Raw genomic sequence first — 54781 nt, 5'->3', positions numbered from 1 at the left:
AACTCACCGAGCCGTTTCTGACCTTCGTCCACCGCCTTGTAGTAATTGAAATCGCCGAACAGCGACACGTCGTCGCTCAGCGCATAATTGGCATTGCTGCCGAAGTAGTACTGATCCCATGCGTCCTTCAGGCGGCTGCTGTAGAGGCTAAAGCCCAGATGACTGTTGAGTTGGTAGTCACCGCCGAAGTAGGCGATCCAAGGCGAGTCGACCCTGCCCGCATAGAAGGTGGAAAAACCTTTGTTCATGCCGCTTTCACTGGGTTGGCTCATGCCGCTCAGGCGCCCGCCTTGCAGGCTCAAGCCTTCCAGGCTGGTGTTTTGCAGGGTGACGCCGTGAAAACTCTCGGGTAACAGGCGAGAGTCGCCGTAGGCCACCACGGGTGTGAGCGGGAACACGTCGCCGGCCTTGATTACCGTGTCCAGCACGCGTAGTTTCGCCGCGCCGCCGACTTTGCTGTAGCTGTTTTCCGGCTGGTTGTCGCTGTTTACCGGCAGCACGCCGAACGAGCCTTTGCCGCCGCTGCGGCCGCTGCCCGAATCAAGGGTAAGGCCGTACATGGCGAACGCGTCCAGGCCAAAACCCACGGTGCCCTGGGTAAAACCGGATTCGAATTTGCCGATAAAGCCCTGGGCCCAGGCTTCGGAATAACCATTGCCGGTGGGGCTGGACTGGCCTTTGCGGTCATCGCGGTTGAAGTAGAAATTGCGCGCCAGCACGTTGATGCGGCTGCCCTCGATAAAACCCTCGGGCTTGTCCTCCACCGCCATGGCGGCCATGGGCAGTGCAGCCATCAGTGAAAAGGGAAGGGTGTAATGACGAATGCTCATGATGCGCTCCTCGGTGATGGCAGTTATCGGCTCTTATAGAGGCGGGCGTTCTTATTGATATGGCCCTGGCTGATAGTTGCAAACGGTGGGTAACAGCTGCATGGCGCGAAGATTACAATTCTGGAAACTAACGGCCATCTAACAAATAAGTAATGTTCTGGTGAACCTGGCGTCAGGGTTCGCTGGTTACTCTCGACACTGAACTTTCCAGTCGAGGAACCTGTGATGAACTTTTATAAATTAGGCTTGGGTGTGTTAACCGTAGTCTTATCATTTGGCGCACTGGCCGAAGGGGGAGGGGATCGTACTTTTGCCCTGATGATGGAGCGCAATGAGAAAGCCATGGCCGCCTACGCGATCAAAAAAGGCAAGCCGGTGCCTGAGGTCCAGGCTTACCGCTATGGCATGGACCTGGACATTGCCAAGGTCGTCAACGTGACGCCGCCGATCCGCTCGTGCAACGCCGTGCCGTCGCGCATGACCTACGAAGACTCCAGCGGCAAGCTCAATACCCTGGAATATCAGGTCATGGGCGTATGCCGTAACAATGGTGGTTGAAAATATAGTTGGGCCCAGGGCTCAAGCGCTCTTCAGAAAACCCCGGCAGCGCCGATGCAAGTGAGTACACCCACCTCATTTGCCTAACGGTGCCCCATGTTCAATACCCGCCTGAAGCAAGAGCTGACCGCTCTGCGCGAAGAATTGTCGAGCTTGCTCCAGGTGAAAGAGAGCCTGGAAAGCGAAATGCTCTGCCTGACACTGGACCCAGAAGGCCGTGTGGAGTGGGCCAATGCCAACTTCCTGCAGGAACTGGTCTACTCGCTCGGCGAGATTGTCGGGCGCGCGATCGAAGACCTGGTGCCGGCTCATGTGCGTCAGGACGAGTTCCAGCTGCGTTTCAAGCACGCGCTGGCCCGCGGCGAACACTTTGCCGGCGCCGTGCGCCTGATGCGTGGCAATGGCAAGGAAGCCTGGTTGCGCTCAATCGTGCAGCCGGTGCGCAGCTCTGAAGGGCGCATCAAGCAGTTTTCGATGTTCTCCAGCGACCTTACCCGCACCATCGAGAGTTCGCGTGAACATCAAAACCTGATCACCGCGCTGATGCGTTCCACCGCGTTGATCGAGTTCGACCTGGACGGGCATGTACTCACCGCCAATGACCGTTTCCTCGGCGCCATGGGTTACAGCCTGGCGCAGATCGTAGGTAAGCATCACCGTATGTTCTGTGAACCGCAGGAATACAACAGTACCGAATACCAACAGTTCTGGAAGCGCCTGAACGCCGGCGAGTTCGTCGCCGCGCGCTTCAAGCGTGTGGACAGCCATGGCCGCCTGGTATGGTTGGAGGCCACCTACAACCCGGTGCTGGACGCCAATGAGCGGCTGTACAAAGTGGTCAAGTTCGCCACGGTCATTACCGACCAGGTCAATCGCGAGCAGGCAGTGGCCGAGGCCGCCAATATCGCCTACAGCACCTCGTTGCAAACCGACGACAGCGCCCAGCGCGGCACCACCGTGGTCACCCAGGCCGTGGACGTGATGCGCGACCTGGCCCAGCACATGCAACAGGCCGGTGAAGGTATCGAGGCATTGAATGCCCAGTCCCAAGTGATTGGTAGCATCGTCAAGACCATCAGCGGCATTGCCGAGCAAACCAACCTGCTGGCCCTCAACGCCGCCATCGAAGCGGCGCGTGCCGGTGAACAGGGGCGTGGCTTTGCGGTGGTGGCCGATGAAGTACGGCAACTGGCGTCACGCACCAGCAAGGCGACCGAGGAAATTGTCGGTGTGGTGCGCCAGAACCAGGACATGGCCCGCGACGCAGTGGCCTTGATGGCCGGCGGTCGTGCGCAAGCCGAGCAGGGCCTGGCCCTGGCGGCGGAGGCGGGTACCGTGATCGTCGAGATTCAAGACGGTGCGCAAAAAGTGGTGAGTGCGGTCGGGCAGTTTGCCAATCAGCTGTCGAGCTGACCTGTGGGGCTTGTGCTTGAGGTATCTTAGGTCTTTTCTCGCTTGCAGAGCTGATCGACCATGAGCCCTACGTTCCTTCGCCCCGTCCCCCTGTCCAAGGCTTACCGTTTGCTTAACCACGGTCCGACCGTGTTGGTGAGCGCAGCCCACAACGGCCAGCGCAATATCATGGCCGCTGCCTGGGCCATGCCGCTGGATTTCGAACCACCGAAAGTCGCGGTGGTGCTCGACAAGGCCACCTGGACCCGCCAGCTACTGGAAGGCGCTGGCACCTTTGTGTTGCAGGTGCCTTGTGTTGCGCAGGCTGATCTGGTGCAGACGGTGGGCAATACCCGCGGCGTTGAAACCGACAAATTCGCAGCCTACGGCTTGCACAGCTTCAGCGGTGAGCACACCGAGGCGCCGATGTTGGAAGGCTGTGTGGCCTGGTTGGAGTGCCGCCTGCTGCCTGAGCCGCATAATCAGCAGGCCTATGACCTGTTCCTGGGCGAAGTGGTCGCGGCCTATGCTGATGAGCGGGTATTCAGTGAGGGCCACTGGCATTTTGAAGGGCATGATGAACTGCGCACGTTGCACCATGTGGCGGGTGGGAATTTTCTGGCCATTGGCCAACCGATTGTCGGGCGCCAGCTCTGACTGAGGCGGTAGGCCACGAAGATCAAATGTGGGAGCTGGCTTGCCTGCGAAGACGGCCTGACAGTCGACGCAGTTATACCGAGTACATATCCATTCCTGCGGTAACGGCCACTTAGGGTTCCGCTTTTACAGCGGGTCACTTTTGGAAGGACCCAAAAGTAACCAAAAGGTCCTCGCCCCACCACTCGGCACCTCGCTTAGGCTCGGTGTGCCCGTAATCCGCCAGGGATTTGGGGGGTAAACCGGCATCCCTGCCGGTTTACCCCCCAAATCCCTGTCGAATTCCGGCCAGCGTGGTTTGACGGGGCGCCTAAGATCAAGAGCGGCTCGCTTCGCATCGTGGTTACAGGCAAGCCAGCCACATGGGTTTTGTAGTGTTTTCAGGTACGCGGCATGCACTCGATGGTGCGGTTTACCACGGTCTTGGCCATCTCCAGCAAATGCCATGCGGCATGGATTCGGGCGCGGTCGTGGGGTTGCAGGTGATCGCAACAGTCCCACACCGTGGCCGATGCGCTGTTGATCAGATGGGAAATGTAGAGTTGGGCGTCTTCGAAGCTGAGTTCTTCATTGACGACGAGGCAATCCATGGGTGGATCGGGAAGTGCTTTGGTCATGGTGTAACTCCTATTGAGCAAGGGAGCGACCACTCACGCTGCTAAACGTAAGGTGGCAGCTGTACGCGGGTTAGCAGACCGGTCAATAGGAAAACCGGCGCACCCGAAAGTGCCCCGCGCACAGCCACCATAAACGTATAGGTGAACCTGTGCCTATTGAGTTCGGGCTGCTAAACCCGATCACTGAAAAAGCAGTGACGGACCGAAGACTAGCCATCGATTCCAACAGGCACAAGGCGGCAGGGATTGTCTCGGAAACGTCCTGCAATTTAAAGGGATACGGCTTGCTGGCCCTTTACAAACCATGACCAAATGCCAGCAGCTTGGGAGCTTTTGTAGGAGCGAGCTTGCTCGCGAAAAACTCACCGGCGCCGCGTTCATTCAGGAAACCCGCGTTATCGTTGACGCATTTCGCGAGCAAGCTCGCTCCTACAGTCTCCACGCATTTCAGCGTCCGAGCATCTTCACCCAACGCGACGGCGGCATGCCGTAGGTGCTGCGAAATTGGCGGGTCATGTGGCTTTGGTCGGTGAAGCCTGCGGTCATTGCCGCATCCACCAACGATTGGCCTTGGGCCAATAAATGGCGCACCAGGTCCAGCCGGCGCATGGTCAGGTAGCGGTAGGGGCTGGTGCCGAACAACACGCGAAAATCCCGCGATAACGCCCAGCGGTCGCGGCCGGCGTGGTCGGCAATTTCATCCAGGGTGATGCTGCGGCCCAGGGCGCTGTGGATGAATTCACGGGCGCGTTCGGCCGCAATGTAGTCGAATGATTTACGGCGGATGATGGCCCCGGACGCGTCGCTCAGCGCGTGGGCCAGGTCGAACAGGGCGTCTTGCTCTTGCATCGGGTCTATCGGGCAATCCAGGCTTTGCAGCAACACTTCGCTGGCGCGGTGCAGCCGTGGGTCGGTGGACAAGCCGCCGGGGATAAACGGCAACGGCTGCCCACCGAGGATCTGCTGGATCAGCGCCGGCTCCACATAAATCATCCGGTACTTGAAACCTTCGTCGCTGCCGGCGCGGCCGTCATGGGTTTCATCCGGGTGGATCACCATGGTGGTGCCAGGCAGGCTGTGGGTGGTGCCGCCGCGGTAATGAAAACTCTGCACGCCGAACAACGTGCGCCCGATGGCGTAGGTGTCATGGCGGTGGGGGTCGAAGGCGAAGCCGGCAAAGTACGCCTCGATACGGTCCAGGCCGCTGGCGTGGGGCGCGCGGTGCAGCCAGTCGAGGGAGTGCGTGGGATTGCCCATGGTGACTTGTCACAAAAGGAGGTGGAAACACGTTAACTGAGTCTGCACCGGTTGTCTGCCGGGGTCTTGTACGATTGTGCAGGTGCCAATGCACATCGGGTAGCGAATCGCTGACCGCCCGTGGTAAGAAGCCTTACTTTCAACAGTGAGGCCGGTTATGAGCAAGGTGCGGGTAGGTATTATTTTTGGTGGCCGTTCGGCTGAGCATGAGGTCTCGCTGCAATCGGCGCGCAACATTGTCGATGCCCTTGATCGCTCACGTTTCGAGCCGGTTTTGATCGGTATCGACAAGGCCGGCCACTGGCACCTCAATGACACCTCGAACTTCCTGCTCAACCAGGAAAACCCGGCGCTCATCGCGCTCAACCAGTCCAACCGTGAATTGGCCGTGGTGCCCGGCAAGGCCAGCCAGCAAGTGGTGGAAACCTCCGGTCAGGGCGTGCTGGCACACATCGACGTAATTTTCCCGATTGTCCACGGCACCCTCGGTGAAGACGGTTGCCTGCAAGGCTTGCTGCGCATGGCGGACTTGCCCTTCGTCGGCTCCGACGTGCTCGGCTCGGCGGTGTGCATGGACAAAGACATCAGCAAGCGCCTGCTGCGTGACGCGGGTATTGCGGTCACGCCGTTCATCACCCTCACGCGAAGTAACGCCGTGCGAACCTCGTTCGAAACGGCCGCTGGCAAGCTCGGTGTGCCGATGTTCGTCAAGCCCGCCAACCAGGGTTCGTCGGTGGGGGTGAGCAAAGTCAGTGACGAAACCGAATACCGCGCTGCCGTTGAACTGGCGTTGGGGTTTGATGAGAAAGTGCTGGTGGAGTCCGCCGTCCAGGGCCGCGAAATCGAATGCGCCGTGTTGGGTAATGACCAGCCCATCGCCAGCGGCTGTGGCGAGATCGTGGTGAGCAGCGGTTTCTATTCCTACGACAGCAAATACATCGACGGCCAGGCCGCCCAGGTGGTGGTGCCAGCGGCGATCAGTCATGAAGCCAGCGAACGGATTCGCAGCCTGGCCATCGAGGCGTTTGAAGTGTTGGGCTGCGCCGGGTTGGCGCGGGTGGATGTGTTCCTGACGCAGGACGGTGAAGTGCTGATCAACGAGATCAACTCACTGCCCGGTTTTACCCGCATCAGTATGTACCCCAAGCTGTGGCAGGCGGCAGGCATGAGCTACAGCGAGCTGGTCAGCCGGTTGATCGAGCTGGCGTTGGAGCGGCATGCGTGGCGCAAGGGGTTGAAGATCAGCCGCCAGTGATTGGCCCGAACCAGTAACGCCATCAGGCGTTACTGAGCACTTCGCGAAAAACGTCCGGCCTTATGGCCGCAATATGCAGTAGCGAGCGTGCTGCTCCGGAAGGTGCGCGACGCCCTTGCTCCCATTCTTGAAGGGTTCTTACTGACACGCCCAGAAGCTCGGCAAATTTGGGTTGTGAGAGCCCTGTTTTGCTTCTTGCTTCGGCAGCTTGAGTGACCTCAACGTGCTGCACGGCACCGTAACGTCCCGCTTTGACATCCTGAATGGCTGTCAGTAGTTCTTCGCCTATATTGCGTTTGGCGTCACGTTCCTTCAGTTCTTTATCAGTGAGTGGCATGGTTCATTTCCTTTGCGATTTTGTACAGGATATGTGCCGGAATATTCTCCGTGGCGCTCTTGCCATAAATCAGCAGGGCGACTATCGCGCCGCATTCCAGTTGTGTGGTGTAGATAACCCGCACTGATCCACTTTTACCCCGGCCCTCCATGCTCCAGCGTATCTTTCGGCAGCCACCTGAGCGCGGAATAACATTCCCAGCGTCAGGATGGCTGGCAAGAAACGCCATGAAAATACCTTTTTCCTCTTCAGTCCAATAGTCAGGCCATAGTCTGTTGAATAAAGGCGACTCTATGATGGTTAACACGCGAAATTCTACGTCCTTGACGTAGCCTCTGGCAAGAAAGGGCGGGCCAGAAAATCGCAGGTGAGAAGGCGCTCCTCAAGAGGGTTTTTATCGCAAAAAATGACATGGCACTTTGATTTTTGGCGATAGGCAGGGGACCTGAGAAGTTAGTTTGTAGGCCTTTTTTTATTGGCCTGTACGAGCAATCCACGAATAGATCAATGTCTTCGGCTCCTGCAAGTGATGCGTCCTCCTGCGATAGCTGGCAAACGTCGGCGACGTGCAATAAGTGCACACGTCACTCACCTCGATCTGCTCGCGCTTGACCCCCGCCGCTTGCAGCAACTGCAGCCCATACCCGCTCAAGTCAAACCAGGCACTTCCCGCTTGCCTGGCGTGGGGCGGTGTAATGTGCGGAGCTTGCAGCGGTATCGGTTGCTCAATGCTCCAGGGCGCCTGGCTGTCCTCCCATAGGTGGCCTTGATCCGCTTGGAACTGGGCAATGAACGTTTCACTCACCTCATAGCAGCAAGGCTTGATCGACGGCCCAATTGCCACCCGCAACTGGTCCGCGCTAATGCCTTCATCGATAAAACGCTGCACGGCATTGCCGATAATCCCGCGTTGCAGGCCCTTCCAGCCGCCATGAATGGCGGCCACTAAATCACCGCCTGCGATCAGGATGGGCAAACAGTCGGCCGTGATGACCGCAATTGGCTGCCGGCTCCGGGTGAACACCCCGTCCGCCTCAACCGTATTAGTCACTTGGCCCGACTGCCATTCAATCACCGACGCGCTGTGCACCTGCTTGCAGATGAACACATCATCAGGTCGCAGCAGGTCATCAATCGAACAAAAACCGTGATCGACGCCGGGTAGGGCGCCGAGGTTGTGGGCTGTGTGCACCGTGCATTCTCCGTTGATCAAAACCCCTTAGTCACCCAACGCCTCACCTTCACGCCGAGGGTCAGCACCGCCACTGAGCGTCACCTTGCCCTGGGCATCCCGTGTGCGCAGGATGGCTTGCACGCCGCTGGTCATCTCGATCTCGCTCAGGGCGTGGCCCTTGTCCTTGAGCGTCTGTTTCAGCGCCGGGCTGAACAGCCCTGCTTCCAGCTCGGTAGCACCATTGCGACTGCCGAAGTTGGGCAGGCTGATGGCTGCCTGCGGGTCGAGCTTCCAGTCGAGCATGGCGACCAGGGATTTACTCACGTACTCGATGATTTGCGAGCCGCCGGGGGAGCCGACGGTGGCCAGCAGCTCGCCCGTGTTGCGGTCGAACACCAAGGTCGGCGCCATGGCCGAGCGCGGGCGCTTGCCGGGTTGCACGCGGTTGGCCACAGGCTGGCCGTTTTCTTCGGGGATGAATGAGAAGTCGGTCATCTGGTTGTTGAGCAAAAAGCCCTGGACCATCACATGGGAGCCGAATGCCGCTTCCACCGTGGTGGTCATCGACACGGCGCCGCCCTGGTCGTCCACCGCCACCACTTGGGAGGTAGAGATGCGCAGCGGCGAGCGGTCTGGTGCATACGCCATCTGAATACCGGCAGGTTGCCCCGGCTTGGCGATGCCCATGCTGCGCTCGCCGATCAGCGTGGCGCGTTGTGCCAGGTAACCTGGTGCGACAAGACCGGCAACCGGGACGGGGGTGAAGTCTGCATCGGCCACGTACAGCGCGCGGTCGGCAAAGGCCAGGCGCCCGGCTTCGGCGAGCAGGTGCACGGCCTCGGGTGTCGGTTCAAACCCGGCCGGCGAAGCACTCTTGACCGGTGTCATCGGGGCGATGGCCAGGCGCGGGTCGCGGGTTTCCAGGGCCTGCAGTGTGCCGAGGATCTGCGCCACGGCTATCCCGCCCGAGGACGGCGGTGGCATGCCGCAGACCTTCCATTGTTTGTAGTCGGTGCACAGCGGTGCGCGTTGCTTGGCGGCGTAGCCCTTGAGGTCGGCCTGGGACAAGCTGCCGGCATTGCGGTGGCCCTGCACCTTGCGTGCGATCTCATCGGCAATCGGGCCTTGGTACAGTGCGTCCGGCCCTTCCTTGGCGATGCGCTTGAACACCGCGGCCAGTGCCGGGTTTTTCAACAGTGTACCGGTGGCTTTTGGCGAGCCATCGGCATTCAGGAAGTACGCCGCCATGTCGGGCGATTGCGCGATAAAGCGGTCAGCGGCGATCAAGCTGTGCAAGCGCGGGGAAATGGCGAAGCCTTGCTCCGACAGGCGAATCGCCGGTTCAAACAACTTGGCCCATGGCAACTGGCCGTTCTTTTTGTGCGCCATTTCCAGGGCGCGCAATACCCCTGGCGTGCCCACCGAGCGCCCGCCAATCTGCGCATCCGTGAACGCCATCGGCGTACCGTCGGCCTTCAGGAACAGACGCTGTGTCGCGCCGGCCGGGGCAGTTTCGCGGCCGTCGTAAGCCTGCACGTTGCGCCCATCCCACAGCATGATGAATGCACCGCCGCCGATGCCGGAAGACTGTGGTTCCACCAGGGTCAATACCGCTTGCATGGCAATCGCCGCATCAATAGCCGAACCGCCTTGGCGCAGCATTTCACGCCCGGCTTCGGCGGCCAGAGGGTTGGCGGCGGCGGCCATATGGCGCTCGGCGTGGCGGGTGCTCAGGTCGGTGCGGTAGCCCGAGCCCAGCTCCGGGGCCGGTGGCTGTTCATTGACCGGCGTGTGGCAGGCGGCAAGGGCCAGGGTGGCGGCGATGACTGTCAGGCTGCGGCGGGAAATCAAAAACACGCGCTGAACTCCGTTCATGGTGAGAAGGGGCTGTTGTCCTTGGGCTACTGCGTTTTACAGGTAAATCGTGCCTTGCATGTACAGCACGGCCTTGCCGGAAATAATCACCCGGTCACCCTGGTGCTCACAGCGCAACTGGCCCTTACGCTGGCCGCCTTGCTCGGCGCTCAATTGCGATTTGCCCAGGCGTTCGGCCCAGAACGGTGCCAGCGAGGTGTGCGCCGAACCGGTAACCGGGTCTTCATTGACGCCGACATTCGGGCCGAACCAGCGCGAGACAAAATCAAACCGCGTGCTTTTGGCGGTTACCGCAATCCCGCGTTTAGGCAGGCCCTTGAGCCGTGCGAAATCCGGTGTGAGGGCCGCTACCTGCGCTTCATCCTCCACCAGCACGATGTAGTCGTCGGTGCCAAACACCTCGGCGGTTTCAAGCCCCAGGGCGCTCAACATGCCGTGGGGCGGCTCGCAGCGTTCGGGGTTCTTGGCCGGAAAATCCATCGCCAGCTCATCGCCATTGCGCGTTACCCGCAACTCGCCGCTACGGGTGGCAAAGCGCAACACCTGCGGGGCGTCCGCCATCTGATGGATCAACACCCACGCGGCCGCCAACGTGGCATGGCCGCACAGGTCCACCTCCACTTGCGGGGTGAGCCAGCGCAACTCATAGAAGTCGCCACGGGGTACGAAGAACGCGGTTTCCGAAAGATTGTTCTCGGCCGCAATCTGCTGCAGTTGCTCGTCGGGCAGCCACTCAGTGAGTGGGCACACCGCTGCCGGGTTGCCGCCGAAGGGATGGTGGCTGAAAGCGTCGACTTGGTAGATGTCCAGTTGCATCGGGGCACTCCGTGTTGAGGGGAGGCTGGACACTAACAGTGGGGGTGGGGGGCGTCAAAATACAGTTGGGGAGTTTTTTTGCGCGCATAAAAAAACGGCCTACCTTTCGGTAAGCCGTTTTTAGTACTTGGTGGCTACACAGGGACTTGAACCCCGGACCCCAGCATTATGAATGCTATGCTCTAACCAACTGAGCTATGTAGCCAAGTGGCGCGCATTATTCGCTTGGAACGGCAAAGCGTCAAGCGTTTTGTTGAAATTTTTTCTACGCTTTCAACTGTTTAAGCCAAAGCGCTGATTTTGGCGACGGGCGGTGGCGAATGCACCGTGGAGGAGGGGGAGCAGAAGAAGCTCGGTGTCTTTGAAGGTTTACTCGCGGGCCAAGTCCGACAGTGTTGGGCAGATATCCCTGTCGCCCAACGCTTGACCGGCTAATTCAACTTACGGGTGCAGTGGGGTGTGGGTGACGCGCTTGAGCTGTTCGCGTGCCCGTGAAAGGCGCGAGCGCACGGTGCCGATAGGAATGTCCAGTACGTCGGCGGTGTCCTGGTAGCTGCCATCGGTTTCCAGCGAGGCATACAACGTCCTACGCATTTCTGTGGGCAAGTGATCGATCGCGCTCAGGGTATTTTCCAGTCTCCGGTTGACCTCGAATTCCCAGTCCAGGCTGTGGCTTTCTTCATGGCCATGCCACAGCGACTCGTCGAATTCGCAATGGGCGGGCTTGGCATACAGGCGCCGGAAGTGATTGCGGATCAGGTTCTGGGCGATACCGCACATCCAGGTACTCAGCGTCGCGGTACCACTGAAACGCTCGCGATTGCGCCAGGCCTCCAAGTAAGTCAGTTGCAATAGATCATCCGCGTCTTCTGGGTTGAGTACCCGTTTGTGAATAAAGCGCCGGAGTTTTTTCTGTTGGTCGTCTGTCAGATGGAGCATGAATTGAGGCGAACTGCCACCAAGGTGAACTAAGGCTTCAATAGGGATATTCATGATTTTTTCCTTAAGGTAGACGCAGTCGAAAACGTATCGACAGGAACCCGATAGCACTGCCTGTGCCAAACAGAAAAAACCATTTAAGTGGCTGATTTATATATGTAATTTTTTTGAAATAATGCGTTTTTACGCAAGCTTTTGCACGTGGGAAACAGGCGCCTGTGCAAGTCCTTTCAAACTCGCCTGAGTCTCACATTTCAATGGAACCGTATGGGTGGGCCTCACCACACAGGGAAAACACTCTTCCTGAATTGGCCTGTCCATGAAAGTCGAATCTCGCAACGATGTGCAAGCGGTCCAGCGCCCGGATCAACCTGTTATCCACACTACCTCCGTGCCTGCACCTGCGAAGGGTGTCGACGAACTGGCCCATCTGTTCAATCAGGAAGTGGAGCTCAACAAGCTTCCGCTGGCCCATCGGCAGATGGGCGTGCGCGTGCCTGCGGCTGAAAAGCTGGTGGAGCTTTATGACCAATTGGGCCATCCGGCTCAAGCGAGCATGGCTTCGGTTTCGCGCCGAATCAGGATGCAGTTGCTGCAAAGCGCCAGTGTGGAAAAGCTGCTCGACATTGCGGGCGGCGACCCGGCGCGTGCGTTCGTGGTGCTCAAGCACCTGGCGAACGAGGCCGATACTGAAATCCGTAAATCCGAGGCTGCCTTGGCGCGTTCAGCGATTGCCAAGCTGGAGGCTCGTTTCAAGGGGCAAATCCAGGCCGGCCTAAATATCGCCGTGGCATTGCAAGCGGCCTGCGCGGACCCCGAGGAACGCCAGGCGCTACGTTCGCTCTACTACGCCAGCGTGGTCACGCGCCAATCCCTGGCAACAATGATGCAGGCCTTGCTGGGTGTATACGGCGGTGATGGGTTTCAAGAAGGGCTTAACGTGATGCGTAAAGCCCTGGCAGACGATATTGCCGCCTTGGTGTCCTCGATGCCTACACCATTGCTGCGCTCCTTGCTGGTGGGGCTGCGAAGCTGCGGGCAGTTGAGCGCAGTGCTGGCCAGTTGCGTGACGTGCAAGCAGCGCCTGGAGATGGAGGATGAGGCCGTTACGCTGCTGCAGCGCCTGCTCGGATATGCCAGCAGCGGCATAGGCGCCGATGAAATTCTGCGGTTGGGCAATGAGATGGGGAGTGGTTCGCCTACCAGGCAATTGACAGCTCTCAACGCGCTTTACCCTCTGATCCGGCAGTTACCCTTGGCCTTGTGGCCTGACACCAGAGTTCGTGAGGAAAGCTTGTTCAAGTTTGTAGCGGTGATGGACGAACTGAACCGGATCGATGGCGCAACCCAGCGCTCTCCTGCGCTGGCCGGGGCTATGACGTGACCTTGCTGTCGACCATCAATGGCTTATTGCTCAAAGTGGCACAGCGAGCTGAAGTGCTGGGCGCCGTGGTGGTCATGGCCATTATCTTTATCTTTATCGTGCCACTGCCGACCTGGCTGGTAGATATTCTGATCGCGCTCAATATCTGCATATCTTGCCTGTTGATTGTACTAGCGCTTTATCTACCAGGCCCTTTGGCGTTCTCGTCGTTCCCGTCGATCCTATTGTTGACCACCATGTTTCGATTGGCCCTGTCGATCGCGACCACACGCCTGATCCTGTTGGAACAGGACGCTGGTGACATCGTTGAGGCGTTCGGTAATTTTGTGGTGGGGGGAAACCTGGCGGTGGGGATGGTGATCTTCCTGATCCTGACGCTGGTCAACTTTCTGGTGATCACCAAGGGCTCGGAGCGGGTTGCCGAAGTCGCGGCGCGATTTAGCCTGGATGCAATGCCGGGTAAACAAATGTCTATCGACAGCGACTTGCGTGCCGGGCTGATTGACGGCGTGCAAGCGCGCGATAAACGCGATCAGCTGTCGCGTGAAAGCCAGCTGTTCGGGGCCATGGATGGCGCCATGAAGTTCGTCAAAGGCGACGCCATCGCTGGTTTGATCATCGTCGTGGTCAACCTGTTGGGCGGCTTTTCCACGGGGATGTTCCAGCACGGCCTGAGCGCTGCCGATTCCATTTCGCTGTATTCGGTACTGACCATCGGCGATGGCCTGATAGCGCAGATTCCAGCGCTGCTGATCTCTCTGACTGCGGGCATGATCATCACCCGCGTAGCGCCGGATGGACGCAAAGGCGTCAGTAACATGGGCGTCGAAATTGCCCGGCAAATGACCAGCGAACCCAAGAGCTGGGTGATTGCCTCGGTGGGCATGCTTGCGTTTGCCTTGGTGCCTGGCATGCCTACCCTGGTGTTTATTCTTATCGCGATGATCACCGGGAGTGTGGGGTACTACCTGGTACGTCAGCGTCAGCGACAGGCAGAACCCGCTAACGAGGCCGCTGAAGTCGTCCGCCCTGAAGAGAACGGTAAAGAGGACTTGCGCGGTTTTGACCCTTCGCGTCCTTACCTGCTGCAGTTTCCCCCCGTTCTGCGCGGAACGCCTGAGGTGACGGATCTGATCCATGGGATTCGCCAGTCGCGAAACTCACTGGTCGCCAATATTGGCCTGACGCTGCCGCCGTTCGAAGTCGAACTTGATGACTCCCTGGCCGTCGATGAAATGCGTTTTTGCGTGCATGAGGTGCCCATGGTCAGGGCGTCAGTGGTCAATCATGTGGCCGTTGAGCGCAAGGTGCTGTCGGTTGAGCCAGAGCACGCCATACCGGGGCTGGCGGAGCGGGATGAACAGGATTGGCTCTGGTTACCCCCTGATGATCCGCTGCTCGATGACCCGCAGTTGGAGCGCTTCACGGCCACGCAACTAATCCTCGAGCGCATGAGGCAGGCAATGATGCTCAGCGGGCCACAGTTCCTGGGGATTCAGGAGAGCAAGTCGATCTTGAGTTGGCTTGAGCATAACCAGCCGGAACTGGTGCAGGAACTGCAGCGCATCATGCCGTTGTCGCGGTTTTCCGCGGTCTTGCAACGCCTGGCCAGTGAAGGCGTACCGCTACGGGCGGTACGACTGATTGTCGAGTCGCTGATCGAGTACGGGCAGCACGAGCGTGAGCCGGAAGCCCTGGCCGACTATGCGCGCATTGCCCTCAAGGCACAGATCTACCACCAGTACAGCGAGACCGATGGCCTGCATGCCTGGTTGTTGTCTCCGCAGAGCGAAAACATCCTGCGCGAGGCGCTGCGCCAGACCCAGACCGGCGTGTTCTTTGCGCTGGACGAGAACCACAGCGCGGCCTTTATCAGCCTGCTCAACCAAGCCTTTGTTCTAAGGGCCAAAAGCAAAAGTGTGATGTTGGTGGCGCAAGACTTGCGCAGCCCTCTGCGTACCTTGCTGCTGGAAGAGTTCAACCATGTGCCGGTGCTGTCTTTCGCTGAGTTGGGAAGCACCTCCAAGGTCAAGGTATTGGGGCGCATTGACCTGGGCCAGGAAACGTTGATGCGCGGGGCCGTGGCATGAGCCCCTTGTCGTGGGCAGTACAAAGGAGGGCTCGATGATGTATGAGTTACGGGTGCTTGATGGGCTGCGCCAGGGCGCTGCATTACCGTTGTTCGGCGAACAATGGAGCATTGGAGCCCAGGCAGACGCTGACTTGATGCTGAGCGATCCGGGGGGTGCCGAACATCATGCGCTGCTACGGTTTTCTGAGGCTAACTGGTCGGTACAGGCCCAGGCGGAGCTGTTGTATGGTGCCGATGGCCAGGCCATGGCGCAGCTCCCGAACCTGGCAATGAACGTGCCCTTTCTGGTGGGCAGTGTCAGGTTGTGTGTCACCTTGGCGGACCATCCGTGGCCTGAGCCACCGGCGCCGATATCTACTGCGTTGCCGTCGCCGGATGAGCCAGCGCCGGCCCTGAAGTTATCGTCCATTCCACACTCGCAGCAAAAGCGCTTGATCAGCCTGGTGCTGGTGATGGCGGTCATCATCGCGGTGGTGGGCATGGTCTCCACGGGGGAGCATGAAGCCCAGGCTTCGCTGATGCCTGCGGTGGCCGACAAACACGAATTGGCCTCACCGGTCGACGTGCGCCAACAGCTGCTGAAGATGCTTGGCGAGCGTGAGTTGAGCCCGCGCATTGGCTTGCAAGTCATTAACGGCCAAGTCGTCCTGAGCGGGGATGTTTCCCAGGAGGATGTGGAGCTGGTGTCGCGGATGCTCAGCCGTTTTGGTGAGCAATTCGACAGTGCGGTGCCGGTGATCAGCCGTGTGCGTGTGCGTGATGAGGCCTTGCCGTTCAGGATTGTGCAGATAGTGGGCGGGCCGAACGGCCACGTGGTTCTTGAAGAGGGCAGCCGGCTTTTTCTGGGGGATCAGGTAGACGGGCTACGCCTGGTGTTGATCGACAACAGCAAGGTGGTTTTTGACGGCGCACAGCGTTATGAGGTGCATTGGTGAGCACGCCATTGCAAGCACGTCTGGACGCCTGGCAACAACGCCAGGCCCAGGCAGTCAGCAGCTTTGCGCCGGTGGCGATGCGCGGTCGAATCCAGCGAGTCAATGGCATGCTGCTGCAGTGCCGACTGCCTCAGGCGCGCATCGGCGACTTGTGCCAGGTAGAAAAAGGCCCGGGTGATTTCATGCTCGCCGAAATCATCGGCTTTGATCAGCAAGATGCGGTGCTCAGTGCCCTGGGCAACCTCGAAGGCGTGCGAGTGGGCGCCGGTGTTGAGCGCCTGGGCGTTTCGCACCGAGTGCAGGTCAGCGAGGCGCTGTTGGGCCAGGTACTGGACGGTTTCGGGCGGCCGATCACGGGCCAGGGTGCCAGCGCGTTTGTGGAGTCTGAACTGCCGGACACCAGTGCGGTGCTGTGTGAAGCGCCTTTGCCCACCGACCGGCCGCGTATCAACCGTGCACTGGCCACCGGTGTACGGTCCATTGATGGCTTGATGACGCTCGGTGAAGGCCAGCGCGTTGGTCTGTTCGCCGGGGCCGGCTGCGGCAAGACGACCTTATTGGCCGAAATTGCTCGTAACGTCGAATGCGACGTCATCGTGTTCGGCCTGATCGGCGAGCGGGGACGCGAACTGCGTGAGTTTCTCGACCATGAGCTGGATGAGCAACTGCGCTCTAAAGCGGTACTGGTGTGCGCTACGTCTGATCGCTCCAGCATGGAGCGCGCCCGCGCCGCGTTCACCGCAACGGCATTGGCCGAAGGTTTTCGGCGCAAGGGCCAACGCGTGCTGCTGCTGATTGACTCCCTGACCCGTTTCGCCAGGGCCCAGCGCGAAATCGGCCTGGCGGCTGGCGAACCCCTGGGGCGCGGCGGCCTGCCCCCTTCGGTGTACAGCTTGCTGCCGCGCCTGGTGGAGCGCGCCGGGTTGACCCGTGACGGTGTGATCACCGCGATCTACACGGTGCTGATCGAGCAAGACTCCATGAACGACCCGGTGGCCGATGAAGTGCGTTCGCTGCTCGACGGCCATATCGTGCTGTCGCGCAAATTGGCTGAGCGCGGGCACTATCCGGCGGTGGATGTGCTGGCAAGCCTTTCTCGAATATTGAGCAACGTTGCAGAACCTGAGGATATCCGCGCAGGCACGGCGTTGCGACGTTTGCTGTCGGCGTACCAACAGATCGAGCTGATGCTCAAGTTGGGGGAGTACCAGCCTGGCAGCGATGCCCTGACGGACCTGGCCGTGAACAGTCGCCAAGCGGTGGATGGTTTCCTGCGCCAGGATTTGCGTGAACCCTCGCCGATGGCCGTCACGCTGGAGCAACTCAAGGAGCTGACCACCCATGTCCCATTCTGACGTGCTGCTCGGTGAAGTGGAGACGCTTCGGCGCCTGCGCAGGCACCGGGCCGATCGGGCCGAACGTGCCCTGCGTGAGGCCAAGCGCGCGCAGCAGGCCCTGTTGGCGCATATCCAGCAGGCCCAGGATGCGCTTGAACACACTCGTCAGGAGGAAGCCCGGCAAAGTGCTCAGCTGCTTAGTCAGCATCAGGACCAGATCCTGACCTTGACGGGCCTGAAATCCTGGCGCGCACAGGAACGTTCCTTATCCGCCAGCACCCAACGCGAAGAGGGTCAGCTTGAGGCGCTGCGCAGTCAACGGCCAGAAAAAGAAAACCACGTTGGCAAAGCCCAGAGGCAAGCCACCGAATGCTTGCGACAGGTCGAAAAGTTACAGGAGTTATCACTTTTACTGGCACGGGAGCCGGCATGACTAAGGTTGCTAATAAACCCCCTCAAAGACCGCCCCTGCGTGAGCCACGGGAAGAACGTGAGCCGGGAACAGCGGGCGTGGTGCCCTGGGAGCAAGGGCGACTGTTTGCGCGGCTGTTTGCTGATGAGCGTGAGGGCACAGGGACGGGAGCCTCCTTATCGGGAAAAAAATCAGCATCCGGTATCGCCATGATCGAGGCGCTCGCCGAACAGCTGGCGCCGCGTGTATTGGCCGGTTCGCAATGGCCGTTGCAGGCAGTGTTGTACTTGCCACGTCTGGGACGGATCAATGCCAGCGTGCGCCGAGAACAGAGCGCCTGGACCATTGAGCTGGAAGCAGAACAGGGCGCCACGGCACGCTGGCTCAGTGGCGTACGACAGCAGTGTGAGGAGCGTTTTGCGCAAGCACTGGGGCGGCCAGTCAGCGTGCTTGTGCCAAGCGTCGGCAACCTATGATCGTACCGCTACTGACATTCCCGTCGATCAAGAGCGACTTGGTTGCCGCACGCAACCGACTGGGGCGCGGCCTGTACCTGCCGTTCCATGTCGCGGGTCAGGCCGGTGAGCTGCGGCTTGAGCCTGGACGTGCGCCAGTTGGCAGTGAAGCGGTGTGCTTTGACACGCAGTGCGGCGTGCTGGCGCTTGCAAAGGCAGGGCCGTTACTCAGCCTGCTGGGCGAGTGTCCGGTGACCCTCGCTGGGGCCGACAACGAGCCAGATTCCTGGTTCTGGGCGTTGTTCCAGTATTACCTGAGCCCCGAAGTGCGGTCGTTGTTGGGTTATGTGCGATTGCTGCACGCCGAGCGACCAATGGGGTTTGGCTGCCGCCTTACCGTGACCCTGGGGGCATCCTGGGCTGAGGGTTATGCCTGGTTGAGCCCCGAAAGCTTTTTGGCATTGCACCAGGCGAGTTCCTGGCAGGCCACGGCTGCGCCGCTGCCGTTGTCGTTTCAACTGGCAATTGCCGTGACCCTTGGGCGGTTGCAATTACCGATTGCACAGGCCAGCAGCCTGCGGGCCGGCGATGTGCTGGTGCTTCAACAGACTTATTTCCAGGCCCTGGGCAGCGGTTATGTGCCGGTTGGCAGAGAGCGCCTGCATGGCGGTATTGACGATGACAACGGGCGGTTGCGTTTCACTCTTACTTCTATCGAGGACATGTCCGTGGACGACGATTTAGCTGTACCTCATTACTCGGGGCATGAAAACGATGAACCTGTAATGGACGTATTCGGCCCCGAGCCGTTCGATGAGTTGAGCATGACGCTGAGCGTACGCTGCGGAACACTGAACCTGACCTTGGGGGAGCTGCGTAACCTGGTGCCCGGCTCGGTGCTGGGCATTGCCGGTTTCGCCCCAGGCATGGCGGGTCTGTATTACGGTGATCGACCCATTGGCCAGGGGAAGTTGGTGGAAGTTGACGGGCGTCTGGGATTGCAGTTGTCTCGAGTGGTGTTCGGTCGATGATACTTCAAGGGCTGGATCCGATAGTCCTGGCGGTATTTCTGGGGGCGTTGTCGTTGATGCCCATGCTGTTGGTTGTGTGTACAGCCTTCTTGAAAATCGTGATTGTGCTGATGATTACGCGCAATGCCATTGGCGTACAACAGGTGCCTCCAAGCATGGCCATCAACGGAATCGCCCTGGCTGCCACCTTGTTCATCATGGCACCGGTGGGGTATGAGATCGCCGAGAACCTCAAGGCTTCGCCTCTGGACATGACCAACGTGCAAACGTTTCTGAGTACCGGCAATGAAGCCATCACTCCATTGCGGGCCTTCATGCTGCGTAATGTGGACCCGGATGTACTGACCCATCTATTGGAAAACACCGCACGTCTGTGGCCAGCGAAAATGGCGCAGGAGGTACAGCGTGAGGACCTTATCCTGCTGATTCCGGCCTTTGTGCTTTCGCAATTGCAGGCGGGGTTCGAGATCGGATTCCTGATCTACATTCCCTTCATCGTGATCGACCTTATTGTTTCAAACCTGCTGCTGGCGCTGGGCATGCAGATGGTCTCGCCGATGACCATTTCCCTGCCGCTCAAGCTGCTGCTGTTCGTGCTGGTGTCTGGCTGGTCGCGGTTGCTCGACAGCCTGTTCCTTTCCTATCTCTGAGTGGCGTATGGAACCTATCGTGCTGTTCAAGCAGGGCATGTTGCTAGTGGTTGTACTGTCGGCGCCGCCGCTGATCGTGGCGGTGGTAGTAGGGGTGCTGACCTCCCTGGTACAAGCACTGATGCAGATCCAGGACCAGACATTACCCTTTGGTATCAAGCTAGTGGCGGTGGGTGTCACCTTAATCCTCACGGGCCGCTGGATTGGCGTGGAGTTGATCCAACTGATCAACCTGACGTTTGAAATGATCGGCCGTTCGGCCCTGAACTGAGGCGTTGCCTGTGCTGCTTTATCTTGACTATCTGCCCAGCCTGGTGATCGGCATGGCGCGTATCTACCCCTGTGGCATCCTGGTGGCGGCGTTTTGTTTTCAGCACGTGAGGGGGCTGCCTCGGCACACCATCGTCATGGTCATGGCGCTGCTGCCCGCTCCGGGTATTCACGATGCTTTGGCGGGGCAGGACCATTCAGCATTGATGCTCGGTGCGCTGATGCTCAAGGAGGTGGCGTTGGGGTTGCTGCTGGGGGTGTTGTTGGCGATGCCGTTCTGGATGTTCGAGTCGGTTGGGGCACTGCTGGACAACCAGCGCGGCGCCTTGGCGGGTGGCCAACTTAACCCGTCACTGGGGCCGGACGCGACGCCCATCGGGCACATGTTCAAGCAACTGGCGATTTACCTGTTGATGGCCGTTCTGGGGTTGGGCTCGCTGACCCAGGTGATCTGGGACAGTTACCTGATCTGGCCCCCCACCGTGTGGTTTCCGTTTCCAGCGGCTAATGGCATGAGCGTATTTGTCGGGATGCTGAGTGACACTTTCATGCACATGATGCTTTACGCTGCGCCCTTTATTGCCGTGTTGTTGCTGATGGAATTTGGCATCGCGTTGCTGGGCGTCTACAGCCAGCAATTGCAAGTGAGTACCTTGGCGCCGCCGGTCAAATGCCTGGCGGGAATCGGTATTTTGCTGCTGTACTTTGCATTGTTGCAGGATCTTATTGTCGGGCGTATGAGCCAACTGGGTGACCTTAAACACTATTTGGGGCTTCTGTTCACGGTCTCGGCACCGTGAGTGATTCGGGAGAAAAAAAGCACCCGGCGTCCGCCAAAAAACTGCGTGACCAACGCAATAAAGGTCAGGTCGCGCAAAGCCAGGATGTGAGCAAGCTGTTGGCGCTGACGGCTATCAGTGAGGTCGCTTTATTCACTGCCCAGACCAGCTTGCAGCGCTTTCAGCAACTGATGGTGTTCCCAATGTCTCGCTTTAGCCAGCCGTTTGCACGGGCGCTGGAAGAAGTGCTGGTGGAGGGCCTGGTCATGTTCTTCTCGTTCTCTCTGCTGATGGCCGGGCTTGCGATTGCTGCGAAGCTGATTGGCAGCTGGATGCAGTTCGGCTTGCTGTTCGCTCCGCAAACGCTGAAGCTGGATTTCAATCGCCTCAACCCTATCAGCCAGATCAAACAGATGTTCTCTGCCCAGTCTTTGATGAACCTGTTGATGAGCATCGCCAAGGCGTTCCTCCTGGGCCTGATTGTGTACGTAGTGGTTTGGCCCTCTTTGGGGGCGTTGATCAATCTTGCCAACAGCGACCTGCAAAGTTACCTGCTGGCGCTGATCGCGTTGTTCCGTCACTTGCTGCATGCCTGCCTGGGGCTGCTACTGGTGTTGGCGTTGATCGATCTGACGTTGCAGAAGCACTTCTTCGCCAAGCGTATGCGCATGACACAGGTTGAGGTCGTCAAAGAATACAAGGACATGGAAGGCGACCCCCATGTGAAGGGCCAGCGCCGTCAGTTGGCGCAGCAACTGGCCCAAGAGGAGCCGAAGGTCAAACTGCCCAAGCTGGAAGAGGCCGATATGCTGGTGGTCAACCCGACGCACTTTGCGGTCGCCCTGTATTACCGTCCTGGCAACACGCCTCTGCCCCTGCTGATCAGTAAAGGCACGGATGACGAAGCGCGAAAACTGATCGCGCGCGCGAAGGCCGCCGAAGTGCCAGTGATTCAGTGCGTGTGGTTGGCCCGTACGATCTACACCAAAAAGCTGGGAGCCAGCATTCCTCGCGAAACCCTGCAGGCCGTGGCGTTGATCTATCGCACCTTGCGCGAGCTGGATGATGACGCCAAGCGCGAGACGCTGGAGCTCCCGGAACTTGACCAGCGCTGATCAGCGGCTGGCACTGGGGTCAAGCGCGCTGAGACTGGCCAGCGAGAGCATCCGGCTGATGATTCTGTCCAGGGCGCCGTGGGGGGTAGGCAATGCATGCCAGATCACCATGGCATCCTGGGCATCGAGGTAGATAAAGCACCCGTCGAATACCTGGGCCTGCTCGAAGCGGCGCTGCAATACCCGTTGTAATTGCCCCGCTTGCAGCGCTTCGCGCGCGACCTGCAAAGCCAGCCCCGAACAGCTACCCGCTTGCAACGTGCACACCTTGATACCAGGGGCGAGAAGCTGGTGAGTGGCGGTGCCGCTCACCAGTTCGTTCAGAAATACCTGGCGTTGATCGTCGGGCATTTCCGTCATACTCAGCGCTCCAGCGATATTGTCTGGTAATCCGGCCGCTCCCCGGATGGGCCAGGCTGGACGCGCATGTGCGAGGGCCACCAGATCACCATCTTCTGCTCGGTCGACTGCGGGCGTGAGCACGAGTCGCCTTTGCATGTTGGGGTACAAGCGCTGACGAGCAGCGCCGCGCCGATCAGGGTGACGCACAACAATGGATGCTTCATGGTCGGGCCTTTTTAACAGGAGTAATCAAGGTAGGGCGCGGTACGCTGAGGTGTTCATCCTTCTTCACCGGGCGCATGGCGATAAAGACTTCGGCTTCCTCTCCCGGCTTCAACCAGGCGCGTGGCCACACGGTGACGGCCAACGTCTGCGAGTTGCTGCATTCTTTTTCATCGATGCGCACATTGCGGTTGAACTGGTTGCGCATCACCACGACGGCGACGTTGTACTCGGGGCCTGCGTACCATTGGCTGCGCTCGGTGTTCAGCGCCAGCAAATCGCGGGGGCTGCACAGCGTGTTCAACCCCAGGGGCATGGGCGCCAACTTGAAGGCCTTGGGCACTTCCCCCGTCACCAGATGCGCCAATGTGCTGATGATGTCGCTACGCTTGATCTCAGGCTGGTGAGGGGCGTTGCGCCTGGCCAGTGGTGCAAGGGCCGTCTGCAACTCGGCCTGGTCTGCCTGAGGCAAGTAGCGGGACGGATCGGCCTGGTCGCCGATGACGCGTGGGGTGATGATGAACAGGCGTTCACGTCGATTGTTCTGCCGTTCGCTTGACGAGAACAACGCCTTGCCCAGCAGTGGGATATCGCCCAGCAGCGGTACCTTGTTGTGCCTGTCGGCGCTTTCCGTGACGTGGAATCCGCCCACCACCATTGAGCGCTTTTCCGCCATGACCGCCTGGGTGCTGACGTTACCGCGGCGCACATCCAGATTATTGAGGTCACGATTGGGGTTGGACTCGTCGAACATGCCGTCCTCGATATCCACGACCAAGTGAATCTGATGGCTGCCTCGGCTGGTGATGACGCGCGGCACGACCTGTACGCTGGTACCTACGGTGACCGGCAGGATGGTTGCGTTCTGACGACCGGGTGTCAGGTACTGAGTGCGGTTGAAGTCGATCACCGCCGGTTGGTTCTCCAAGGTCAGCACGGAGGGGTTGGACACCATGGTCGCCAGCCCCTTGGCTTCCAGTGCGCGTATATCGGCATAAAAACGGTCGCGGTTTTCGATCGACAATTGTTGCGATGTGCCCGGCGCCAGGCTCGCGCCGCCACGGAAGCGGCTGTTCTGAAACCCCCAGTTCACACCGAACTCACGCAATTGCGTGCGCTCGATATCCAGAATGATCGTATCGATCTCCACCAGTTTGCGCGCCACATCGAGTTGGGCGATCAACTCGCGGTACATGGCCTGGCGTTCTGGCAGGTCATAGATCAGCACCGCGTTATTGCGCATATCGGCTTCGACGCGAATGCGGCTGGTGGGTGCCGGCGCGCGCGGGGTGAGCGTGGCGCCAATATCCATTGACATGGGAGTGCCGTTTGTACCGAGCATCTGCCCCAGCAACGGGTTGCTCAAGCGGGGAACGTTGGGTACGAGAGGGGCGGGCTGTGAGGCGGGGCGCTGGGCCAACGCAGGGGTTGTCGCATTGGAGCGTGGCTCCAGTAAGCCCCGCACAATGGTGGAAACACCTGCAATGGTGATCTTCTGGCCGCGATAATCCACGTGGCGATCCGCCGCATTGGCAAACTTCAGCGGGAAACTCAGCACACTCTGTTTTTCGTCCACCGAGCGGCGTTGGCTGCTGAACTGTTTGATTTGCTCGATATAGCGCCGAGGCCCTGAGACCAACACGATGCCGTCCTCGGGCAACTCACCCCAACCGAAGCGGCTGTCGAGCAGGCCGATATCAGTGAGGGCTTGCTTGAGGTCGGCAATGGTCTCGGAGGAGACCTCCAGGCGCGCTGACTCTTGCTGGTCCAGCGTACTGATGTAGAGCGTGTTGTTGTACAGGTACCATTGGAAGCGGTGTTCTACCCCCAAGCGGTCGAGCAATGACTGCGGCGTGTTAGCGCGTATCTTGCCATTGACGATGCCCTCCAGTAGGCCCTCGATCTGCAGTTGTGTACCGAAGGTCTGGGCGAAATCTTCGAGTACGTCCCGCACTGGCTTATGCTCGGCTTCATAAGCGTAGGCGGTGTTTTTCCATTCCGAAGGGATGGCGGCCAGCGCGCTTTGTGCTGAAACCAGCAACCAGGAAAACAAAAACACATTCCGCCAGTGGGTTCTTTTGGCTGTAACGGCAGGCGAGCCAAGGTACGAGCGATTGCCCTTATGGGTCTTGTTAGACATAGACAGTTCTCTGATTAGTACGAACGTGAACTTAGCGGGGTGGGTTTGAGGTTTTGAACTGGGCGAGCAAGTCGTGCATTGATTGCGCGCCATGTGTCGCGTTGGTTGAGGAGGGCTTCAAGGCAGCCAAGCAGGCCGGCTTCTCCACGGTCGGTGCGCAGGCTGTTAATCACCCATAGCGCCCCCGTATCGGCTTTTTGCGCCAATGCACCTTGAAAATGATTCAGGCTGGCCGCGCCCAGGCGCAGCCAGCCTTGCAAGGCTGAGTTATCGGGTAGAGAAAAGGTCAGTTGAGCGCCCAATAAAATGGTGTCTCCCTGACGTTGCAGGGTGACTTCGTCGTCGCCCTCAAATAGAGCGATTTTTTCCTTTCCGCTGCTCAACCAGTCACTCACGAGCGCCTTCATCTACTGAAAGCTTTCAATAGTTGTTTTAAGCATTTGGTTGACGGTTTTACCGTGCTCATTATAAAGCGCAAAGGTGACCTCTCTGCGCGTTACCAAGTTGTGAAATAATTCGCTGTCTTCAGCGGCCAGGCTTTCTTCGAAGCCGGATTTGAACTCCTTGTAGGTAGATGTTTTATTTCGGGCAATCGAATGAGTCAGCTCTTTGAAAAAATCCATGATTTTCCCTCTGGTTTCTATTGTTTACGGATGAATTTAAACAGTCGGTTCTGAGCGGTTAACATAAAGAAAGTCTCTATGTTTGTAGGATTAGATCTCGATCAAATAGTCGTTGCCCTGCTTGAAAAAAGTGTCGAGCATGGCGTCCCAGCTGATACGGAAGTCTCCCTCATCTGTCTTCAGTACGAGGGTCTGAAGATGAACCGTGTCGTCGGCGCTTAACTTCCAGGTTCTGCTCTTGTGACGGGCAAGGCCCTGCCTTATCTCCTCAAGATCAAGGGGATGACAGAACAACGTCGCGCTGACTTCCTGGACTTGGCTCTGCAACAAATGCGTTAACAGCGCCGCGAGCCTTTGCGGGGCAGGCGTCTCGTCGAGCAGGCAGCGAATGGCTTGGTTGGTTATGGCGGTCGCATAGCGTTCAAGGTTGTCACACATCGCTTGACGTTCCCGTTCCCATTGCTGGAGTTGAGCGTCGGCGCGTTGCCAGATTTCCAATGAGGCTTGTTCGAGCATGGCCTCGCATTTTTTCTCGGCCATACTTATCAATTCGTCGGCCTGGGCCTTGGCGCTGCTCAAGAGGTGGGTGGCGTGTTCCCAATGGGCAAGCTCTTCGCGCCTGATAAGGCTTGCTCGCGCGCCGGATGCGTCGCTGCGTAACTCAATAGTATGTCGGCATAACATCACTGTTTTCCTCGCTCGTGCGAGACGGGGGCATGTTGCCGCTCGTCATGGTCGTGACGCACCAGACGACGGCCTGCCAGAGCGTGTTTAATCGACCGCTTGCATTTTCGAGTGGGGCATTTGCTATTTCGGCCTCGCTCACACGCGTACGGGGGAAGCGCAATCGAAGACGCTGCCAGGTAGCGGGTTCAACCCAGCTATGAAGCAGTCGCAGTGGATCGGAGTTTGGGGGCAGCATGGAAGGGTGCAGCGCCATGGAGAGGCGCATGCACCACTGGTGATGACTTTCACTCGATGATGATGATGATGAGGCTTGGGGGTTGAACATGTGGTTGACCAATGCCAGCACCAGGTTGAGTTGGTCCGTCGTGGCCAGGGCCAACCGAAGCACGGTAGCGTGAGGCGCAGCAGGCAAGCAGGCTTTGAAACCCGTAAGGTTGTCTGGCGCTGACCGACCGCTGTAAAAAAGCCTTTCAATCGCACGATACTCCTCGCCTCGCCAGTCCTCGTGAGCCTGTTTCCAGGGAAAAGCCCACCACTGAGCCCAGGCCAGTTGTTCACGCATCAGATGATCGGGTCTAGGTGCCATGCGTTGACCCCGTTGAGCCCTCTTTGAACGCCGGCTCCTGGGAGTAACGCCTGCGCCGCGCTTGGAGGAAGACCGTGGCGGCCACGGCCGAAGCCAGACCGAGCAGCAAAATCATCATGCTGGTCCGCCAGAAGCCGAGATCGTCGCCGGGCACCAGGAAAGGGCCGAAATACACCAGGCGTTGCTGTTCTTGATAAGTGGACGCCGGTACAAACACTACGGTGAGTTTTTGCGGGTTATCTACCGCCGTGGTCATCCCGGGAATACTGCTTGCCACCATTCTGCGGACCCGCGCACGGATGTTGTCGGGGTCAAGGCGCGGATCATGCTTGATGAACACAGAAGCAGAGGCGGGTTGGACGGGCTCTCCAGGCGCTATGCGTTCAGGTAATACCACATGCACGCGTGCGACAATTACGCCGTCGATCTTGGACAAAGTGGTTTCCAGCTCTTGGGATAAGGCATAGATGTAGCGGGCACGCTCTTCCAAGGGGGTGGAAATGACCCCTTCCTTGCGGAATGTATCGCCCATGGTGGCCCGCGCGAGTCGAGGAAGGCCGGCGGCTTCCAAGGTACGTACGGCGCGCCCGATGTCGTTTGTATTAACCGTTACGACGACTCCATCTTTGGCGGGGGTCTTTTGCGCACGAATATGTTTATCAGCCAACTCGGCGACGACCTCATTGGCTTCCTGCTCGGACAATTGGCGATGAAGTTCCACGCGGTCACCGCACCCGCTCAATATAAAAGCCATGATCAAAACTAAAGCGACACGCAGAGAGTTATTCATGCTCAGGACTGCATGTTACTGATCTTGTCGATGCACTGTGTTGTCTTGGCCAGACATTTCACCATGAGTTGTGATGTGAGTTGTGCGTTATATAATTCTCGTGGGTAAGTACCGATGGCCTCAACATCTATACCTTTTTTGGTTGAGCGGATTATTTTTGCGAAGCCATCTCTTGAGTGACTGAGGTGCTTTGAAGCCTCTGTCAAAAGGAGCGAGACTTCAGGCTTGGCAGAAATCGCGCTCGTGGGGCGTTCAAGCATCGATGTGAAAAAACTTGCATCCATACCGTCTGGCGACTGTTCCTGGGCGGCACGGGTATGTTCCGTACTGCTGCCTTTCTGTGAGAAAGGGTCGTTTGTTATTCGCATGGCGGGTCTACTCAATCAAGGTGGGCGGCAGCTATACAGGTGTACACACTGGCCTGTCAGGCGGGGTGGATGATTACCTTTCGGGCTAGAGAGCCTGAAAGGTAATCGATCACCCGATAATTATTGACCTGCCCCTGACCGGATCAGCGCTTGAATGTTCTTTACTTCAGCGCTCTTCCAGCCGTTTTTTATGGCATCCGCCTTCATCTTTTCGAAGATAGCTTCGGCTGAACCCTCACCGCCGCCAGCAGCCCCACTTGTAGTCGCTAACGAAGCTGCATCCTGGGTTATCGAGCTAGTACTGCTTGGTGCGCCAACATTCATGTGAAACTCCTACTATGATTTCTGGATTTGTTTGTCATCATTAACGTCGCGGGAACGAATTTTTGTCTGTAAAAAACGCTCCCGGCTATGACTGTGTGGCCTGTATAGGTAATGGGTTCCAGATGTTTCCAGGTCTCGATGTTACTGAATGTTTTCTAGAACAGATGCTTGATCAAAACTATTGCGATACAGGGCTTAGGGTCTTTTGTTTAACTATTGGAGTAACGATTGTTTATGCCAGTGATATGTCTAATTGTTTCATTCTGTAATACAGCGTGCGCTTAGCGACTCCCAGTTCAATGGCTACGGTATCCACGCAGTGGTGGTGGCGGTACATCGACTCTTCAATCAAGGCTTTTTCAATTTGTTGAAGGCGTGCCTTGAGGTCCGTCTGCGGGGGCTGTTGACTGCATGCGGGCGCTGAGAGCGGTGGGAGGCCCAGGACGAACCGTTTCGCCGCCGAGCGTAGCTCCCGTACATTACCCAGCCAGGGGTGGCAGAGCAGTTCATGCAACAGGCCGTCCGAAGGCAGTGGTGGCGTGCAATTGAACTGGTCTGCTTCTTCTTGAATCATCTGTAGAAACAACGGGATGATGCGCTCGCGCCGATCTCGCAGGGCGGGGAGTTCGATGTTCACAACGTTCAGCCGAAAGTAGAGATCACGCCTGAAGGCGCCCTGGTCGACCATGATTTGCAGGGATTGCTGGGCCGATGCAATGACGCGCATGTCCACGGAAATGAACCGAGTCGAACCCAGGCGCTCCACCCCGCGGCACTCCAGCACACGCAGCAGCTTGGCTTGCAGGTTCAAGGGCATGCTGTCGATCTCGTCGAGGTACAGGGTACCCAGGTGGGCGGCTTCGACGAATCCAGCCCTTGATTGCATGGCTCCGGTATAGGCGCCGCTATTGACGCCGAACAACTGGCTTTCCGCGAGACTTTCCGGGATGGCCGCACAGTTCACGGCAACAAAACTACCCCGTCGGCCCGATAAGCGATGAATCCGTTGTGCAAGCGTATCTTTGCCGGTGCCAGTCTCTCCCAGCAGCAGGATGTCAACGTTAAGCGCGGCGGTGTTATTAAGCGTGGTTTCAATTTCCTGACCCTCGATGAGTGAAACGTCTGTTTTATTATCCTTCTGGACGTAGGCCGACATCGATGTGTACTCCCTGTTCGCTAGTACTTCACTTTGGAAGGACGGTATGCAAGCGCCAGCTCAGTAGAACGCAGAATATAGAAGTTGTCACCCAGCGAAGAGGTAGTTATGTGCCGGAATAATGTAGGAAAATGACTGTAAGTTTAAAAATTTAATGTGTGGGGCTTTAGTTGTAATGATGTGTCGGCAGGTAAGTAGGGAGTTTCTGAAATGTTTGCGTATTTTGATGTGTTTTTAGTTGGAAGCTTAAATGCCGTCCACAAAAAAGCCGATGCAATGCATCGGCTTTTTTTTGCAGTCAATACTGCGGCGGTACTTACACGTTAAAGCGGAAGTGCATCACATCGCCATCTTTAACAATGTAGTCCTTGCCTTCCAGGCGCCATTTACCGGCTTCCTTGGCACCGGCTTCACCCTTGAACTGAATGAAGTCGTTGTAGGCGATCACTTCGGCGCGGATGAAGCCTTTTTCGAAGTCGGTGTGGATCACGCCGGCGGCCTGTGGCGCAGTGGCACCAACCTTGACGGTCCAGGCGCGGACTTCTTCGACACCGGCGGTGAAGTAGGTCTGCAGGTTGAGCATTTCGTAGCCGGCGCGGATCACGCGATTCAGGCCAGGCTCTTCCAGGCCCAGGGCCTCGAGGAACATGTCCTTTTCTTCGCCGTCATCGAGCTCGGCGATTTCCGCTTCGATCTTGTTGCACACCGGAACAACGATGGCGCCTTCTTCGTCGGCAATGGCCTTGACCACGTCGAGCAGCGGGTTGTTCTCGAAGCCGTCTTCGGCAACGTTGGCGATGTACATCACAGGCTTGGTGGTCAGCAGGTGGAAGCCCTTGATCACGGCCTTCTCGTCTGCGCCCATGTTCTTCATCAGGCTGCGCGCTGGCTTGCCTTCGGTGAAGTGCGCGATCAGTTGCTCCAGCAGGCCCTTTTGGACCACTGCATCCTTGTCGCCGCCCTTGGCGTTACGCGCGACTTTCTGCAGTTGCTTCTCGCAGCTGTCGAGGTCGGCGAAGATCAGTTCCAGGTCGATGATCTCGATGTCGCGCTTGGGGTCGACGCTGTTGGAGACGTGAATCACGTTCTCGTCTTCAAAGCAGCGGACCACGTGGGCGATGGCATCGGTTTCGCGGATGTTGGCCAGGAACTTGTTGCCCAGGCCTTCACCTTTCGAGGCGCCAGCGACGAGGCCTGCGATGTCGACGAATTCCATGGTGGTCGGCAGGATGCGCTTGGGATTGACGATGGCCGACAGTGCGTCAAGACGCGGGTCCGGCATCGGCACAATGCCGCTGTTGGGTTCGATGGTGCAGAAGGGGAAGTTCTCCGCCGCAATACCGGACTTGGTCAGGGCGTTGAACAGGGTGGATTTGCCGACGTTGGGCAGGCCGACGATGCCGCAATTGAATCCCATGGTGTTTCCCCTCGGTAAGAGTCAGGCCTTCTGGCTGTGCAGGTTTTTCATCGCACGGTTCCATTCACCGGCGAAGATATCCGGCAGCACGCCGAGGGCAAAATCGATGCTGGCATCGAGTTTTTCCTGTTCGGCGCGTGGCGCACGACCCAGGACGAAATTTGAAACCATACTGGCAACGCCTGGGTGGCCAATGCCGAGCCGCAGACGGTAAAAATTATTCTGATTGCCCAACTGCGCGATGATGTCGCGCAGGCCATTGTGCCCACCATGCCCGCCGCCGAGCTTGAGCTTGGCTACGCCGGGTGGCAGGTCCAGTTCGTCATGGGCCACCAGGATTTCTTCGGGTTTGATCCGGAAGAAGCCCGCAAGCGCCGCGACAGCCTGGCCGCTGCGGTTCATGTAGGTGGTGGGAATCAGTAGACGAACATCCTGACCCTGGTGCGAGAAGCGCCCGGTCAGGCCAAAATATTTGCGATCGGCCACCAGGTTGATGCCTTGGGCGTGGGCGATACGCTCAACAAAAAGGGCCCCCGCGTTATGCCGGGTCTGTTCGTATTCGGCGCCTGGATTTCCCAGGCCAACGATCAGTTTAATGGCAGTCACGACAGGGGCCCTTCCTTTGGAGTTGTGGATAACATCGCCGTACCCGTGTGCGGCGAAAGTGAACGACACTACATCATTTACTCAAGAGTAAACGCCGCGTTATCGCCCGCTTTCTCGCTACGTTTCGGTCCGCGATGTTTCCTCAAGCTCCGGCAATACAGAGTGAATTACTCTGCAGCGCCTTCTTCAGCTTCTGGAGCAACGCGTGGAGCGTGAACGTTGGCAACAGCTTTGTCATCACCGTGAGCCAGTGCAACAAACTCAACGCCTTTAGGGGCCTTGAGGTCGGACAGGTGAACGATGGCGCCGATTTCCAGAGCCGACAGGTCGACTTCGATGAACTCAGGCAGGTCTTTAGGCAGGCAGGTCACTTCGATTTCGTTCAGGACGTGAGAGATCTCGCCGCCTTTCTTGACCGGAGCTTCTTCACCCACAAAGTGCACAGGCACGATGGCGGTCAGTTTCTGGCCAGCTACAACGCGAACGAAGTCAGCGTGCATGATGAACTGCTTGGAAGGGTGACGCTGCATCGCTTTAACGATGACGTTCTGCTTGGCGCCGTCGACGTTCAGCTCGATAACGTGGCTGTAGGCAGCTTCGTTTTCGAACAGCTTGGCGATTTCCTTGGCCAGGATGGTCACGGATTCAGCAGGCTTGTTACCACCGTAGACAACGGCTGGGATGTTGGCGGCGTGACGCAGGCGGCGGCTCGCACCTTTCCCCAGGTCAGTACGCGCTTGGGCGTTCAGAGTAAATTCGTTCATGTTGTATCTCCAAAATAGCCATCATCGAGGGGCGTTTGCGACCAGCGCCGAACTCGATATGGGCAAAAAAGCCCCGCCCCAGCGGAATGCTGGGGCGGGGCGCTTTTCGTCAGTGAGGTGATCCGTTGGTTTGACCCTTAACGGAACATCGCGCTGATCGATTCTTCATTGCTGATGCGGCGGACCGCTTCGGCAACGACCGGTGCAATATCCAGTTGACGGATACGTGCACAGGCTTGGGCTGCGGCGGACAACGGGATGGTGTTGGTCACCACCAGTTCGTCCAGCACGGAGTTCTCGATGTTCTCGATCGCTCGGCCCGACAGCACAGGGTGTGTGCAGTAGGCGAAGACTTTTGCTGCACCGTGCTCTTTCAAGGCTTTCGCCGCGTGGCACAGGGTGCCGGCGGTGTCGACCATGTCATCAACCAGAATACAGGTACGCCCTTCGACATCACCGATGATATGCATCACTTCAGAGTGATTGGCTTTCTCACGGCGTTTGTCGATGATCCCGAGGTCCACGCCCAGGGATTTGGCAACAGCCCGTGCACGCACGACGCCACCAATGTCCGGGGACACGATCATCAGGTTTTCAAAGCGCTGGTCTTCGATGTCATCCACCAGAACGGGGGAGCCGTAGATGTTATCTACCGGAATATCGAAGAACCCCTGGATTTGGTCAGCGTGCAGGTCAACCGTGAGCACACGGTCGATACCTACCACGGTCAGCATGTCAGCAACGACTTTCGCGCTGATAGCCACACGTGCGGAACGCGGACGGCGATCCTGACGGGCATAACCAAAGTAAGGGATTACAGCTGTGATTCGAGTCGCTGAGGAGCGGCGGAAGGCATCAGCCATCACGACGAGTTCCATCAGGTTATCGTTGGTCGGAGCGCAGGTCGGCTGAATAATGAAGACGTCTTTACCGCGGACATTTTCATTGATCTCGGCTGTAATTTCACCGTCGGAGAATTTACCGACAGATATGTCACCGAGAGGGATATGCAGCTGACGTACGACACGTCGAGCCAGATCGGGGTTGGCATTCCCCGTAAAGACCATCATCTTGGACACGCGCAGTACCTAGAGGCTGAGGGTAACCTGGATGAGTATTAGAAAATGGCAGGGGCGGCTGGATTCGAACCAACGCATGGCAGGATCAAAACCTGCTGCCTTACCGCTTGGCGACGCCCCTGTATCTGTTGCAACGAGTGCCTAACACTCGGTTCCTTTTAGAGCAGACTTTGCAGCTTGCGATGCAACATCGAAACGTTGCTTCCCTTTGCTACAAACCCTGTAAGGGTCTCTGTAAGAAGGGCCGAGACTTTATCAGCTTCAGCTTTGCTTGGGAAGCCCCCAAACACACAACTTCCAGTTCCGGTTAATTTTGCTTCGGTAAATTTACCTAACAAATTCAAAGCGTTACGTACCTCTGGATAACGCCTTGCTACAACCGGTAAGCAGTCATTTCGACTGTTTCCCTTGGGAACGGGGCGCACTTTAATGGGAGAAGAGTTACGTGTCAACAACGGATCTGAAAAAATTTCTGCTGTACTTACAGATACTTGCGGCACCAGCACAACATACCAAGGTTCTTCGGGCTCTACAGGGGTGAGTTTCTCCCCAACGCCTTCAGCAAATGCGGCGTGCCCCCGCACGAAAACCGGGACATCGGCGCCCAGCGTAAGGCCTAGCGCAGCAAGGCGGTCGTGATCCCAGCCCAGTTGCCATAAGTGATTGAGGCCCAGCAAAGTAGTCGCGGCATTTGAACTGCCGCCACCGATACCACCGCCCATGGGCAGGATTTTGTCGATCCAGATATCGATTCCGAGTGTGCAGCCAGATTGTTCCTGAATTTTTTTGGCCGCCCGCACAATCAGATTGCTGTCATGGGGCACGCCGTCGAATTCGGTGTGCAACTGGATCACGCCATCGTCACGTACGGCAAAGGTCAGCTCATCGCCGTAGTCGAGAAATTGAAACAGCGTCTGCAACTCGTGGTAGCCATCTTCACGGCGACCGAGGATGTGCAGCATCAGGTTGAGCTTGGCCGGGGAGGGCAGGGTCAATTTTTGTGCGGACACGTTATTGCCCCAGCTTGCGCGGTTGCCAGTCCTTGATCACCAGTGTGACGTCAAGGTCGGTGCCATGCAGCTTGATACGTTCGGGCAGCCAATAGCCGCTTTGTTCCACGTAGCTCAAATAGTCGACCTGCCAGCCATCCTGCTCCAGGGTGGCGAGGCGGCTGTCGCCATTGAGGCCCAGACGGCTCTTGCTGTCAGGTGCCGGCAAGCCTCGCACCCACCAGACCAAATGCGAAACGGGCAACTTCCAGCCGATCTGCTGCTCCAGCAGTTCTTCCGGGGAGGTTGCCTCGTAGCGGCCCTGGTTGGCCACTTCCAGGCTCACTTGCCCGGGGCGGCCAGTCAGGCGGGCTGCGCCACGGCCCAGGGGGCCCGAGAGGCGAATGTCGTAGTAGTCCTGGCGTTGCAGCCAGAACAGGGTGCCGCTGCCGGAGTCTTTCGGCGCGCGCACCCCGACCTTGCCCTCGATCTGCCAGCCATCGATGCTGCTGAGCTGGTCCTTGTGTTGTTTCCATTGGGCCGGGTTGCCCTGGCCTTCAACGGATTCACGGCTGCCGATGCCCGCGCAACCGGCGAGCAGGGCGATGAAGCTGAAAACAATAACGTGGCGCAAGAACATAAATTTAAAGGGTCTCGGATCCGGTCAGGCGCTTGATGGTGCTGCGCAGGATGGGGCTGTCGGGTTGTTCCTTGAGGAATTTTTCCCAGATTTGTCGGGCTTCGCGCTGCTTGCCATTGGCCCAGAGCACTTCGCCCAGGTGTGCGGCAACTTCCTGGTCCGGGAAACGCTCCAGTGCCTGGCGCAGCAAGCGCTCGGCCTCGTCGAGGTTGCCCAGGCGGTAATTCACCCAGCCCAGGCTGTCGAGCACGGCCGGGTCTTCAGGGTTGAGCGCATGAGCCTGTTCGATCAGCACCTTGGCTTCGGCGTAGCGCGTGGTGCGGTCGGACAAGGTATAGCCCAGGGCGTTAAGGGCCATGGCGTTGTCCGGGTCACGCTTGATGATCAGGCGCAGGTCTTTTTCCAACTGCGCCAGGTCATTGCGTTTTTCAGCCTGCATGGCGCGGGTGTACAGCAGGTTCAAATCGTCGGGGTATTGCAGCAACGCCTGTTGCAGCAGTTTCCAGGCGCGTTCGCCCTGTTTGTTGGCCGATAAGGTCTCGGCTTGGATCAGGTACAGCTGGATCGCATAGTCCGGCTCGGCATCGCGGGCCGCGGCCAGGCGTTTTTCCGCTTCGTCGGTGCGGCCGTTGCTCATCAGGATATCGGCCTGGCGCAACTGTGCTGGCAGATAATCATTGCCGGGCCCGACCTGGGCATATTCAAGCAGGGCCGCTTGCGGGTCATTGCGCTCTTCAGCGATGCGGCCCAGGTTCAGGTGCGCCGAGTCCACGTGGCTGTCACGTTCGATCAGCTCTTGCAGGTAGCCCTTGGCCTCGTCCCAGGCCTTGGCTTCCAGGCACACCAGTGCCAGGGAATAACGCAGTTCGTCGTCGTCCGGGTATTGCTGGACCAGGTTGGCGAACTGCACTTTGGCGTCTTCCATGCGGTCCTGCTCAACCAGCATCCGTGCATAAGTCAGGAGCAGGCGCTTGTCGCCGGGGTATTTTTTGATGCTTTTTTCCAGCAATGGAATCGCTTCCTTGCCGCGGTTAAGGCTTTGCAGCAGGCGTGCACGCAACAGGATCGGCGCAATTTCGCCTTCTTCCGGCGGGTTCTGCTCCAGCAGCTTGAGCGCGGCGTCGGCTTCATCGTCCTGTTGCAGCAGCAGGGCCTTGCCGAAAATCAACTGGCTGTTCTTCGGGTGCTTTTGCAGCAGCCGATCAAAGCTCTTCATCAGGCCATTGCGCGTGTCCTGGTCGGTGTCGGCGGCTGACAGCGCAAGAAAGTCAAAATGCGTGTCGCCCTTGCCCTGCAGAACCTTCTCCATATAGACCATGGAGTCGTCATAGCGCCCGGCACGTGCCAGTTGCACGGCTGCGGCGCGCTGGGCTTCCAGGTCATCCGGGGCGTTTTTGGCCCAGATCAGCGAGGTGTCCAGCGCTGCCTGGTCGGCGCCCAGGTATTCGGCGATGCGAAACGCGCGCTCGGAAATCCCCGGGTCCTGGGTGTTGATGGCCTGGGTCACGTAATTATCCAGCGCAATATCGAAGCGATTGCGCTGGCCGGCCAGTTCAGCGGTCAGCAGGCTGTAGATCGTTTCTTCACTGAACGAGGAATAAACCTTGGGCTTTTCAGGGGCGGGAGTGCTGTCTTCCACCGGCGACGTAGCGTCCGGCGACACGGGGGCCATGGCCTGGCAGCCGCTGAGGAAGACAAAAGCGAGGAGCAACGCGGAAGATCTATTCATATAGGAAGAGGACGACTAACCTGCGGTCGGATCATCATGACACAAGCCTTCGGCCAAACATAACCGGGGCACTCGGAATACGACTATTGCTGCCTTTTGCCTTTCCTTCGTAGGAGCGAGCTTGCTCGCGAAAAACCTGAGAGCGCCGCTGGGCGCCAGGCTTGCCGCGTTATCGTTGACGATTTTCGCGAGCAAGCTCGCTCCTACAAAAGCGCATTGATAGGCATAAGGTATAGGGACAATAGACGACGGTGGTTGTTCTGGATCTTTCGAAGTAGGACAATTGTCGGCTTCCCGACATCATCAGCGATATTGAATGGCCTTCCTCGCACTCGGTATTAACCACAAGACTGCCTCCGTAGACGTGCGCGAGCGCGTGGCGTTTACGCCAGAGCAGTTGGTTGAGGCCCTGCAGCAGCTCTGCCGGCTCACCGACAGCCGCGAAGCTGCGATCCTTTCGACCTGCAATCGCAGCGAGCTCTATATAGAGCAGGAACATCTCTCGGCGGATGTGGTGCTGCGCTGGCTGGCCGATTATCACCATTTGAGCCTCGATGACCTGCGCGCCAGCGCTTATGTGCATGAAGAGGATGCGGCAGTTCGTCACATGATGCGCGTGGCGGCCGGCCTCGACTCGCTGGTATTGGGCGAACCGCAGATCCTCGGCCAGATGAAGTCCGCTTACGCCGTAGCGCGTGAGGCCGGCACCGTCGGCCCGTTGTTGGGCCGCTTGTTCCAGGCCACCTTCAATTCTGCCAAACAGGTACGCACCGACACGGCCATCGGCGAAAACCCGGTGTCCGTGGCCTTTGCCGCCGTGAGCCTGGCCAAGCAGATTTTCAGCGACTTGCAGCGCAGCCAGGCCCTGCTGATCGGCGCCGGGGAAACCATCACCCTGGTGGCCCGTCACCTGCACGACCTTGGCGTGAAGCGTATCGTGGTCGCCAACCGCACCCTGGAGCGCGCCAGCATTCTGGCCGAGCAGTTCGGCGCCCATGCGGTGCTGCTGTCGGACATTCCCGCTGAACTGGTACGCAGTGATATCGTCATCAGTTCAACCGCCAGCCAATTGCCGATTCTGGGCAAGGGCGCGGTCGAGAGCGCGCTGAAGCTGCGCAAGCACAAGCCGATCTTCATGGTGGATATCGCCGTTCCGCGGGATATCGAGCCCGAAGTCGGCGAGTTGGACGACGTTTACCTTTATAGCGTCGATGACCTGCATGAAGTGGTCGCTGAAAACCTCAAGAGTCGTCAGGGCGCCGCCCAGGCCGCCGAGGAAATGGTCAGCACCGGCGCTGAAGATTTCATGGTGCGCCTGCGTGAACTGGCGGCGGTGGATGTGCTCAAGGCGTATCGTCAGCAGGGCGAACGCCTGCGTGATGAAGAGTTGCTCAAGGCCCAGCGCATGCTGGCCAACGGCAGCGGCGCCGAAGAGGTGCTGATGCAATTGGCCCGTGGCCTGACCAACAAACTGCTTCACGCCCCTAGCGTTCAGTTGAAAAAGCTTACCGCCGAAGGCCGCCTCGATGCGCTGGCCATGGCCCAGGAACTCTTTGCCCTCGGTGAGGGCGCGTCAGACAGCTCTTCGGATAAAAAACCGCAATGAAAGCGTCACTGCTCAATAAACTGGACGTGCTCCAGGACCGTTTCGAAGAACTGACCGCCTTGCTCGGCGATGGCGAGGTCATTTCCGATCAAACCAAATTCCGTGCTTATTCCAAGGAATACGCCGAAGTTGAGCCCATTGTGGCCACCTATAAAAACCTGCTGAAAGTCCAGGCCGACCTTGAAGGCGCCCAGGCCCTGCTCAAGGACAGCGACCCGGACATGCGCGAAATGGCCGTGGAAGAAGTCCGCGAAGCCAAGGAAAAGCTCGCCGAGCTTGAGGGTGACTTGCAACGCATGTTGCTGCCCAAGGACCCTAACGACGGGCGCAACGTGTTCCTCGAAATCCGCGCCGGTACCGGTGGCGACGAGGCGGCGATTTTTTCCGGCGACCTGTTCCGCATGTACTCGCGCTATGCCGAGCGTCGCGGCTGGCGCGTGGAGATCCTCTCCGAGAACGAGGGCGAGCACGGCGGCTATAAAGAAGTCATCGCCCGGGTTGAAGGCGACAACGTCTACGGCAAGCTGAAGTTCGAGTCCGGTGCGCACCGCGTACAGCGGGTGCCGGCCACCGAATCCCAGGGCCGTATCCACACCTCGGCGTGCACCGTCGCCGTGTTGCCTGAGCCGGACGAACAGGAAGCCATCGAGATCAACCCGGCGGATTTGCGCGTCGACACCTACCGCTCATCCGGCGCGGGTGGCCAGCACGTTAACAAGACCGACTCGGCGATCCGTATCACTCACTTGCCGTCGGGCATTGTGGTGGAGTGCCAGGAGGAACGTTCCCAGCACAAGAACCGTGCGCGGGCCATGTCCTGGTTGTCGGCCAAGTTGAACGACCAGCAGACCAGCGCCGCGGCCAATGCGATTGCCAGCGAACGCAAGCTGCTGGTGGGCTCCGGCGACCGCTCCGAGCGTATCCGCACCTACAACTTTGCCCAGGGCCGGGTTACCGACCATCGGGTCAACCTCACCCTGTACTCCCTCGACGAAATCCTTGCCGGTGGCGTGGATGCGGTGATCGAGCCGTTGCTCGCCGAATACCAGGCCGATCAACTGGCGGCGATAGGTGACTAAATGACCATCATTGCCAGCCTGCTGCGCGCCGCTGACCTGCCCGACTCGCCGACAGCGCGCCTGGACGTGGAGTTGCTGCTGGCCGCTGCCCTGGGCAAATCGCGCAGCTACCTGCATACCTGGCCGGAAAAGATCGTCAGCAGCGAAGATGCCCTGACGTTTGCCGGCTACCTGCAGCGCCGCCGCAGCGGCGAGCCAGTGGCCTATATTCTCGGCCAGCAAGGCTTCTGGAAACTCGATCTGGAAGTGGCACCGCATACCCTGATCCCGCGCCCGGAAACCGAGCTGCTGGTGGAGGCCGCCCTGGAATTGCTGCCCGCCACGCCCGCCCAGGTCCTGGACCTGGGCACCGGCAGCGGCGCCATCGCCCTGGCCTTGGCCAGTGAACGCCCGGCCTGGCAGGTCACGGCGGTCGACCGTGTGCTGGAGGCCGTGGCCCTGGCCGAGCGCAATCGCCAACGCCTGCACCTTCATAACGCCACGGTGCTGAGCAGCCATTGGTTCAGCGCCCTGCAAGGCCACCACTTCGACCTGATCATCAGCAACCCGCCCTACATTGCCGACAATGACCCGCACCTGGTGGCCGGCGATGTGCGTTTCGAACCGGCCAGTGCGCTGGTGGCGGGGCACGATGGCCTGGACGACTTGCGCCTGATCATTGCAGAGTCTCCTGCCCACCTGAATGACGGCGGCTGGCTGTTGCTCGAACACGGTTACGACCAGGCCCCGGCCGTGCGCGACTTGTTGCTGAACCAGGGCTTTGAGGGCGTACACAGCCGCATCGACCTCGGCGGTCACGAACGCATCACCTTGGGGCGCCGCCCGTGCTGACCGACCAGGAGCTGTTGCGCTATAGCCGGCAGATTCTGTTGCAGCATGTCGACATCGATGGCCAATTACGCCTGAAACAGAGCCGCGCGTTGATCGTCGGCCTGGGTGGCCTGGGCGCTCCGGTGGCGCTTTACCTGGCCGCTGCCGGTGTGGGCGAGTTGCACCTGGCGGACTTTGACACGGTCGATTTGACCAACCTGCAACGCCAGATCATCCATGACACTGACAGCGTGGGGCAGACCAAGGTCGATTCGGCCATGGGGCGCCTGAGGGCGATCAACCCTGAAGTCGCCCTGGTCGCCCGTCGCGCCGCGCTGGATGCCGACTCGCTGGCCGCTGCGGTCAGCGCAGTGGACCTGGTGCTCGATTGCAGTGACAACTTTACTACCCGCGAGGCAGTCAACGTGGCCTGCGTAACCGCTGGCAAACCGTTGATCAGTGGCGCGGCCATTCGCCTTGAGGGGCAATTGTCGGTATTCGATTCCCGTCGCGCCGACAGCCCCTGTTACCACTGTTTGTATGGGCACGGCAGCGACACCGAACTGACCTGCAGCGAAGCCGGCGTCGTCGGGCCGTTGGTGGGGGTGGTTGGCAGCCTGCAAGCGTTGGAAGCCTTGAAACTGCTGGCCGGTTTTGGTGAGCCGTTGGTGGGGCGCCTGTTGTTGATCGATGCGCTGACCACGCGTTTTCGCGAGTTGCGCGTCAAGCGCGACCCTGGCTGCAGCGTCTGCGGGACACAACATGGTTAAGGGCGCGCCTATCGGTGTGTTCGATTCCGGCATCGGCGGCCTGACGGTGCTGGAAGAAATCCAGCAGTTGTTGCCCCACGAGTCACTGCTGTACGTGGCGGACTGCGGGCACATTCCCTATGGCGAGAAAACCCCGGCGTTCATTCTTGAACGTTCTCGCTCGGTCGCTGAGTTTTTCCGCGAGCGTGGCGCCAAGGCGTTTGTGATTGCCTGTAATACGGCGACTGTCGCCGCAGTGGCCGATTTACGCCAGGACTACCCCGACTGGCCATTGGTCGGCATGGAGCCTGCGGTGAAACCTGCTGCTGCGGCCACGCGCAGTGGCGTGGTGGGTGTGCTCGCCACTACCGGCACCTTGCAAAGCGCCAAGTTCGCCGCCTTGCTCGACCGCTTCGCCACCGATGTGCGCGTGATTACCCAGCCGTGCCCAGGCCTGGTGGAGCTGATTGAAGCCGGCGACCTCAACAGCCCGGTCTTGCGCGCCCTGCTACAAGGCTATGTCGAGCCGCTGCTCAGCGCCGGTTGCGACACCATCATCCTGGGTTGCACCCACTATCCCTTCCTCAGGGCACTCCTGGCGCGGATGCTGCCCCCCAGCATCATCCTCATTGATACCGGCGCCGCCGTGGCGCGCCAGCTCAAGCGCTTGCTGGGTGAGCGCGACCTGCTGGCCGCTGGCGAACCTGAACCTGCACAGTTCTGGACCAGCGGCGATCTGTGTCACTTAAGAAATATCCTACCGACACTTTGGAAACATCCTGGAGTTGTGCGAAGCTTTGGCTCGTGAAAATTTCGTGAAATAACACTGAAATAAGCTGAACTTCTGGCTATGCGTCGGCTTCTATAGCCCGTTAGCCTGTTTAAAACCAAATTACTCCGTTCGCAAAGGATGTTTCACATGAAGCGCTTGTTCTGTTTGGCTGCGATTGCGGCCGCTATGTTGGGACACTCTGTTTCAGCCCAGGCCGCCGGCCTGGAGTTCGGCTTGGGTAGCACCAGCGATTCGACGCTGACCTACCGCCTGGGCCTGACCTCCGATTGGGACAAAAGCTGGATGCAGAGCAATGTCGGCCGACTGACCGGCTACTGGAGCGGCGCCTATACCTATTGGGAAGGGGATGACCGTGCGGGCGCCAGCAGCCTGTCGTTCTCGCCGGTATTTGTGTATGAGTTTGCCGGCGAGTCGGTCAAGCCCTACATCGAAGCCGGTATCGGCGTGGCGTTGTTCTCCCGCACTCGGCTGGAAGACAACAACATCGGCCAGTCCTTCCAGTTCGAAGACCGCCTGGGTTTCGGCCTGCGGTTCAACGGCGGGCATGAAGTGGGCATCCGTGCCACGCACTATTCCAACGCCGGCATCAGCAGCAATAACGATGGGGTAGAGAGCTACTCGCTGCACTACACCATGCCGCTGTAATGCACTGTAGGAGCGAGCTTGCTCGCGAAGAACCTCAACGATAACGCAGCGAATCAGGTTTAACGCGGCGTTCTCAGGTTTTTCGCGAGCAAGCTCGCTCTTACAGAATCAGCGGTAAGCTGTGGTAATGCCTTCGCGTTCTTCAAGGCATTCCGGTGCCCCCATCTCGAACTCCCTGCATATCAACGGTCGCAACTCATAGATCGTGCACATCATCGTGTCGCGGTCCAACGCCGCGCACCAGCCGTCGTCCAGGCGCAGCATCACCTCACCGCCCCAATCGTCGGTATCGATAAAGCGTTGCGGCACGCCGGTGTCGGTGATCAGCATGACTTCCAGCTGGCAGCAACAGGCCGCGCACGTCGAGCAGGTGACGGGTTCGGTGATTTGAATGTGAGGGATGTTGGTCATAGGCGCGCAGTGTAAGGCAAGTACGCTAGACGCGTATGAATGCTCGGACGGGCGTCAGTGCTCCAGCCTCTGCGCAACCCCGTGCAACAGCGGAAAGAGCATGGCCCATAACAGCGCCAGGCCGAGCAGTGTCGTTGTTGTGCCGTAGGTAAAACTCACGCCTGCCAGCTGACTGCCGGCGTAATAAGACAACGGCCCGCCCACCGCGCCTAGCAGGCTGGCCAGCCACCAGGGCTGTGCACTCCACGCCAGGCAGTGCCGCAAGGTGGTGGCCAGCAAGGCCCATAACAGTATCAGCCACAGCGGAATCAGCGGCCCCGGCGTATTGAACTCAAACACGCCGAGCCCGCGTAATGCTGTATCGACCAATGTGCCCAACACCGTCACGGCCAGAATCATTTGCCCCTCCCTGGCCCATGAACTTATCCACAGCAGGTGCGCGCCCAGCGCCGCGATGCCGATCAGCAGCCAACCGCTATCGCCGCCGAGCACGCAGGCAAACCAGCCGCACTGAAACAGCACGGCATTGGCCAAGGATTTAAGCACTGAAACGCCCGAGCAACGGCGGATTGATGGCCGCCGGTTTGGCCAGCAGCAACTGCGCGGTGCCGATGGTGCGTTCCATAAAGCCGCCTTCGCAGTAGCACAGGTAAAACTCCCACAAGCGCAGGAAGTATTCGTCATAACCCAGTTCCGCAAGACGGCCATGGGCGCGGCGAAAATTCTCATGCCACAGGCGCAGGGTGCGGGCGTAGTGCAGGCCGAAGTCTTCCATGTGCAGCAGGTTCATGTCGGTGTCGCGGCTGACGATCTGCAGCATGTTTTGCACACAGGGCAGCGCGCCGCCGGGGAAGATGTAGCGCTGGATAAAGTCGACGCTGCGCTTGGCCTGTTCAAAGCGCTGTTCGCGAATGGTGATGGCTTGCAGCAGCATCAAGCCGTCGGGCTTGAGCAACTGGGCACACTGTTTGAAATAGGTGGGCAGGAAACGATGGCCCACCGCTTCAATCATTTCGATCGACACCAGTTTGTCGTACTCACCGGTGAGGTCGCGGTAATCGCTCAGCAGCACCGTCACTTGGTCTTGCAGGCCCAGCGCCTCAATACGCTGCGCGGTGTAGGCGAACTGTTCCTTGGACAAGGTCGTGGTGGTGACCCTGCAACCGTAATGCTGCGCCGCATACAGCGCCATGCTGCCCCAGCCGGTGCCGATTTCCAGCAGATGGTCACTGGGCTTGAGCGCCAGTTTCTGGCAGATGCGCGCCAACTTGTTCAGTTGTGCCTGTTCCAGGGTGTCACCAGGCGTCAGGAACTGCGCCGCCGAGTACATCATGGTGGGGTCGAGAAATTCTTCGAACAGGTCGTTGCCCAGGTCGTAATGGGCGGCGATGTTTTTTTGCGAGCCTTTGCGTGTGTTGCGGTTGAGCCAGTGCAGGCCCTGAGTGAACGGCCGAGCCAGGCGAGCCAGGCCGCCTTCCATGGCGTCGAGCACTTCCAGGTTGCTGACCATCACCCGCACCACGGCGGTGAGGTCGGGGCTGGTCCAATAACCATGGATAAACGCTTCGCCAGCGCCGATCGAGCCATTGGCCGCCACCAGCCCCCATACCGCCGCATCGAGAATCTGGATCTCGCCCAGCAGGTGCGCTTCCCGTGCGCCGAAGACTTGCCGCTCGCCATCCTCGATGATCACCAACTGGCCATGGCGCAATTGGCTGAGCTGGCGCAACACGCCTTTGCGCAACAGCGCAGCGGTCATGCCGTTGACGTTCAGGCGGTTAGCCTTGACCGATAAGCTAGGGGATTTCATGGTGGCGATCCTTGGTATACCCGACTGCGGTGCGAGAGGCGCCATCGGCGGCCTGATGGGAAAAAATCGGTGTGCGTTTGAGTAGCAGGCGCAAGGCTTGCCAATAGATCGCGAGGCCGGTCTTGGCGGTCATCCAGGGAAAGCGCCACAAATAGCGATGCAGGCTGGCGCGGCTCAGTGCCTGTTGTTCCAGGCTCAAGGTGGCGTCGAAGACTTTTTGCGTGCCCTGCCAATCGGCCATGTGCACGCCGAGCCGGGCGGCGGGCGGGCTGAAACTCATGCGGTATTCCAGGTCGCGAGGCAAAAACGGCGACACATGGAAGGCCTTGGCCACGGCGAAATGCTGGTGCTCATCGGCGCCCAGTGCCTGGGCGGGCAGCACGTAGTGATAGCGCTCGCGCCATGGGGTGTTGGTCACTTCACACAGGATCGCGGCCAGTTGCCCGTCAGCCTCGAAGCAGTAGAAGAAACTCACCGGGTTAAAAGCCAGGCCCCAACTGCGGGCCTGGGTCAGCAGGCAGATAGCGCCTTGGGGTGTTTGCCCCAGGGCCTTGCCGACTTCGTGGCGCACAGCATCGCTCAAACTCATGCCGTGGCGCGTGAGTTCACGCAGGTAATCCTGCTGACGGAAACCGAAAGGCGCCAGGCGACCCGTGCCGGCCAGCGGCGAGAGCCCCAGTACTTCATCCTCTTCGCTGAGGTCCAGGTACAGCAGGCCGATGCGGTAGCGAAAGGCGTGGGCCTTGGGCGTAAACCGCCGATGGGCTATCCAGCCGCTGTACAAGGCACTGTTCACAGGGTTTCCCCAAAGGCTTGGGCCACACGCAGGGCGCTGACCACGCCGTCTTCGTGAAAGCCGTTGGCCCAGTAGGCCCCGCAGTAGAAGGTATTGCGCACGCCGTTCAATTCTTCCCAGCGTGCCTGCGCCGCCACTGCGGCCAGGCTGTATTGCGGATGCGCGTAGGTGTAGCGCGCCAGGATCTTCAGCGGGTTGATCATCGGCGTCTGGTTGAGGCTGACGCAAAAGGTGGTGGCGCTGTCGATGCCTTGCAGGATGTTCATGTCATAGGTGACGGCGGCCTGGTGTTGCGTGTTGCCCGTCAGCCGGTAGTTCCAGCTGGCCCAGGCCAGTTTGCGGTCGGGCAAAAGGCGTGTGTCGGTGTGCAGCACCACGTCGTTGTCGGCGTAGGGCAGGGCACCGAGGATCTGTTGTTCGACCTGGCTGGGGTCGTCGAGCAAGGCCAGGGCCTGATCGCTGTGGCAGGCGAATACCACTCGGTCGAAGGTTTCACTGCCGGCCGGGCTGTGGATAACCACACCTTCGTCGCTGCGTTGCACCTTATGCACAGGGCAGTTGAGCCGTATCTGTTCGCGAAAGCTGCGGGTCAGCGGCTCGATATAACAGCTGGAGCCGCCTTCGATCACACACCATTGCGGGCGGTTGCTCACCGAGAGCAAGCCGTGGTTCTTGAAGAAGCGCACAAAAAATTGCAGGGGGAACTTGAGCATATCGGCCAGGGACATTGACCAGATGGCCGCGCCCATCGGCACGATGTAATGCCGGATAAACCTGGGGCCATAACCGCCAGCGGTGAGGTAATCGCCCAGGGTCATGTCGGCGCTGATGCGCTGCTCCTGCAAGTCCAGCGGCGCCTGGCGATTGAAGCGCAGGATATCGCGCAGCATGCCCCAAAACCCCGGCGACAGAATATTGCGGCGCTGGGCAAACAGGCTGTTGAGGTTGTTGCCGTTGTACTCAAAGCCGATGCTTTGGTCGCACACCGAAAAGCTCATCTCGGTGGGTTTGAACCTGACCCCGATTTGTTCCAGCAAGCGGATGAAATTCGGGTAGGTCCAGTCGTTGAACACGATGAAGCCCGTGTCCACCGCGTAGCTTTTACCGTCAACCGTCACGTTGGCCGTGTGGGTATGCCCGCCAATGCAGTCACTGGCTTCGAACAGCGTAATGTCGTGGCGACGGCTGAGCAGGTAGGCGCTGGTCAGCCCGGCGATGCCGCTGCCGATAATGGCGATCTTCACAGGTCGTCCTTCTTCGGTGGCGGGCTGCGCAGCATGCGTTTGCCGATGATCAATTGCGCGCGGTTGGGCAGCTTCGACAGCGGCCACAAGGTGGCAATGAACATGGCCGGAAAGGCGATTTCCAGCGGGCGTTTTTCCAGCTTGGCGAAGATATGTTTCGCGGCTTTGTCGGCCGACCAGCTCAAGGGCATGGGGAAATCATTGCGCTCGGTCAGCGGCGTGTCGACAAAGCCTGGGCTGATCACGGTGACGTCGATGTTTTCCGGCGACAGGCCGATACGCAGGGATTCGAACAAGTAACGCAGGCCGGCCTTGGACGCGCCGTAGGCTTCGGCGCGGGGCATGGGCAGGTAGGTCACGGCACTCGCCACGCCCACCAGGTGCGGGGTACGCCCGGCGCGCAACAGCGGCAGTGCGGCCTCGATGCAATAACTGCTGGCCAGCAGGTTGGTGCGCACCACGTGTTCGATGATCGAGGCATCAAATTGCCTGGCATCCACGTATTCACAGGTGCCAGCGTTGAGGATCACGGTGTCCAGTGAACCCCAGACCTCGCTGATACGCTCACCGATCTCGCGCACGGTCTGGCTGTTGGTCAGGTCGCCGGCCACCACCAGCACCTGGCCTGGATAACGAAGGGCGAGGGCATCCAGCGGGCCTTGGGTGCGGGAACTGAGGGCCACGTGGGCGCCGCTGCCGAGCAACTCCACGGCCAGCGCGGCGCCGATACCACTGCTGGCGCCGGTCAGCCAGTAACGACGGGGCGGTGTAAGGCTCATCCCATTCTCCTTTTCAGCCAACGAATAACGCGACCCAGTAGGGGGACATGTTCATAGAGCAGGGCGCCGGCATCGAGATAGTCGCGATGGCGGTAAACCTTGTCGTGCCACATCAAATGGGAACAGCCTGGCACCTCGATCACCTGGCCGCCGGCCAGGCGTGGGTGACGAAACCGCATGGTCCAGCGCAGGTAGCCTTCGCCTTCGGCCACGGTATCGAAGCCGTGGAAGTCAAAATCCAGCTGGCTGACGTTGCTGTACAAGTCGGCAAAGTAGCGCCGTAACGCTACCAGGCCTTGGACTTCATGCAGGGGGTCGGCAAAGGCGATGTCCTCGCTGTACAGGCTGCCGAGCAGGTGCAGGTTGTGCTGGTCCAGCGTGGCGAAGGTGTTGGCGAACTGGCGCAGGAAGTCACTCATGTTCGGCCATCTCCTGGCGCGAAGGCAGCCGGCGAAAAGCAGCCAAGGCGCGCTCGCGGGACTGTTTCAAATCGACGATGGCACGCGGGTAATCCGCCGCGCCGAACAGGCCGCCAGCCGCTTCGGGGTTGTGCACTTGTTTTTTATTCAGCGCGGCCAGCTCCGGGAGCCAGCGTTTGATGAACAGACCGTCGCCGTCGAATTTTTCCGACTGGCTCAGTGGGCTGAATATCCGGAAATACGGCGCCGAGTCGGTGCCGGTAGACGAGCTCCACTGCCAGCCGCCGTTGTTGGCCGCCAGATCACCGTCGATCAGGTGGCGCATAAAGAAACGCTCGCCTTCGCGCCAGTCGATCAGCAGGTTTTTGGTCAGGAACATCGCCACCACCATGCGCAGGCGATTGTGCATCCAGCCGGTTTCCAGCAGTTGGCGCATGGCCGCGTCGATGATCGGCAAGCCGGTGCGCGCCTGTTGCCAGGCGGCCAGGTCTTCGGGCGCCTTGCGCCAGGCCAGCGCTTCGGTTTCCGGGCGGAACGCGCGGTGGCGGGAAACCCGTGGGTAGCCGACCAAGATGTGCTTGTAGAACTCGCGCCACAGCAGCTCGTTGATCCAGGTGATGGCGCCGATGTCGCCGCTTTCGAACTCGCCCTGGTTGGTTTGCAGCGCGGCGTGCAAGCACTGGCGCGGCGAAACCACACCGGCGGCCAGGTAGGCAGAAAGCTGGCTGGTGCCGGGCTTGGCCGGGAAGTCGCGTTCGTCCTTGTAATAGCTGATCTGCTGATCGGCGAAGGCATCGAGGCGACGGCGCGCTTCGTCTTCGCCAGCGGGCCAGAGCGCACGCAAGGTTTCGCTGGGTGTTTGGAACCCTTCGACTGCCGTCGGCACAGGGTCGCTCTTCACGCCAAGTTCGGCCTGGGCTTTTGGCGTTGGCACCACGCGGGGCAGGGCGCTGTGCAGGCGGCTGTAGCAGACCTTGCGGAACTGGCTGAACACCTGAAAGTAGGTGCCGGTCTTGGTCAGCACACTACCCGGCTGGAAAAACAGTTGGTCCAGGTAGCTGTGGAAGCTCACGCCGTCAGCTTCCAGGGCCTGGGCCACCGCGCGGTCGCGGCGGCTTTCGTGAATGCCGTATTCCTCGTTGACGTGTACCGACTCCACCGACAGCTCGCGGCACAGTTGGCTCAGCACTGTCGGCGCCTGGTCCCAGGTCGCGGCGTGGCGGATTAACAGCGGGATGTTGAGGTTGCCCAGTGCCTGGCTCAGGTGCTGCAAATTGCGCAGCCAGAAATCGACTTTGCACGGCGCGTCATCATGGGCCAGCCATTGCTCGGGGGTGATCAGGTATACAGCGGCGACGGGGCCGCGCGGGCTTGCGGCAGCCAGGGCAGTGTTGTCGTGCAGGCGCAAGTCGGTGCGCAGCCAGATCAAATGCATTTAGACAATTCCACGCTGGATCAATAATTGATGGGCCGCCAACAGGTCCTCGGCCACGGACAACTCAGGGATGTCTTGGGCTAATACGCCTAACTCGGCGTGGTGGATGCACACCGTTGGTCCGGCAATCACCGTTGGGCAACTAATGCCGCCCAACAGCTTGCTGAGTGTCGACGCCTGCAACGCCTTGCTCGAATACAGCAGCACCGCACGCGGTTGCAGGTGTTCTACCGCCAGGGCCAGTTCGCCGACCGGCAGCGGCCAATCGAACACTTCCACCGGGCAATCGGCACTGCTGGCCAGCCAGGCGCTGAGCCAAAGGTGCGGTTCCAGGGGCAGGTCGGAATGATTGACCAGCAACAGCGGCGCGCCGTGGAGTTGGCGATTGTTGTGATAGATCCGTGCGCCGAACTTGCTGCGCAACCAGGACAGGAAGAACACCCGCTCCATCTGCGCGCCAAACTGGCCCTGCCAGCGTTGTTCCAGCTCGGTGAGCAGCGGCAGCATCAACTGTTCGCACAAGGTGCGTGGCGGGTACAGCGCCATGGCCTGGTTGAATGCGTCATCGACCCGGCGCTCGGCCAGTTCACTGATGGCACTCACCAAATGCTGGCGCAGGCTCTGCCATTCGTTTTCCATCGGCTCCGGGCTGCCTGGGGCGGAGTCGATCAACCCCTTGACCTGGCTGACCGGCACGCCGCGATTGAGCCAGGTGAGGATGGCCTGGATGCGTTGCACGTGTTCGGCGCTGAACAACCGATGCCCCTTGGGCGTGCGCTGGGGCACGATGAGGCCATAGCGGCGCTCCCACGCGCGCAGCGTCACCGCATTCACACCGGTCTGGCGCGCCACCTCGCGGATCGGCAGCCAGCCGTTTTCCAGGGCGTGGGCGATGTCTTCGCCGGGTTCGTCGAGCAGGGCAGGTTTCATGGGTTAGATCGCATTACGCAGGCTGAGGTTTTCCGGGTGCGGTTGCAGGTAGGCCTGCTGCGCGATGTAGCGGTCCGGGTGTTGGCGAAAGTGGTGCTTGAGCAGGGTCAGTGGCACCACAAGTGGCACGATGCCGTGGCGGTATTGGCCGATGACGGTCTGCATTTCCTGTTTGTCATCGGCGCTGATGGCCTGCTTGAGGTAGCCACTGATGTGTTGCAGCACATTGGTGTGGGTGCCGCGCGTCGCGCATTTTTTCAGGCCCGCCATCAGTTCGCTGAAATAGCCGTCGGCCAACGCTTGCAGGTCAATGCCCTTGCCCATGCTGCCGAGCAAGTGGCCCAGGCTTTTGTAATGCGCCGGGCTGTGGGCCATCAGCAGGTACTTGTAGCGCGAGTGAAACGTCAGCAAGCGGTGACGGGTAAGGCCGTCAGCCATTAGTTGCTGCCAACTGGCGTACACGAATACGCGGGTGAGGAAGTTTTCCCGCAGCACCGGGTCGTTCAGGCGACCGTCTTCTTCCACCGGCAGGTTGGGGTGGCGAGCACAAAACGCCTGGGCGTAAATGCCGCGCCCGCCACCGTCGACGGGCGTGCCGTTGTCGCGGTAGACCTTGACGCGCTCCAGCCCGCAGGACGGTGACTTCTGCATGAAGATGTAGCCGCACAGGTCGGTGTGTTCCCGGGCCATTTGCTGGCCGTAGTCGTCCAGTGGCTGCGTGACATTGAGCGCAGGGTTTACGCTGCCCACGGCCTGCGGATAGTCAGGGTCACCCACCAGGCGGATCGCTTGCCGGGGAATGCCCAGGCCGATGGCGACTTCAGGGCACAGTGGGACAAAATCGAAATAGTCACTGAGGGTCTGGCTGCACAGCAGGGACTGTTTATGCCCGCCGTTGAAGCGCACGTTCTCACCCAGAAGGCAGGCGCTGATGGCGATCTTCGGTTTCACCTGGCTGGACATAAGCAAACCTCTGCAAGAATCCTGTACAAGCTACAAAGCTTGTACAACTAAATCTCATCATAGGCTCGATGTTGTACAAGTCAAATAATTTGTACAGGTTTGTGCGGCTGCATTATTTCCAGCCGATTTTCCAGTCCTCAGCGTTTTTCAACGTCTCCCAGGGCAGGCGTTCGGCGCGCCGGGTGAGGACGGCTTGCAGTTCGATGTCCAGCACTGTGCCCTCGTCGTCACGGAACAACTCGGTGACCAGGAAGTGTTTTTCCTTGTGGCGAGGATGAGCTGCCGTCCATTTTGACAGCAGCAGTTTGGCGGGGTTGATGCAGTTCATTGCAGGTGCTCGATCAAGCGTCGCGCCGCTTCCTGGCCACTGAGCCAGGCACCTTCCACCCGGCCGGAGAGGCACCAGTCGCCGCAGACGAACAAGCCCAGGTCGGCGTCGGCCAGCACACCGAACTCATGGCTGCTGGAGGGGCGTGCGTAGAGCCAGCGATGCGCCAGGCTGAACGACGGCGCGGGCATGGCGCTGTGCAGCAATTCGGCAAAGGCGCCGTGCAGGTGTTCGATCACCGCTTCCTTGGGCAGGTCCAGGTGGGCCTTGCTCCACGCGCTGGTGGCGTGCAGCACCCAGGTGTCGAGGGTGGTGTCGCGCCCGGGCTTGCTGCGGTTGCGCGCCAGCCAGTCGAGGGGGCTGTCTTGCACGAAGCAGCCTTCCATCAACGTATCCAGGGGCTTGTCAAACGCCAGGGCGATGGCCCAGGTCGGGTCCATTTTCACCCCGGCGGCGGCGCTCGCCAGCTTGGGCGCGGCGGCCAGCAGGGCGGTGGCTTGCGGGGCCGGCGTGGCAATGATCACGTGGCTGAAAGGGCCGTGATTGCCGCCGTCCGCGTCGAGCAGGTTCCAGTGCTGCGTGCCCTGGAAGACTTCGGTGATGCGGCAACCGAACTCCACCGGCAAGTCGTCGAGCAGGGCGCGAGTGATGGCGCTCATGCGCGGCGTGCCCACCCAGCGGATCTGTTCGTCGGGGGAGGGCGTCAGTTGGCCGGACTTGAAGTTATACAGCTGGGGTTTCCACTGCTCGGCCCAGCCGTTGCTCTGCCAGCGCTGCACTTCGTTGACGAAGCGCCGGTCGCGGGCGGTGAAGTATTGCGCGCCCATGTCCAGTGCGCCGGCGTCGCTGCGCTTGCTGGACATGCGGCCACCGCTGCCGCGGCTTTTATCGAAAAGTTGTACTGCGTGCCCGGCGTCTTGTAACGCTCGGGCGGCGGAGAGACCGGCGATGCCGGTACCAATGATCGCGATGGGGACAGTCATGGGAGGCCTCGTTTTACCGTTGGGTACAGACTACGCCGACACCAATAGCTGTACAATATTGTTTTTTGGTATAAGTTTTGGCGTGCCTGATTGTGTGGCGTGACCTATGGTTAAGCTAAGGCTTAAACCCCCGTCACGCTCCATTATCAAATTGATCCCTGCTTATAAAATAGACCAGTGAGCGGCGGCGAACGTTACATGAGGAGAGTCCCATGCATATTTTGCTGACCGGCGGTACCGGCTTGATCGGTCGCCAACTCTGCAAGCACTGGCTCGCACAAGGGCATCGCTTGACCGTATGGAGCCGGCAACCGGAAACGGTCGCCCAGCTGTGTGGTGCACAGGTGCTCGGGGTGGCGCGTTTGCAAGAGGTGATTGGCGCGGTGGACGCGGTAGTCAACCTGGCAGGCGCCCCTATCGCCGACCGGCCTTGGACCCACAAGCGCAAGGCTTTGCTGTGGAACAGTCGCATTCACCTCACCGAAACCTTGCTGGCCTGGATGGAAAGCCTGGAGCAGAAACGGGCGGTGCTGATCTCTGGTTCTGCGGTGGGCTGGTACGGCGACGGCGGCGAGCGCGAACTGACCGAAGCCAGCGGCCCGGTGCAGGATGATTTCCCCAGCCAGTTGTGTATCGCCTGGGAGGAAACCGCCCAGCGTGCCGAAGCCTTGGGTATTCGCGTGGTGCTGGTGCGTACGGGGTTGGTGCTGTCTGCCGAGGGCGGCTTTTTGTCGCGCCTGCTGCTGCCGTTCAAACTGGCGCTGGGCGGGCCGATTGGCAACGGGCGGCAGTGGATGCCATGGGTGCATATCAAGGATCAAATCGCCCTGATTGATTTTCTTCTGCACAAGCAAGACGCCAACGGTCCTTATAATGCCTGCGCGCCGCACCCGGTGCGCAACCGCGAATTTGCCAAGACCCTGGGCCAGGTGCTGCACCGCCCGGCGTTCATGCCGATGCCGGCATTTGCGTTGAAGGTTGGCCTGGGTGAGTTGTCCGGCTTGTTGCTGGGCGGGCAAAAGGCTTTGCCTGAACGGCTGCAGGCCGCAGGTTTCACTTTCCAGTTCACTGAGTTGCGTGCGGCTCTGGACGACTTGTCCAGCCGCCTCTAAAGATAGGATGTTGCATGACCGATCACGCGTTGTTACTGGTCAACCTGGGTTCGCCAAAGTCCACTTCAGTGGCCGATGTGCGCAGCTACCTCAATCAGTTCCTGATGGACCCTTATGTGATCGACCTGCCGTGGCCGGTGCGGCGCTTGCTGGTATCGCTGATCCTGATCAAGCGCCCCGAGCAATCGGCCCATGCCTATGCGTCGATCTGGTGGGACGAGGGGTCGCCGCTGGTGGTGCTGAGCCGCCGCCTGCAACAGCAGATGACCGCGCAGTGGACCCAGGGCCCGGTGGAACTGGCGATGCGTTATGGCGAGCCGTCCCTGGAAACGGTCCTGACGCGCCTGGCCGCCCAGGGTATTCAAAAAATCACACTGGCGCCGTTGTACCCGCAGTTTGCCGACAGCACCGTGACCACGGTGATAGAGGAAGCCAAGCGAGTGGTACGCGACAAGCAACTGAATGTGCAGTTTTCGATCCTGCAACCGTTCTACGATCAGCCTGAGTACCTCGATGCGCTGGCGGCGAGTGTGCGCTCTTATGTGGAGCAGGATTACGATCACTTGCTGCTCAGTTTCCATGGTTTGCCTGAGCGTCACCTGACCAAGCTCGACCCCACGGGCCAGCACTGCTTCAAGGACGCCGATTGCTGCAAGAACGCATCCCCCGAGGTGCTTGCCACCTGTTATCGCGCGCAGTGTTTCAGCGTGGCGCGGGATGTGGCTGCGCGGTTGGGTTTGCCGGAGGGTAAGTGGTCGGTGGCGTTTCAGTCCCGCTTGGGTCGGGCCAAGTGGATTGAACCCTACACCGAGGCGCGCCTTGAGGCGTTGGCCCAGCAAGGCGTGAAGAAGCTGCTGGTGATGTGCCCGGCGTTTGTCGCCGATTGCATTGAGACGCTGGAGGAAATTGGCGATCGCGGTCGCGAGCAATTTCGTGAAGCGGGGGGCGAGGAGTTGGTGTTGGTGCCTTGTCTGAATGATGAGCCGCAGTGGGCGGCGGCGCTTAATACCCTGTGCGAACGGGCGCCGGTTGCCTTGTAATCAAGCCCTGCGGTGATCCAATTGTGGGAGCTGGCTTGCCTGCGATGGCGGCCTCCCAGCCGACACTTCTCTACCTGACACCCTGCGATCCAACTGTGGGCGGGCTTGCTCGCGAAGGCGGCCTGGCAGTCAACACAGTTGGGTTGTGTACATATCCATTGCTGCGGTAACGGCCGCTTAGGGTTCCGCTCTGACAGCGGGTCACTTTTGGAAAAGAGCC

Annotated in this window: 61 protein-coding genes, 2 tRNA genes and 1 pseudogene (1 of these 64 cut by a window edge); 24 read left to right on the top strand and 40 right to left on the bottom strand. The window is 59.4% G+C overall.

Annotated elements, in window-relative coordinates:
* On the bottom strand, positions 1 to 830 hold the 5' portion of the coding sequence (locus DK871_RS12960) for an OprD family porin (RefSeq protein ID WP_161905315.1). 490 nt of this gene lie to the left of the window's left edge; the window shows 830 of its 1320 coding nt (coding positions 1-830); the start codon lies at positions 828 to 830; its stop codon lies beyond the left edge, outside the window.
* Between the two features lie 225 nt (positions 831 to 1055).
* On the opposite strand from DK871_RS12960, the gene DK871_RS12955 reads away from it, so the two are divergent.
* From DK871_RS12955 to DK871_RS12945, 4 genes and pseudogenes are all read left to right on the top strand, one after another.
* Positions 1056 to 1388 carry a DUF2790 domain-containing protein gene (locus tag DK871_RS12955; protein ID WP_161905314.1) on the top strand — a complete coding sequence of 111 codons (333 nt, stop codon included), beginning with the start codon at positions 1056 to 1058 and terminating at the stop codon, positions 1386 to 1388.
* Between the two features lie 96 nt (positions 1389 to 1484).
* A pseudogene (locus DK871_RS29680) lies at positions 1485 to 2261 on the top strand (PAS domain-containing protein); the annotation flags it as partial.
* 108 nt (positions 2262 to 2369) lie between these two features.
* Entirely contained in the window at positions 2370 to 2801 is a 432-nt protein-coding gene (locus DK871_RS29675; protein WP_375139738.1) for a methyl-accepting chemotaxis protein, read from the top strand.
* Between the two features lie 60 nt (positions 2802 to 2861).
* Entirely contained in the window at positions 2862 to 3437 is a 576-nt protein-coding gene (locus DK871_RS12945; protein ID WP_161905312.1) for a flavin reductase family protein, read from the top strand.
* 380 nt (positions 3438 to 3817) lie between these two features.
* Here the strand turns inward: DK871_RS12945 and DK871_RS12940 are convergent, their stop codons facing one another.
* Positions 3818 to 4054, bottom strand: a complete 237-nt coding sequence (locus tag DK871_RS12940; RefSeq protein ID WP_003188310.1) for a hypothetical protein — start codon at positions 4052 to 4054, stop codon at positions 3818 to 3820.
* A gap of 447 nt (positions 4055 to 4501) precedes the next feature.
* Entirely contained in the window at positions 4502 to 5311 is an 810-nt protein-coding gene (locus DK871_RS12935) for an AraC family transcriptional regulator (protein ID WP_034134431.1), read from the bottom strand.
* Between the two features lie 157 nt (positions 5312 to 5468).
* Here DK871_RS12935 and ddlA point away from each other — a divergent pair, with 157 nt between their 5' ends.
* Positions 5469 to 6566, top strand: coding sequence for a D-alanine--D-alanine ligase (gene ddlA, locus DK871_RS12930; RefSeq protein WP_161905311.1), 1098 nt, complete (start codon positions 5469 to 5471; stop codon positions 6564 to 6566).
* 22 nt (positions 6567 to 6588) lie between these two features.
* On the opposite strand, the gene DK871_RS12925 is transcribed toward ddlA, so the two are convergent.
* The 7 genes from DK871_RS12925 to DK871_RS12895 form a co-directional block, all read right to left on the bottom strand.
* A complete protein-coding gene (locus DK871_RS12925) occupies positions 6589 to 6903 on the bottom strand; it encodes a DNA-binding transcriptional regulator (RefSeq protein WP_019817027.1) in 315 nt (104 codons plus the stop codon).
* Entirely contained in the window at positions 6890 to 7132 is a 243-nt protein-coding gene (locus DK871_RS12920) for a hypothetical protein (RefSeq protein ID WP_218581410.1), read from the bottom strand. The genes DK871_RS12925 and DK871_RS12920 overlap by 14 nt, the downstream gene beginning before the upstream one ends.
* Before the next feature lie 243 nt (positions 7133 to 7375).
* Positions 7376 to 8095 (bottom strand): polyphenol oxidase family protein, encoded by a 720-nt coding sequence (locus DK871_RS12915; RefSeq protein WP_161905309.1) that lies wholly within the window; start codon positions 8093 to 8095, stop codon positions 7376 to 7378.
* Between the two features lie 27 nt (positions 8096 to 8122).
* On the bottom strand, positions 8123 to 9952 hold the full coding sequence (gene ggt / locus DK871_RS12910; protein ID WP_161905308.1) for a gamma-glutamyltransferase: 1830 nt from the start codon (positions 9950 to 9952) through the stop codon (positions 8123 to 8125).
* 36 nt (positions 9953 to 9988) lie between these two features.
* The gene (locus DK871_RS12905) at positions 9989 to 10768 is read right to left on the bottom strand and encodes a PhzF family phenazine biosynthesis protein (RefSeq protein ID WP_161905307.1); all 780 of its coding nucleotides are present in this window, start codon (positions 10766 to 10768) and stop codon (positions 9989 to 9991) included.
* Positions 10769 to 10896: 128 nt separating this feature from the next.
* Positions 10897 to 10973: transfer RNA gene (locus DK871_RS12900), tRNA-Met, on the bottom strand.
* 236 nt (positions 10974 to 11209) lie between these two features.
* The gene (locus DK871_RS12895) at positions 11210 to 11761 is read right to left on the bottom strand and encodes an RNA polymerase sigma factor (protein WP_161905306.1); all 552 of its coding nucleotides are present in this window, start codon (positions 11759 to 11761) and stop codon (positions 11210 to 11212) included.
* Between the two features lie 265 nt (positions 11762 to 12026).
* Between DK871_RS12895 and DK871_RS12890 the strand changes: the two genes are divergently transcribed.
* Genes DK871_RS12890 through sctU form a run of 11 tightly spaced genes read left to right on the top strand, consistent with a single transcriptional unit; the run spans position 12027 to position 22167 of the window.
* Positions 12027 to 13091 carry a TyeA family type III secretion system gatekeeper subunit gene (locus tag DK871_RS12890; protein ID WP_161905305.1) on the top strand — a complete coding sequence of 355 codons (1065 nt, stop codon included), beginning with the start codon at positions 12027 to 12029 and terminating at the stop codon, positions 13089 to 13091.
* Positions 13088 to 15181, top strand: a complete 2094-nt coding sequence (gene sctV / locus DK871_RS12885) for a type III secretion system export apparatus subunit SctV (protein ID WP_161905304.1) — start codon at positions 13088 to 13090, stop codon at positions 15179 to 15181. The genes DK871_RS12890 and sctV overlap by 4 nt, the downstream gene beginning before the upstream one ends.
* A 37-nt stretch (positions 15182 to 15218) precedes the next feature.
* Complete coding sequence (locus DK871_RS12880) at positions 15219 to 16118, top strand: FHA domain-containing protein (RefSeq protein WP_161905330.1); 900 nt, start codon at positions 15219 to 15221, stop codon at positions 16116 to 16118.
* Positions 16115 to 17473, top strand: a complete 1359-nt coding sequence (locus DK871_RS12875) for a FliI/YscN family ATPase (RefSeq protein WP_161905303.1) — start codon at positions 16115 to 16117, stop codon at positions 17471 to 17473. Before DK871_RS12880 ends, DK871_RS12875 begins: the two co-directional genes overlap by 4 nt.
* A complete protein-coding gene (locus tag DK871_RS12870; RefSeq protein WP_161905302.1) occupies positions 17460 to 17888 on the top strand; it encodes a YscO family type III secretion system apparatus protein in 429 nt (142 codons plus the stop codon). The genes DK871_RS12875 and DK871_RS12870 overlap by 14 nt, the downstream gene beginning before the upstream one ends.
* A complete protein-coding gene (locus DK871_RS29670) occupies positions 17885 to 18343 on the top strand; it encodes a type III secretion system HrpP C-terminal domain-containing protein (RefSeq protein ID WP_014716813.1) in 459 nt (152 codons plus the stop codon). The genes DK871_RS12870 and DK871_RS29670 overlap by 4 nt, the downstream gene beginning before the upstream one ends.
* Positions 18340 to 19353 (top strand): FliM/FliN family flagellar motor switch protein, encoded by a 1014-nt coding sequence (locus DK871_RS12860; protein ID WP_161905301.1) that lies wholly within the window; start codon positions 18340 to 18342, stop codon positions 19351 to 19353. Before DK871_RS29670 ends, DK871_RS12860 begins: the two co-directional genes overlap by 4 nt.
* Positions 19350 to 20003, top strand: coding sequence for a type III secretion system export apparatus subunit SctR (gene sctR / locus DK871_RS12855; protein ID WP_161905300.1), 654 nt, complete (start codon positions 19350 to 19352; stop codon positions 20001 to 20003). Before DK871_RS12860 ends, sctR begins: the two co-directional genes overlap by 4 nt.
* 7 nt (positions 20004 to 20010) lie before the next feature.
* Positions 20011 to 20274: a type III secretion system export apparatus subunit SctS gene (sctS, locus tag DK871_RS12850; protein ID WP_014716816.1), complete on the top strand. Its 264-nt coding sequence runs from the start codon at positions 20011 to 20013 to the stop codon at positions 20272 to 20274.
* Between the two features lie 10 nt (positions 20275 to 20284).
* Entirely contained in the window at positions 20285 to 21073 is a 789-nt protein-coding gene (gene sctT, locus DK871_RS12845; RefSeq protein ID WP_161905299.1) for a type III secretion system export apparatus subunit SctT, read from the top strand.
* Positions 21070 to 22167, top strand: a complete 1098-nt coding sequence (gene sctU, locus DK871_RS12840; protein WP_161905298.1) for a type III secretion system export apparatus subunit SctU — start codon at positions 21070 to 21072, stop codon at positions 22165 to 22167. Before sctT ends, sctU begins: the two co-directional genes overlap by 4 nt.
* Here the strand turns inward: sctU and DK871_RS12835 are convergent, their stop codons facing one another.
* The 18 genes from DK871_RS12835 to DK871_RS12750 form a co-directional block, all read right to left on the bottom strand.
* Positions 22168 to 22518: a transcriptional regulator gene (locus DK871_RS12835; protein WP_161905329.1), complete on the bottom strand. Its 351-nt coding sequence runs from the start codon at positions 22516 to 22518 to the stop codon at positions 22168 to 22170.
* An 11-nt stretch (positions 22519 to 22529) separates the two neighbouring features.
* Positions 22530 to 22733 (bottom strand): HrpT family type III secretion system protein, encoded by a 204-nt coding sequence (hrpT, locus tag DK871_RS12830; RefSeq protein WP_161905297.1) that lies wholly within the window; start codon positions 22731 to 22733, stop codon positions 22530 to 22532.
* Positions 22730 to 24871 carry a type III secretion system outer membrane ring subunit SctC gene (sctC, locus tag DK871_RS12825; protein WP_161905296.1) on the bottom strand — a complete coding sequence of 714 codons (2142 nt, stop codon included), beginning with the start codon at positions 24869 to 24871 and terminating at the stop codon, positions 22730 to 22732. The genes hrpT and sctC overlap by 4 nt, the downstream gene beginning before the upstream one ends.
* Positions 24872 to 24885: 14 nt before the next feature.
* Positions 24886 to 25278 (bottom strand): type III secretion protein, encoded by a 393-nt coding sequence (locus tag DK871_RS12820; RefSeq protein ID WP_161905295.1) that lies wholly within the window; start codon positions 25276 to 25278, stop codon positions 24886 to 24888.
* Positions 25279 to 25494: a type III secretion protein gene (locus tag DK871_RS12815; RefSeq protein ID WP_161905294.1), complete on the bottom strand. Its 216-nt coding sequence runs from the start codon at positions 25492 to 25494 to the stop codon at positions 25279 to 25281. It lies immediately after the preceding gene.
* Between the two features lie 90 nt (positions 25495 to 25584).
* Positions 25585 to 26178 carry a type III secretion system stator protein SctL gene (sctL, locus tag DK871_RS12810; protein ID WP_161905293.1) on the bottom strand — a complete coding sequence of 198 codons (594 nt, stop codon included), beginning with the start codon at positions 26176 to 26178 and terminating at the stop codon, positions 25585 to 25587.
* Positions 26179 to 26756: 578 nt separating this feature from the next.
* Entirely contained in the window at positions 26757 to 27557 is an 801-nt protein-coding gene (gene sctJ / locus DK871_RS12805) for a type III secretion system inner membrane ring lipoprotein SctJ (RefSeq protein WP_161905292.1), read from the bottom strand.
* 2 nt (positions 27558 to 27559) lie between these two features.
* On the bottom strand, positions 27560 to 27925 hold the full coding sequence (locus DK871_RS12800) for a type III secretion protein (RefSeq protein WP_161905291.1): 366 nt from the start codon (positions 27923 to 27925) through the stop codon (positions 27560 to 27562).
* A gap of 120 nt (positions 27926 to 28045) precedes the next feature.
* Positions 28046 to 28249, bottom strand: coding sequence for a type III secretion protein (locus tag DK871_RS12795; RefSeq protein ID WP_161905290.1), 204 nt, complete (start codon positions 28247 to 28249; stop codon positions 28046 to 28048).
* Positions 28250 to 28481: 232 nt separating this feature from the next.
* A complete protein-coding gene (locus DK871_RS12790) occupies positions 28482 to 29405 on the bottom strand; it encodes a sigma 54-interacting transcriptional regulator (RefSeq protein ID WP_161905289.1) in 924 nt (307 codons plus the stop codon).
* A gap of 316 nt (positions 29406 to 29721) precedes the next feature.
* On the bottom strand, positions 29722 to 30822 hold the full coding sequence (gene ychF / locus DK871_RS12785; protein ID WP_032893664.1) for a redox-regulated ATPase YchF: 1101 nt from the start codon (positions 30820 to 30822) through the stop codon (positions 29722 to 29724).
* 21 nt (positions 30823 to 30843) lie between these two features.
* On the bottom strand, positions 30844 to 31428 hold the full coding sequence (pth, locus tag DK871_RS12780) for an aminoacyl-tRNA hydrolase (RefSeq protein WP_003188350.1): 585 nt from the start codon (positions 31426 to 31428) through the stop codon (positions 30844 to 30846).
* 167 nt (positions 31429 to 31595) lie between these two features.
* A complete protein-coding gene (locus DK871_RS12775; protein ID WP_116668044.1) occupies positions 31596 to 32192 on the bottom strand; it encodes a 50S ribosomal protein L25/general stress protein Ctc in 597 nt (198 codons plus the stop codon).
* 137 nt (positions 32193 to 32329) lie between these two features.
* Positions 32330 to 33271 (bottom strand): ribose-phosphate pyrophosphokinase, encoded by a 942-nt coding sequence (locus tag DK871_RS12770; RefSeq protein ID WP_003171603.1) that lies wholly within the window; start codon positions 33269 to 33271, stop codon positions 32330 to 32332.
* 46 nt (positions 33272 to 33317) lie between these two features.
* Positions 33318 to 33392: transfer RNA gene (locus tag DK871_RS12765), tRNA-Gln, on the bottom strand.
* Positions 33393 to 33429: 37 nt separating this feature from the next.
* Positions 33430 to 34233, bottom strand: a complete 804-nt coding sequence (gene ispE / locus DK871_RS12760; protein WP_218581415.1) for a 4-(cytidine 5'-diphospho)-2-C-methyl-D-erythritol kinase — start codon at positions 34231 to 34233, stop codon at positions 33430 to 33432.
* Positions 34234 to 34282: 49 nt separating this feature from the next.
* Positions 34283 to 34900, bottom strand: a complete 618-nt coding sequence (gene lolB / locus DK871_RS12755) for a lipoprotein insertase outer membrane protein LolB (RefSeq protein WP_161905287.1) — start codon at positions 34898 to 34900, stop codon at positions 34283 to 34285.
* Positions 34901 to 34904: 4 nt separating this feature from the next.
* On the bottom strand, positions 34905 to 36629 hold the full coding sequence (locus tag DK871_RS12750) for a tetratricopeptide repeat protein (RefSeq protein ID WP_003188355.1): 1725 nt from the start codon (positions 36627 to 36629) through the stop codon (positions 34905 to 34907).
* A 316-nt stretch (positions 36630 to 36945) separates the two neighbouring features.
* On the opposite strand from DK871_RS12750, the gene hemA reads away from it, so the two are divergent.
* The 6 genes from hemA (at position 36946) to DK871_RS12720 (ending at position 42311) form a co-directional block, all read left to right on the top strand.
* A complete protein-coding gene (gene hemA, locus DK871_RS12745; RefSeq protein ID WP_003188356.1) occupies positions 36946 to 38235 on the top strand; it encodes a glutamyl-tRNA reductase in 1290 nt (429 codons plus the stop codon).
* A complete protein-coding gene (gene prfA, locus DK871_RS12740) occupies positions 38232 to 39314 on the top strand; it encodes a peptide chain release factor 1 (RefSeq protein ID WP_003188358.1) in 1083 nt (360 codons plus the stop codon). The genes hemA and prfA overlap by 4 nt, the downstream gene beginning before the upstream one ends.
* A complete protein-coding gene (gene prmC, locus DK871_RS12735) occupies positions 39315 to 40145 on the top strand; it encodes a peptide chain release factor N(5)-glutamine methyltransferase (protein ID WP_161905286.1) in 831 nt (276 codons plus the stop codon).
* Positions 40139 to 40894 carry a molybdopterin-synthase adenylyltransferase MoeB gene (locus DK871_RS12730; RefSeq protein WP_161905285.1) on the top strand — a complete coding sequence of 252 codons (756 nt, stop codon included), beginning with the start codon at positions 40139 to 40141 and terminating at the stop codon, positions 40892 to 40894. Before prmC ends, DK871_RS12730 begins: the two co-directional genes overlap by 7 nt.
* On the top strand, positions 40887 to 41681 hold the full coding sequence (gene murI, locus DK871_RS12725) for a glutamate racemase (RefSeq protein ID WP_161905284.1): 795 nt from the start codon (positions 40887 to 40889) through the stop codon (positions 41679 to 41681). Before DK871_RS12730 ends, murI begins: the two co-directional genes overlap by 8 nt.
* 111 nt (positions 41682 to 41792) lie before the next feature.
* Entirely contained in the window at positions 41793 to 42311 is a 519-nt protein-coding gene (locus DK871_RS12720) for an acyloxyacyl hydrolase (RefSeq protein ID WP_014716838.1), read from the top strand.
* A gap of 108 nt (positions 42312 to 42419) precedes the next feature.
* Here DK871_RS12720 and DK871_RS12715 read toward each other — a convergent pair whose 3' ends face one another.
* From DK871_RS12715 to DK871_RS12660, 12 genes are all read right to left on the bottom strand, one after another.
* Positions 42420 to 42722, bottom strand: a complete 303-nt coding sequence (locus DK871_RS12715; protein WP_003188364.1) for a YkgJ family cysteine cluster protein — start codon at positions 42720 to 42722, stop codon at positions 42420 to 42422.
* 54 nt (positions 42723 to 42776) lie between these two features.
* Entirely contained in the window at positions 42777 to 43268 is a 492-nt protein-coding gene (locus tag DK871_RS12710) for a DUF2878 domain-containing protein (protein ID WP_161905283.1), read from the bottom strand.
* A complete protein-coding gene (locus tag DK871_RS12705; protein WP_161905282.1) occupies positions 43261 to 44532 on the bottom strand; it encodes a cyclopropane-fatty-acyl-phospholipid synthase family protein in 1272 nt (423 codons plus the stop codon). Before DK871_RS12705 ends, DK871_RS12710 begins: the two co-directional genes overlap by 8 nt.
* On the bottom strand, positions 44519 to 45328 hold the full coding sequence (locus DK871_RS12700; RefSeq protein WP_161905281.1) for a DUF1365 domain-containing protein: 810 nt from the start codon (positions 45326 to 45328) through the stop codon (positions 44519 to 44521). Before DK871_RS12700 ends, DK871_RS12705 begins: the two co-directional genes overlap by 14 nt.
* Entirely contained in the window at positions 45325 to 46572 is a 1248-nt protein-coding gene (locus DK871_RS12695) for an FAD-dependent oxidoreductase (protein ID WP_161905280.1), read from the bottom strand. The genes DK871_RS12700 and DK871_RS12695 overlap by 4 nt, the downstream gene beginning before the upstream one ends.
* Positions 46569 to 47351, bottom strand: coding sequence for an SDR family oxidoreductase (locus DK871_RS12690; RefSeq protein ID WP_161905279.1), 783 nt, complete (start codon positions 47349 to 47351; stop codon positions 46569 to 46571). The genes DK871_RS12695 and DK871_RS12690 overlap by 4 nt, the downstream gene beginning before the upstream one ends.
* On the bottom strand, positions 47348 to 47770 hold the full coding sequence (locus DK871_RS12685) for a nuclear transport factor 2 family protein (protein WP_161905278.1): 423 nt from the start codon (positions 47768 to 47770) through the stop codon (positions 47348 to 47350). Before DK871_RS12685 ends, DK871_RS12690 begins: the two co-directional genes overlap by 4 nt.
* Positions 47763 to 49205, bottom strand: a complete 1443-nt coding sequence (phrB, locus tag DK871_RS12680; protein ID WP_161905277.1) for a deoxyribodipyrimidine photo-lyase — start codon at positions 49203 to 49205, stop codon at positions 47763 to 47765. Before phrB ends, DK871_RS12685 begins: the two co-directional genes overlap by 8 nt.
* Entirely contained in the window at positions 49206 to 50135 is a 930-nt protein-coding gene (locus DK871_RS12675; protein WP_161905276.1) for a MerR family transcriptional regulator, read from the bottom strand.
* Between the two features lie 3 nt (positions 50136 to 50138).
* Positions 50139 to 51098, bottom strand: coding sequence for a DUF523 and DUF1722 domain-containing protein (locus DK871_RS12670; RefSeq protein ID WP_161905275.1), 960 nt, complete (start codon positions 51096 to 51098; stop codon positions 50139 to 50141).
* A 112-nt stretch (positions 51099 to 51210) separates the two neighbouring features.
* Complete coding sequence (locus DK871_RS12665; protein WP_161905274.1) at positions 51211 to 51426, bottom strand: TIGR02450 family Trp-rich protein; 216 nt, start codon at positions 51424 to 51426, stop codon at positions 51211 to 51213.
* Positions 51423 to 52409: an NAD(P)/FAD-dependent oxidoreductase gene (locus DK871_RS12660; protein ID WP_161905273.1), complete on the bottom strand. Its 987-nt coding sequence runs from the start codon at positions 52407 to 52409 to the stop codon at positions 51423 to 51425. Before DK871_RS12660 ends, DK871_RS12665 begins: the two co-directional genes overlap by 4 nt.
* Before the next feature lie 212 nt (positions 52410 to 52621).
* Between DK871_RS12660 and DK871_RS12655 the strand changes: the two genes are divergently transcribed.
* Both DK871_RS12655 and hemH read left to right on the top strand, forming a co-directional pair.
* Entirely contained in the window at positions 52622 to 53521 is a 900-nt protein-coding gene (locus tag DK871_RS12655; RefSeq protein WP_161905272.1) for a TIGR01777 family oxidoreductase, read from the top strand.
* Positions 53522 to 53535: 14 nt separating this feature from the next.
* Positions 53536 to 54561: a ferrochelatase gene (gene hemH, locus DK871_RS12650; protein ID WP_161905271.1), complete on the top strand. Its 1026-nt coding sequence runs from the start codon at positions 53536 to 53538 to the stop codon at positions 54559 to 54561.
* Positions 54562 to 54781: the final 220 nt, after the last annotated feature.

It is taken from the genome of Pseudomonas sp. L13, from assembly GCF_009935965.1.
Taxonomy (GTDB): domain Bacteria; phylum Pseudomonadota; class Gammaproteobacteria; order Pseudomonadales; family Pseudomonadaceae; genus Aquipseudomonas; species Aquipseudomonas lactis.
Note: the sequence above shows the minus strand (reverse complement) of the source record. Positions and strands in the feature narration are given on the sequence as shown.

What these genes read in the sequence shown, in the direction of transcription:
- DK871_RS12955 (WP_161905314.1), top strand. Translation starts at nt 1,056, where the DNA reads ATGAACTTTTATAAATTAGGCTTGGGTGTGTTAACCGTAGTCTTATCA.
- DK871_RS29675 (WP_375139738.1), top strand. Translation starts at nt 2,370, where the DNA reads ATGCGCGACCTGGCCCAGCACATGCAACAGGCCGGTGAAGGTATCGAG.
- DK871_RS12945 (WP_161905312.1), top strand. Translation starts at nt 2,862, where the DNA reads ATGAGCCCTACGTTCCTTCGCCCCGTCCCCCTGTCCAAGGCTTACCGT.
- DK871_RS12940 (WP_003188310.1), bottom strand. Translation starts at nt 4,054, where the DNA reads ATGACCAAAGCACTTCCCGATCCACCCATGGATTGCCTCGTCGTCAAT.
- DK871_RS12935 (WP_034134431.1), bottom strand. Translation starts at nt 5,311, where the DNA reads ATGGGCAATCCCACGCACTCCCTCGACTGGCTGCACCGCGCGCCCCAC.
- ddlA (WP_161905311.1), top strand. Translation starts at nt 5,469, where the DNA reads ATGAGCAAGGTGCGGGTAGGTATTATTTTTGGTGGCCGTTCGGCTGAG.
- DK871_RS12925 (WP_019817027.1), bottom strand. Translation starts at nt 6,903, where the DNA reads ATGCCACTCACTGATAAAGAACTGAAGGAACGTGACGCCAAACGCAAT.
- DK871_RS12920 (WP_218581410.1), bottom strand. Translation starts at nt 7,132, where the DNA reads ATGGCGTTTCTTGCCAGCCATCCTGACGCTGGGAATGTTATTCCGCGC.
- ggt (WP_161905308.1), bottom strand. Translation starts at nt 9,952, where the DNA reads ATGAACGGAGTTCAGCGCGTGTTTTTGATTTCCCGCCGCAGCCTGACA.
- DK871_RS12905 (WP_161905307.1), bottom strand. Translation starts at nt 10,768, where the DNA reads ATGCAACTGGACATCTACCAAGTCGACGCTTTCAGCCACCATCCCTTC.
- DK871_RS12895 (WP_161905306.1), bottom strand. Translation starts at nt 11,761, where the DNA reads ATGAATATCCCTATTGAAGCCTTAGTTCACCTTGGTGGCAGTTCGCCT.
- DK871_RS12890 (WP_161905305.1), top strand. Translation starts at nt 12,027, where the DNA reads ATGAAAGTCGAATCTCGCAACGATGTGCAAGCGGTCCAGCGCCCGGAT.
- DK871_RS12880 (WP_161905330.1), top strand. Translation starts at nt 15,219, where the DNA reads ATGTATGAGTTACGGGTGCTTGATGGGCTGCGCCAGGGCGCTGCATTA.
- DK871_RS12870 (WP_161905302.1), top strand. Translation starts at nt 17,460, where the DNA reads ATGTCCCATTCTGACGTGCTGCTCGGTGAAGTGGAGACGCTTCGGCGC.
- DK871_RS29670 (WP_014716813.1), top strand. Translation starts at nt 17,885, where the DNA reads ATGACTAAGGTTGCTAATAAACCCCCTCAAAGACCGCCCCTGCGTGAG.
- DK871_RS12860 (WP_161905301.1), top strand. Translation starts at nt 18,340, where the DNA reads ATGATCGTACCGCTACTGACATTCCCGTCGATCAAGAGCGACTTGGTT.
- sctR (WP_161905300.1), top strand. Translation starts at nt 19,350, where the DNA reads ATGATACTTCAAGGGCTGGATCCGATAGTCCTGGCGGTATTTCTGGGG.
- sctS (WP_014716816.1), top strand. Translation starts at nt 20,011, where the DNA reads ATGGAACCTATCGTGCTGTTCAAGCAGGGCATGTTGCTAGTGGTTGTA.
- DK871_RS12835 (WP_161905329.1), bottom strand. Translation starts at nt 22,518, where the DNA reads ATGCCCGACGATCAACGCCAGGTATTTCTGAACGAACTGGTGAGCGGC.
- hrpT (WP_161905297.1), bottom strand. Translation starts at nt 22,733, where the DNA reads ATGAAGCATCCATTGTTGTGCGTCACCCTGATCGGCGCGGCGCTGCTC.
- sctC (WP_161905296.1), bottom strand. Translation starts at nt 24,871, where the DNA reads ATGTCTAACAAGACCCATAAGGGCAATCGCTCGTACCTTGGCTCGCCT.
- DK871_RS12820 (WP_161905295.1), bottom strand. Translation starts at nt 25,278, where the DNA reads ATGAAGGCGCTCGTGAGTGACTGGTTGAGCAGCGGAAAGGAAAAAATC.
- DK871_RS12815 (WP_161905294.1), bottom strand. Translation starts at nt 25,494, where the DNA reads ATGGATTTTTTCAAAGAGCTGACTCATTCGATTGCCCGAAATAAAACA.
- sctL (WP_161905293.1), bottom strand. Translation starts at nt 26,178, where the DNA reads ATGTTATGCCGACATACTATTGAGTTACGCAGCGACGCATCCGGCGCG.
- sctJ (WP_161905292.1), bottom strand. Translation starts at nt 27,557, where the DNA reads ATGAATAACTCTCTGCGTGTCGCTTTAGTTTTGATCATGGCTTTTATA.
- DK871_RS12800 (WP_161905291.1), bottom strand. Translation starts at nt 27,925, where the DNA reads ATGCGAATAACAAACGACCCTTTCTCACAGAAAGGCAGCAGTACGGAA.
- DK871_RS12795 (WP_161905290.1), bottom strand. Translation starts at nt 28,249, where the DNA reads ATGAATGTTGGCGCACCAAGCAGTACTAGCTCGATAACCCAGGATGCA.
- DK871_RS12790 (WP_161905289.1), bottom strand. Translation starts at nt 29,405, where the DNA reads ATGTCGGCCTACGTCCAGAAGGATAATAAAACAGACGTTTCACTCATC.
- ychF (WP_032893664.1), bottom strand. Translation starts at nt 30,822, where the DNA reads ATGGGATTCAATTGCGGCATCGTCGGCCTGCCCAACGTCGGCAAATCC.
- DK871_RS12775 (WP_116668044.1), bottom strand. Translation starts at nt 32,192, where the DNA reads ATGAACGAATTTACTCTGAACGCCCAAGCGCGTACTGACCTGGGGAAA.
- ispE (WP_218581415.1), bottom strand. Translation starts at nt 34,233, where the DNA reads ATGCTGCACATCCTCGGTCGCCGTGAAGATGGCTACCACGAGTTGCAG.
- lolB (WP_161905287.1), bottom strand. Translation starts at nt 34,900, where the DNA reads ATGTTCTTGCGCCACGTTATTGTTTTCAGCTTCATCGCCCTGCTCGCC.
- DK871_RS12750 (WP_003188355.1), bottom strand. Translation starts at nt 36,629, where the DNA reads ATGAATAGATCTTCCGCGTTGCTCCTCGCTTTTGTCTTCCTCAGCGGC.
- hemA (WP_003188356.1), top strand. Translation starts at nt 36,946, where the DNA reads ATGGCCTTCCTCGCACTCGGTATTAACCACAAGACTGCCTCCGTAGAC.
- prfA (WP_003188358.1), top strand. Translation starts at nt 38,232, where the DNA reads ATGAAAGCGTCACTGCTCAATAAACTGGACGTGCTCCAGGACCGTTTC.
- prmC (WP_161905286.1), top strand. Translation starts at nt 39,315, where the DNA reads ATGACCATCATTGCCAGCCTGCTGCGCGCCGCTGACCTGCCCGACTCG.
- murI (WP_161905284.1), top strand. Translation starts at nt 40,887, where the DNA reads ATGGTTAAGGGCGCGCCTATCGGTGTGTTCGATTCCGGCATCGGCGGC.
- DK871_RS12720 (WP_014716838.1), top strand. Translation starts at nt 41,793, where the DNA reads ATGAAGCGCTTGTTCTGTTTGGCTGCGATTGCGGCCGCTATGTTGGGA.
- DK871_RS12715 (WP_003188364.1), bottom strand. Translation starts at nt 42,722, where the DNA reads ATGACCAACATCCCTCACATTCAAATCACCGAACCCGTCACCTGCTCG.
- DK871_RS12705 (WP_161905282.1), bottom strand. Translation starts at nt 44,532, where the DNA reads ATGAAATCCCCTAGCTTATCGGTCAAGGCTAACCGCCTGAACGTCAAC.
- DK871_RS12690 (WP_161905279.1), bottom strand. Translation starts at nt 47,351, where the DNA reads ATGAGCCTTACACCGCCCCGTCGTTACTGGCTGACCGGCGCCAGCAGT.
- DK871_RS12685 (WP_161905278.1), bottom strand. Translation starts at nt 47,770, where the DNA reads ATGAGTGACTTCCTGCGCCAGTTCGCCAACACCTTCGCCACGCTGGAC.
- phrB (WP_161905277.1), bottom strand. Translation starts at nt 49,205, where the DNA reads ATGCATTTGATCTGGCTGCGCACCGACTTGCGCCTGCACGACAACACT.
- DK871_RS12675 (WP_161905276.1), bottom strand. Translation starts at nt 50,135, where the DNA reads ATGAAACCTGCCCTGCTCGACGAACCCGGCGAAGACATCGCCCACGCC.
- DK871_RS12670 (WP_161905275.1), bottom strand. Translation starts at nt 51,098, where the DNA reads ATGTCCAGCCAGGTGAAACCGAAGATCGCCATCAGCGCCTGCCTTCTG.
- DK871_RS12665 (WP_161905274.1), bottom strand. Translation starts at nt 51,426, where the DNA reads ATGAACTGCATCAACCCCGCCAAACTGCTGCTGTCAAAATGGACGGCA.
- DK871_RS12660 (WP_161905273.1), bottom strand. Translation starts at nt 52,409, where the DNA reads ATGACTGTCCCCATCGCGATCATTGGTACCGGCATCGCCGGTCTCTCC.
- DK871_RS12655 (WP_161905272.1), top strand. Translation starts at nt 52,622, where the DNA reads ATGCATATTTTGCTGACCGGCGGTACCGGCTTGATCGGTCGCCAACTC.
- hemH (WP_161905271.1), top strand. Translation starts at nt 53,536, where the DNA reads ATGACCGATCACGCGTTGTTACTGGTCAACCTGGGTTCGCCAAAGTCC.